The following is a 51,115-nucleotide window of genomic DNA, read 5'->3' as shown; positions in this document are numbered from 1 at the left end:
ACTTCTACTGGTTCGTCTTCGGCTACAACTTGAGCATCGGGAATTGTACCAAAAATATCATCAATATTATGATCGTCAATTAAAGCAGCAACTTCTACTGGTTCGTCTTCGGCTACAACTTGAGCATCGGGAATTGTACCAAAAACATCTTCTGCTAAAGGATCTGTTGTTGTTGGAGAACCCCACAAATTATCGTCTTGACTATCAAAAGAAAACTCTTCTGTATTTAGATCGCCAGAAAAAGCTGCTGAAACGTCAGATTGAGCTAATTCTATTAAAGCAGAAGATACTTCTCCACCGCGATCGCGATCGCCTTCGAGGACTCTATCTTTAGCAATAGTACAATCAGCCAAGGTAACTTTGATAATTTCTAAAACACTGCCAGGATTTTGAGATAGAGCAGTTTGAGAAGTTTGAACAATGTCGCTAAAGCCAGATAAATTAAATAATTCGGCAAAGCCAGCAAACATATCTAAAGTTCCTTGCAATTCCTCTGCTAAATCAAAATTAGCAGGATTATCGACTATTTCCTGTAAATGTTCCAAAGACTGAACTACATCAACCTCAAAGATCGAAGAAACAATATCTACCCCCAAATCGTTAGAACTAGGAATATAGTTATCTGCATTTTTGAGGGCTTCTTCCAAACGAACTTCTAAAGCAGCAAACACTGGTTCGGCAGTTAATAACGCTGCTTCCTCATCATAAGAACCCGATTCAATTTGCTCTGTCAAGGGGCTGGAAAGACAATCATAGCCTTGTAACAATAAACTTTCTAAGTCCGCATCGAATTCCACACTATCGCTATAAAGAGCCTTCAAAAAATCTTCCAAACGATGAGCCAATAATTCAATAGCACTCAATTCCACACTGGCTGCACCTCCTTTGATCGAATGAGCAGCCCGCATCAACTCGTGTACCTTTGGCGTACTGTGGTCTTCGCGGAGTTCGAGCAAGCCTGATTCTAGAACCTGTAACAGTTCTTGGGCTTCTTCAATAAAAAATTGATACGCTTGGTCGCGGATATCGGGGTTGAGTGACATGATTTAGATATAGTTGGCAATTTATAAGAAAAAAAGAAATTAAGTTTTAAATTTGCCGATGCCTGACTGGAGTTTCTCTGCTACTGAGGATAGCTCCTTAATCGAGATAGAAACTTGAGTTGCAGCTTGAGAATTGTTTTCGGCAATTTCGGCGACGCTAACCATTGTTTGACTCACCCGTGTAGAAGTTTCAGACTGTTGTTTGGTTGCTTGAGTAATCGAGCCTACTAGCTTGCTAATTTCGTCACTAGCCTCGCTAATTTGAGTCAAACTTTGTCGAGTTTGCTGTACCAACTCGCTACCCGCAGCAATTTGTTCTGTGCCTTTGTTCATCGCCTCTGCTAGTTCGTTGGTTTCTAGCTGAATCTTGGTGACGAGGGTTTCAATTTCTGCTGTGGCTTCTGCTGATTGAGTAGCGAGCGATCGCACTTCGTTGGCAATTACGGCAAAACCTTTGCCTTGTTCTCCCGCCCTTGCTGCTTCAATAGAGGCTTTGAGGGCGAGAAGGTGAGTTTGGGCTGCAAAACGACCGACCAAATTAACTGCCTGAGAAATTTCTTGAGATGATTCCCCTAGTTGTTGCACTTTGATCGCAGTTTCGGTAACAGTATTCTGTACTGCGTTGATTTCGGCTACACTATGATTCATTGCGCGATCGCCAGTACGAATCGTCAAGTTGGCTTGTTTGACAAACTCATCTGCTTCAGACGCACTTTGAGCGACTTGTGCGATCGATTCTTCCATGGCATTAACTTGCTCTAAGGTTTTGCTAATTGCTTCGGCTTGAGTTAGAGTTTTTTCTACCAAAGCTTGTATAGCGACATCATTAGCTGAGGTATTATTTTTTACTTCCAGAGCAGCAGCCTTAGTTTGGTTAACTAGTTTCTGCAAACTTTCGATCGTAGCATTATAAGAATCGGCGATCGTGCCAATTTCATCTTCGGTTACTTTAGCTCGAACGGTTAAATCTCCTTCGGATACTTCATACACTTCTTTTAAAAGATCCAAAGCCCTACTTTGAATTACCTCTTTGGCAGCTTTTTCTCTGATTTCCCCCTGTTTTTGTTGTTCGGTTAATTTTAATCGAGTAATACCAAAAGCGATTTGGTTGGCAATTTGGCTAACAAACTCTACCTCTTCTTCTAACCAATTACGTTTGCTAGCTTGGTGTACCATCAATAAGCCATCTAGCTCATCTTCCATAATCACAGGGGCAATAAGACTTGCCTTTATCCCAAGAGACTGTATTTGTTTTCGATAGGATGGGGCTATATTAGCTTGTTGAATATCTTTAACTACTTCTACTTGAGTCTTACCCTGTTGGTGTCTGGTCAAATATGCAGCGACTAGATCGGGATTTAAAATTTCGGTATTTTGGAGGGAAGATGAACCCTTGGAAGCAGATTCGGCAACAACCATTCCCGATCTATTGTTAGCAAATTGATAGTAAACAATTCGATTAGCAGGGAGGCTTTTATGAACTTCCTCAACAGCAATACTAAGAATTTCTGATTTATTGCTGACATTGGCAAATTGTATAGTGGCATTTTTGATCGCTTCTGATTGTTGCGCCAAGAGAGCTTGAGTTTCTACTAGATTTGATAGTTGGGTTGCCATTCCGTTAATATTGGCACTTAATTGAGAAATTTCATCTGCTCCCCGAATCTCTAGGCGAGTATTAAGATTACCTCCCCCAATTTCTTTAACCGCATTGGCAGCTAATAAAATGGGGCGAAGCAGTCTATTTGCCAAAGCATAAGCGATCGTCCCCACACCTAAAGCTATAACACCAATACCCAAGATAAATACCTGACGTAGTTTTGTTTGGGGTGCAAACACAAGAGAATTATCTGCTGCCACGATCGCTTGCCAATTTAGATCGGGCAATTCTGGGAAACTCTTGGGGGGAGCATAGGTTAAAAACTGCTCTTTTTTAGTCGTAGTATTAACTGCTTGCCCCGCGCTAACTTTGCCACTGCCCAATAAACTTTCTGTACCCGAAAAAACTTCTACCGCCTTAATCGCTTCATAATCGAAAGACTTGTTATCAACCGTAGAATTATCACTACGAGTTTTAATAACATACTCTCCCGCCGAGCCGAGAAAAATCTCTCCTCGATCGCTAAGTAAATAATATTGATTGCCTCCAGCAGTATATTCTTTGAGCAAGTCTTTTAAAACTGCCACGGGCATTCTAGCTCTGACAAAACCGATAGTTTTGCCTGAAATGCTGTCTTTAATGGGAGATGCAGTATAAATACTGTAAATTCCAGAGCTAGTAGAAATTACGGGTTGACTGATTACCGCACCATTAGCTTTAAGAGCATCTTGTATGTAACCGCGATTGAGGTGATTGCTGAGGGTTTTGCCTTCTGTTTGAGCAATTAGATCGCCTTGAGCATCAAATACCGCAATATTATTGTAGATACCACGAGCATTCTGAAATTTTTGTAAGGCTGCTGACTTTTGCTGGGTAGTAGCAATTTTGCTTAGTTGAGGATCGGTAAAAATATCAAGATTTGCCATTACCTTGATATCACCAAAGCGATCGCTCATAAAGATATTAACTTGGTTTTGTAAATCCGCAACCAGGGTTTTTCTCAGGTTAGTAGTCTCTTGCTTGATCGATTTAGCACCAACATAATATACCGTCGAACCCACTGCCAGAGTAGGAATAGTACCAATGGCGATCGCCAAAACTGTGGTCTTAAAACGAATACTTTTGCGCTCCCACCAAGAAGCCGTCATTAATTTTCCCGTATCGGATAAAGTTTGGTCTAAGGGTAATTCTAAATAGCCATCTGGGGATGAATTTATCATGGAAAAAGTCTCATCAAAATCGATCGGTAATTAGGGCGTGTCATCAACACGGGAGTGGAACATGCGCCGTGGGACGGCGCGTTTCCTCCCGTCAATTAGAAATAATTAGCTAACTTTGAACTTAGCCACACTGTTTTGTAATTCTTGTGCCACGATTAATAAATCTTTGAAAGATGCGGATACTTCCCCAGCTTCGGTGGCAGTTTTGTTAGAGATAGCAGCAACCTGCATCATTGTCTGAGTTACAACTTCCGAGTTTTGAGACTGTTCGACAGTAGCGATCGCAATACCTCCGACAAGTTGATTGATTTCTTGGCTCACATCGGCGATTTGAATCAGTGAATTACGAGTACGATCTACTAGTTTCGTACCTGCCACAACCTGCTCTGTACCCGATTCCATAGCAGCTACCACTTCGTTAGTTTCTGCTTGAATTTCTGCCACTAGAGCCTCAATTTCTGCCGTTGCTTCTGCCGACTGACGAGCAAGGGATCTTACTTCATCGGCAACTACTGCAAATCCTCTTCCTTCCTCTCCTGCGTGGGCAGCCTCAATAGAAGCATTAAGAGCTAGCAGGTTGGTTTGATCGGCAAAGTTACTAATTACGTTGACTACCTTAGAGATTTTTTGCGAAGATTCTCCTAGTCGTTTTACTTTTTTGGCTGTTTCGGCAACTGTATCGCGGATTTCTTGGAAACCTTCTACGGTTTGAGTCATGGCATCATCACCAGCTTTTACCGTTTCTGCTGCTCTCAACACTGCTGCCTCAGCAGATTTGGCATTACTAGCAACAGCTTGAATAGAATCGGTAATTCCTTTAATTCTGATCAAGGCGTTGTTAATTTCTTCGGTTTGGGCTAATGCCCCAGTAGATAATTCTTGAATGGAAATGTCTTTATCGCTGGTGGTGCTAGATACCTGAAAGGCTGAGATTTGTACTTGAGCTACTAGTTTTCGCAGACTTTCAATAGTTGCATTGTAAGAATCCCCAATAGTGCCAATTTCATCTTCTTTGACTTTCACCTGTACGGTTAGATCTCCTCGACTGACGGGATCTACTTCCATAAGCAACTCCAATGCTCGACGCTGGAGATTTTCTTTGGCTGCTCTTTCTTTGTTCTCTGATTGCTTTTGTATTTCTAAGAGTTCTACTCTTTCAATTGCCGTACTGGTTTGAGAAGCAATTTGGGAGAATAAATCGATTTCATCTTGTTGCCAAGATCTAGGTTCGCTACATTGATGAGCGATCAATAAGCCAGTTAATTTATCGTTAATCACAATAGGAGTAATCAAACTAGCAATCACCTCAAACGGCTCTAACATCTTGAGATGACACTCATTTAATCCCGCTTGATAAATATTAGAGATCGCCTTGACTGCTCCTTGTTGATATTTTTCGGCATATCCTTCGGCAAAGCAAGGATCGTCTATCTCTGCGTTTAATGCTGAGGGAAATTTGTCGTCTACTGCTTCTGCGATAATTTTTCCCTGAAAGTTGTCATCAAAGCGATGATAAATAACGCGATCGGCATTTAAGACGTTTTTGCTACTTTCGATCACAATTTGTATAATACCCGATACATCAGTCGCTTCAGATATCTCTAAGGCAATTTCTTTGAGGATGCGAGAACGTTCTGCATCTTGTTTGAGACGAGACTCATTAATTTCAATCGAGTCTGCCAAAATATTGAAAGTAGTACCCAGCAACCCGACTTCATCGCTAGTACGAACTACCGCCCTAGCTTTGAGATTGCCATCGGCAAAATCTTGAGCCACTTTTTGTAGAGTTTGAATGGGTTCGGCGATCGCAATTCCCAGAATTTTACTCAAATAAATGATCGAGATTAAAATAACTACCGAAAGTAAGGATTGAGCCAAAAAGCTACTTTTAATTAGACTATTAATCGGACTTAAAGAACTACCGTGTATCAAAACCCCCATGGGTTTGCCCGTATCGTTCAAGAGGGTTTTTGCTGCTAAAACATATTTGATACCGTTTACTTGTTCTATCTGTTCTACTGTCGAACCGTTACTAGCAACCGCCAAATCAATAATTTCGTTATTTGGTAAAGCAATATTGCTATTTACTTGTCCGTCAATGTTTTCCGTCGAAGAGGCTAATACCAACTCTCCATCATTTTGATAAAGATAAATTGCGCTATAACTCTGGTTGTCTGTAAAAGCTGTGATGGCTTGCTCTAAGACAGAAGCTTTTTCCAGATCGCTTTTGTCAGCTAGTAAAATATCGATAATTTGACTTTTTATGTTTAGTCTTGATTCCGCGCGATCGAATAACTGATTTTTTAGAGAGCCAGAAAGAATTATTCCCCCAGCACCTAAAACTACTAATAGCCCCGCAAAGCTAAACCAAGGAATTAGACTGGTTTTGTGACTAATAGGCAAGTCATATAGTTTGCTTAATAAAGGAGATTTAGCTCCCAATGAGTTGGTTGAAGAACGTTCTTGTATTTGATTTGGTAATTCAGGCAAGTTATTCATAGAAACTAGAGCTTGAGAAAGGTGAACCTATTTACAAAAGAAAAATAAAATTATTAAAATTATTATTGAGATAGACTAATTTGATGAACAAAAATTTAATTAACAAAATTATTGGGCATAGCAGCAACTATTCCTTGTCCGTTTAGCACCATAATCATGTCTCCTTGTGGCTGAAGCCAATATCCTTCTAGAAAAGGTGCAAGTTGCGAATTGATAGTAGAGCGGGGAGGAATTTGAATCTCACCAACATTACACATTTCAAGATCTTCAACCTTAGAAATAACTAACCCCAGGTTAATATTTCCTTCTGCATTAGTATTGTGTTTTTCCTTATTAGGAGATAAGACAATGGCAGTATGATTGGAGCGATTGGTATTTTGTTGATACCAAGGATTTAGACCGATTAAATGTCCCAGATCGACCATCCAAAGAATATCTCCTCGCCAGTTATAAACCCCCATTACCCAAGATGGCATTTGAGGGATAGGAACAATTTGACTAAACTGAATTTTTAAAACTTCTGTAATCTGTTTGATAGGCAACATTAATTTAGTGTGATCATACAAATTAAATCTTAAAAATTGCTTTTGTTCCGTTTTGTTTACAAGCTGTGTTTGAGAATTTGATTGGTGTGACTGGGAAAATATATCCGACACAATTATTAATTACCTTTAGCAAAAATTAGATGAATAAATTGTCCTTAATTAAATCAAAAGCATTACTATGCAGCAATCAATTCTTTGACTTTTTTAACTAGTTCTTCTTGATCAATTGGTTTAGGAATATAAGCATTTGCTCCCTGTTTCATTCCCCAGAATTTATCCATCTCAGTACCTTTAGTAGAACAAAGAATAATCGGAATTTTATTAGTGTTGTCTGAACCTTTTAGTTCGCGACAAATTTCAAATCCACTCCGTCCTGGTAAAACCACATCTAAAACAATTAGATCGGGATAACTCTGCTCTATTTTTTCTAGAGCTTCTTCACCACTCAAAGCAACAGATACCTTGATTCCAACTCCTTCTAAACAACCTGTAATAATAGATCGTTCGGTTGCCGAATCATCAACAATTAGAGTGTATCCCATAATAATTGTCTCCCCAATTTATAATTATTTTTGTTATTTTTGTCTTATTTTTTGATACTAGAAAATTGGATTTTAGCAAGATATACCCAAGCAATCTCTATACTTCCCTGATAAATAGATAAACTAACATCAAAATTCAAATTCATTTGTTTAACTTTTGAATCACATATTTATCGATGGTTTCTAAAACTTGTTCTTGTTGGGCTGGTTTACCCAGAAAATCGGTCGAACCGATCATTTTTGCCCTGACGCGGTCAACAATGCCATCATTTCCAGTCAAAATTACAATTGGTGTAGTTTTGAAGAAAGAGAGTTTGCGTAGCTGAGAACAAATTTCATAACCATTGGTATTGGGCATTACCAAATCTAAAAAAATTAAATCTGGTTTGCGACTCAGCAAAACAGCGATCGCTCTTAAGCCATCCATTTCCCCCACAAAGTTATACCCTGCTTCTTTGATAATGCTTTCCATTGTCTGACAAATAATGGGGCTATCATCAATACAGGCAATAGTAATGCGACGGGGAGTTTTGATTTTGAATAGCTTTTGCGCTACGGGAGTAGAGACTGGAGGAGCAATATCTCCTACTTCGGTTAACTGTACAAAACCCAACTGAATATAGGGCAGTAAAGAGCGAGTGACAGTCACGACATCTCGCTTCATGCGGACGCTCAAATCTCGCAAAGTTTGCTTTCCGTCTAACAATTGGCTGAGATTTTGAAATACTTGAGTCGAAGTTTTTTTGCGTAAAGCGTCTGGTTGACGAATTAAAGGAGCCATATCGGGAGAGCGATCGGCAACCTTGGCTTCTTGCCAAGCAGCATATAGTTTGTTGGCTTCTTTAATTACTTGTTCGGCATCAATTAAAATTAATCTTGTGGATAACAAGTTGTCTTTAATCGATTCAAATGTAACTTCTACTGCTTGAGTGATATCAAATAGTACCTCGATTACAGTAGCCCTGATAACTTTAGTGGCTTGATCTCTAGTTATTTCACCTCGATCGATCCAAACAGATAATAGTTGATATTCCCAGGAAATTCTCGAATCTTCTTGGGCGATATTAGCTAAAATCAACTGAATTTCTTCAACATGAGATAGTCGTTCTGGACAATATGCAACAACATGCCGTCGCCATCTTCTGACGGGATGTACTCCTCCGCTAGCATAAACTATACGACCCAAATATAGATATAGTATCCAGGTGCGATCTTGAGCATCGGAAACAACCAACTGTCCGCTAAATCGAGATTCTTTGAGGGATTCAAAAAGCTCTATTTGCTTAGTAGGTGTAAACTGTTGAACATGAGTCCGAGTATGACTAATTCCATTTTTGGCAGTCGTCATTACAAACTTCCTCTTATAAAATAATTGCAGCTTATCGATAGACTGGTATTCAACATATAAATATAAAATTGAATAAGGGATTAATTAATTTAAAAATTTTTCTGGGTATTTAATATTTAATCCAATTAAAATCAACCCTCTCTTTTATAATTCCCCAAAATTTTAAAATCTTAACAAGTCGTACTAATTCTCATGAAGAGAAGAAAAAGCTGAGGTTAAGGGCAATTAGATAAACAGAATTTACTACAGGTTTTACAATCAATGCAGCTTATCAATAAAATTAATTCTTGGGACAATCATCTTTTGGATCGGCTTGGTAGTTCTGTTTATTCTCGTGTAGATTCTTGGTTGATCGCTCATCCTTTACTTCATTGGCTGGCAAATCATCCTTTGATTGGCTCGATCTCCCTAACAGTCGGCATAATTTTGGTAATTCGCTTGTTTTTAACAATCTATCGCAGTATTGCATCCACTATAGATCGGATGTGGTTGTGGATATTGCGATCGCCTTTTTTACTCCTCAAATTCCTCTTTGGTTGGGAGGTCAAATCTAAACAAGATCAGGCAAAAACTAGTATTACTAACTACGAAATCACCAATAATCCTCAACAGTTACAAGAGATCGTCAATCGTTTGGAATCTATTCAGCAGCAACAGCAACAAATTTTGCAAGATATTGCCCTACTAAAAAAGCGATCGCATTGGGGCGAAGCCCAAGAAATTAATCTACAGCTTGCTCCAAGAGAATTACCTTCGGCATTAGAAAAAAAAGCCTAAACCGATCGTCGATCGAGGTTAAATATCTTCTGTGGATCGAACGCACACTTGCTCGATTATTTCGTTATGAGTGGAGATATTGAGATTGACGATCGTCCCCTCTTTAGTTTTAATTAAAGCTCGATCTTTAGAGCCTTCTTCATAAAGAAAATTGTGACCGTTATCAGTGGCATAGTTATGAGCTACATCGGTTGATTTGCCTAGCAGACTGCGCCAATTGTCAAAATTAGGATTGAAAGCGGTTCGATCGTCGGTACAAATTAAAGAATTATCACTATTTTTATAATTCTGGGTCGTATTAAATTGCGTACTAGCTAAATCGGTATTTTGGACATCAATTGATTTTATCTGATTAAAAGAAAATTCAACTCCGCGATCGACAATTTCTTGGGAAAAAGCTAAGGGTTCGGTGACTAATTCTGGTTCAAAAACAATTTCATTGTTATTGAGCATTACTGAGGAATAATAGCGATCGCCATTTCGACCGACAAAATAAGTTGTTTTGCCTTTAGTTGCTTTAAAAACCTTACCGTCGAACACCGCTTCTGCGGGAATTGATAAACTATTCTCAAGATCTAGCTTTGATTGTCGATGATAATAAAAATTATTTTCTAACTCGCAAATACTAATATAGTAATCTTCCGTTTCAAAGCGATAAACTTCTCGATATGTCACATTTTGTTGTTGACAGCCAATATTATTTTGAGCCAACCAATTTTGCTGGCTTTCGTAGTTTTGTTGTTGACTGTTATAATTTGAATCAATATTGGTTTGTCTCGTTTCCTCTGCCAAAGAAGACAGACTATTGTCTCCATCAAAATAAATAATAGCTATTAATAAAATTACTGGTTTACACCAACTAATCATGGTAAAACTCCGCATCTATTGTGAAATATATTTAGGGGAATAAATTAAATTTATAATTGACTGCATACTTATCTAAAATATAACCTTTAAAAAGTATTAAGCCTTTAATTTGTATCCTTTTAAGTCTAAACTTAAAGAGTAAAGAGTTAGACAATGTTTAGTTGTTATTGAGAAATATAAATTTATCGATCTCTAACGGATAAAATAAAACAGAGCGATAGTACCCAATCTAAATTAATGGCCTTTTTACCGCAGCATAAACCCAAAAAAATGTCTCTTGGTCCTCTAGAAAAAGAAGTTCTAGAAATAGTTTGGCAAGGAAAAGTCGTAACGGTTAAAAACGTTCACGATCGCATTTTGCAAGACCCCAATAGAGAACTAGCCTATACTTCTGTCACTACAGTTTTGAGACGCCTGACAGAAAAAGGCTGGCTCAAATGTAGCAAAAAAGGTCGCGCTTTTTCGTGGCAAGCAATAGTTTCTCAAGAACAAGCCCAAGCTTGGCAATCATATGAAAAACTCAATGGTTTTTTGGCAGTGAGCAACCCTGATGTAGTTGCTTCTTTTGCCGACAGCTTGGATGCTGCTAGTATAGAACAAATTGATGCGATCGCTGCTCGTCTCAATGCAATACGTCGTCAGAGAGAGGAGGAAAGATAATGCACCTCTGGGCTATTTTTAGCGTGATTTTAACTGCTTGGATGATTCGTACCCAATCAATGAAATCGAAGGGAACTTGGTCTGAGCGATGGTATACAAGTTTGTTTTTGTTATTATTTCCTGCTTTATTAATTCTCAGCACGGCGATCGCCATACTTTATATGGGTTGTCATGGAGCAATGTTAGGTATCAAAGCAGGTTCGTGGGGATGTAGTGTAGCAGCTATCTTAATTTTATTTGCCGTTACTTGCTTGGTCAAACTGGTTGATCAAAGTCGTCATTCTACAAGAAATTTGGCAATTTACCCCAGGCGATCGATTGAGGGAACTTTCGCCAGAATCATCGATTTAGACTTACCCTACAGCGCGCAAATCGGATTTTGGCAGCCCGAATTAGTTATTACTAGTGGTCTGTTCAACAGCCTTGATCAAGAACATCTAACGGCAGTTTTAGCTCACGAGCAAGCCCATCTATATTACCGCGATACCTTCTGGTTTTTCTGGCTGGGCTGGATGCGCTCTTTTACTTTTTGGTTGCCCAATACAGAAGCTTTGTGGCAAGAACTGTTATTATTACGAGAACTGAGAGCAGATAGCAAAGCAGCAGAAGAAGTAGACTTTTTACTCTTAGCCGAGTCTTTATTAACAGTAGCCCAAGCTCCCTTAAAATATTCTCCTGGATGGTGTGCCAATTTTAACGATTATGCCCTTGGCGATCGCCTAAACGAAAGAATTGATTCTTTGTTGGGCAAACAAAAACCCCCTGCAACCAATCAGTGGCGCAATTGGAGTTGGGTATGTTTGTTAGTTATTCCCCTGCTCACTATCCCTCTGCATTATTGAGGATAGAGGAACTTAACTTCCTTCTCCTGCATGATACGAGCTTCGTACCAAAGGAGCAGATCTAACGTGAGAAAAACCTACTTCGCGAGCGATGTTGCCGAGATGGGTAAACTCTTCAGGAGTCCAATATTTTTGGACGGGTAAATGAGCTAAAGAAGGACGCATATATTGACCGAGAGTAAGGCGATCGCAATTTATTGCTCTAAGATCTTCCATCGCTCGAACTATCTCCGCTTCAGTTTCTCCCAAACCCAACATCAAACCAGACTTGGTGGGGATAGCAGGATCGAATTCTTTAACCAAACGCAAGACATTTAACGAGCGGTCGTATTTTGCCCCTCTCCTCACGGGTGCTTGCAAACGTTCGACAGTTTCTAAATTGTGGTTATAACAAGCAGGATTAGCTGCTACTACAGTAGCCACTCTATCTTTTTGGCTATTTACAGCATCTTTGCCACTCCAAAAATCAGGAGTAAGTACTTCAATTTGAGTTTGAGGATTTACCAGTCGAATAGCATTCATTACTTTAACAAACCATTCTGCACCACCATCTTGAAGATCATCTCTGGCGACAGAGGTTAACACCACGTAGCGTAAACCTAGCAAACTAACCGCATCAGCAACTTTCTGAGGTTCATCGGGATCCAAATTCATTGGCTGATGACCCTTTTCTACTTGGCAAAAGGCACAGGCGCGGGTACAAGTCTGTCCCATTAATAAAAAAGTTGCAGTTTGATTGGCGTAACATTCACCTCGGTTGGGACATCTTCCTTCTTCGCAGATGGTATGAATATTGCGCTGTTTGATAATTTTCTGTACGGTAGATAGCTCGCTAGCTTTGCCAATCGGTCTTTTCAGCCAAGATGGTAAAGAGATTACTTCATCGCGCCAACTATTTTTTGTCGAGTGAGATTGGTTCAATTTCTCCATCATGCCTTGAATATCAGCAACATTACTTACTTAAGAATACAAAAATAATTATTATTTAGATAGTTTTTCCTGTTATTTTGGTAATTTAAAAGGGAACTCTAAGCTTGTAAACAAAACTAACTGCCAACATCGCGATTAGAGATGACGAGAAAACCTCGCCCTCTATCGCGCTCAACATCAGTCTAGTAAGTTTTGGGCATGGGGAGTTAGTCGCTTAGGAGTAAATCGTGTCAACCCACAAAATTTTGGTTATTGACGACAGTAAAGTCATCAGAATGCGAGTCAAAGATATGTTACCCGAAGGTAACTTTGATGTCATCGAAGCCAAAGATGGCTTGGAGGGATTCAATTTAATTAGAACAGAGTTACCTAATTTGATTATGCTCGATTTTCTTCTGCCGAAAATGAGTGGCTGGGAAGTCTATCAGGAGATCCAAAAGCAACCAAGATTTCGCTCAATTCCTTTGGTGTTGATGTCTGGTAGAAAAGAAGAGGTGACAGATAAACTCACCGAACCTTTTGAATATTTTTCTTTTGTGGAAAAGCCTTTTGATCGCGAACAATTGGTAGATGCGATTCGAGATGCCATGATGAAGGCGAAAAAGCAGCCTCAAAGCTCTACTCAAGCTGGATCTGTCGGATCGTCAACTAATGCTCCTCCAGGGAATATATCTGCTTTAACTGCCGAAATCGAGGACTTAAAGTTGAAAGTTGCTAAATTAGAACAAGAATCAGAAAATATGAAAAAACAATTTAATCAACTGGTTGGCTTTATCAAGCAGAAAATTAGTTGAACGACAATTAGCGTAGTTAGGTGAATGAATAAAATCGATTTCCTATCTTTAATGGATTGAGATTTGAGCATTCATGGTAGAAGTTACATTTCGCTCCTGTTGCACGGGAACGACAACGCCAGAAATGGGAGCAGCATATTCGGGAATGGCACTCGCAACCAGAGGTATATGACGATCGCTAATTATTAAGCCCAAAGTCGGATCGTAACCCCGCCAACCCCCACCAGGCAAGTAAACTTCTACCCAAGCGTGTAGATCTCGCTCGGACATAGCTCGATCGCCTTCTTGATAACCACTAACAAATCGGGCAGCAATGCCTACCGCACGACAGACTTCCATAAATAACACCGTATAATCCCGACAAGAACCTTTTTTGTAGCGCCAGGTGACACCAGGAGGAAAAGGCGAACCTGTTTCTCTGGTGATATATTCGCAATCTTGATAGATACGTTGATTGAGAGCGAACAAGAAATCTAGAGTATTGTTGTCAACGGCGATCAAAATATCTTGAGCCAATTCTAAGGCTAGGCGATCGCTCACAAAGCCATAGGGTTGTAAATATGGCTCTAGTTGTCTCAATAAAGACTGGGGATAGTCAAATGGTAAAACTGTTGCCCAAGGCTCTAAAAGATATTCAAAAGGATTGCTACAGGTGGTTTCTACCTCCGACATAATTGAAATAGCTAACTGTTCTGTCGGCTGGCTAAACCACAGCTTAATTAAATTATTGCCATCAAGGTCAACAAAATCCGATCTTCCTTGGGCTTGGGGTTGGACGGAAAGAGAAAAATTATGAAGTTTAGTAAAGCGATCGCAACGGGGACGCAATCTAATTAAGTGAGGTTTGAGAAAAACCGCTTGACTGTAGTTGTACGTTGTTTGATGGCAAATCTGATATTGCACTATGGGAATCACCTAGATCGATAAAGGTTGTATAAATCTCATTTCCTACCTGATTGATCGAATCTTGCATCTGATTTAAAAATTCATGCAATCCCGACTGGATGATATCTTCAATAGTTAGATAGCCCAATTGAGAACACAATCTACCCAAGGCTCTTTCCGCACCATTACACCAAGTACCAGCAGGAGTTTGAGTGATTTCGTGGAGACACTGTTGTGCTTGCCACAAACAGAAATAGATCGAGCGAGGAAAACAACGATCTAAAATCAAAAATTCGGCTACGCTACTGGGGGTAATATGATGTTGGCACTTACGATACATTTCATAAGCACTAGCAGATTTGAGCAACGCAATCCATTGAATCCGATCTAAGGGCGTACCAACCCATTCAGCCGAAGGTAAGAGCAAGAAATACTTGACATCTAAGATACGAGTGGTTTTATCAGCCCTTTCTAATAATCTTCCTAGTTGTCCAAAATGCCAGCCTTCATTGTGAGACATGGTTGCATCCATCACTCCTGCAAAGCGATGACTTGCCATTTTGACTCGACTAAATAATTTGGGTAAAGTACTAAGGGATTTGATGCTCGAAGCTTCTTCAATGGTTAAATAAAAGGAGTTTACTTCTTCCCACATTTCTGAAGAAATTACTTCGCGGATCGAACGGGCATTTTCTCTGGCTATTCCCAAACAAGAAATAATTGAATTGGGATTATGGCGATCAAACATTAAGAATTGAATTACGTTCTCAATGTTGGCTTCACTATAGCGAGAATTAAATAATTCTAGATCTCCCGTTACAGACACCAATGGTTTCCACTGTTGGGGCATTCCTGCGGGTAAATCTAACATCAAATTGAGATTGACATCAACAAAACGGGCAACATTTTCTCCACGTTCGATGTAACGGTTTAACCAATAAATTGAATCTGCGACTCTACTTAGCATATTTAATTGTTAATTGTTCATTGTTCATTGATTTAAAACCCAAGTATCTTTACTTCCACCACCCTGGGAAGAATTAACTACTAAAGAACCTTTTTTCAACGCTACTCTAGTCAAGCCTCCTGGATGAACGTAGATTTCATCACCACGATGGAGAATATAAGGGCGGAGATCGACGTGCCTACCTTCGACTTTGCCATCAATTAAGGTTGGTACTCTCGATAAACTGAGGGTTGGTTGGGCAATATAATTGCGGGGTTGAGCAATGATTTTTTGAGCGAATTCTTCTCTTTCGGCTGCGGTGGAATCGATCCCAATCAGCATTCCATAACCACCAGCTTCATTGGCTGCTTTGACAACTAATTTATTTAGGTTCTCTAATACATATTTGCGATCGCTTTCGCGCCAACATAAATAGGTAGGAACACTAGCCAAGGTTGGTTCTTCTCCTAAATAGTAGCGAATCATCTCAGGAACGTAGGCATATACTACCTTGTCATCTGCAACCCCCGTTCCTGGTGCGTTAGCTAGGGCTACTTTACCCTGTTGGTAGACTTGCATTAATCCTGGTATACCCAATAAAGAGTCGGGGTTAAATGTCATGGGATCGAGGAAATTGTCATCGATGCGACGATACACTACATCAACCCGTCGCAAACCTTTAGTGGTACGCATTTGTAAATAGCCATCTGCGACGATCAGATCTTTACCTTCGACTAACTCTACTCCCATTTGCTGTGCTAAAAAAGAATGCTCGTAATAAGCAGAGTTATAAATACCAGGAGTCAGAACGACTACATTGGGATTGGGTAATTGGGATGGTGCTAGATTTAACAGGGTTTCTAATAGCTGACTGGGATAGTCATCTACGGGGGCGACGGGCATAGTCTGAAAGATTTCAGGAAAAGTGGTTTTCATTACCCGTCGATTTTCCAATACGTAAGAAACACCAGAAGGCGATCGCAAATTATCTTCTAGAACATACCATTCACCATCTTGATCTCTGACTAAATCTGTTCCTGTAATGTGACACCAGATTTTTTTGGGAGGTTTGCTAGATAAACAAGGTTTGAGAAATCCCGAAGCAGTATAAATTATTTCTTGAGGAATTATGCCATCTTTGATGATTTTTTGTTCGCCATAGACATCATCTAAAAATAGATTGAGGGCTTGAATTCTTTGTTTTAAACCTTGCTCTAAACCCGCCCATTCTGAGGCAGAAATAATGCGGGGAATGATATCAAAAGGAAATATTTTTTCTACACCGCGATCGTCATTATAGACATTAAATGTTACTCCTAACTTGAATAAAGCAATCTCCGCTGTCGAACGTTGTTGTTCTAATTGCTCGATCCCCAACGTTGTCATATGTTTGATGAGGGAAACAGAATGCGATCGCGGTTTGCCTATTTCTGTAAATAGTTCATCATAAAATTTTTCAGGGTTGTAGGAGTCAAAAGGCATTTTTAAGGAATAAGGGAAGAGAAATGAGCCACAAGGAGAAATCACTAATTTCCCGTACTTGTTACACTTTCAGATTTAACTTTATCTGTGACGACAAATTGTAATTTTAGCTACATTTTCCACATCTCTTAATATTAAAAAGTTATAGATTAATAGAGATAGATCGCTCATTTATTCTGCCTTTTTGATTAATTTTTATGGCAACTAGTAACATATCAGTCGGTAATATTTCTCTTCCTAACTTGGGTATTGGTACTTGGTCTTGGGGCGATAGTTTGTTCTGGGGTTATGGCTCAAACTATGGAGAAAAGGAAGTTCGAGAGGCTTTTGAAGCAGCCGTAGAAAATGGTGCAACTTTTTTTGATACTGCTGAAGTTTATGGTTTAGGAGAATCAGAGCGACTTCTGGGTAAGTTTATCAAGGAAACAACTCAACCAATACAAATCGCCACTAAATACTTTCCTCTACCCTGGAGATTTAATCAACAGTCGGTAAAGAATGCTCTGACTGACAGCCTCAAAAGATTGCAGGTAGAACGAGTTGATATATATCAAGTTCATATGCCTTTTGATTTTTTTATGGGTCAATCTACCTTAATGGAAGCATTGGCATCTGAGGTTAAGCAAGGAAGAATTCTTACTGTGGGAGTGAGTAATTATTCTGCACAGCAGATGCAACAAGCTTACGATCTTCTGGCGCAATATGATGTACCTTTAGCAGTCAATCAAGTACGTTATTCTTTGCTAACCCGCAAAATTGAGCAAAACGGCATCTTGGAAACAGCCCGTAAATTAGGAATTACGATTTTGGCTTATAGTCCCTTAGACCAAGGATTACTCACGGGAAAGTACGTCCCTGAAAGAGTCAAAGAAGTAACTGGTGCGAGGAAACTCGATCCTAAATTTTCAGCGCAAGGACTGAGCAAAATCGAGCCTTTAATTAGTCAGTTGCAGCAATTAGGAGAAAAGTACCAAAAAACTACGGTTCAGATAGCTTTGAACTGGCTCATTGCCCAAAAAAATGTAATTCCTATACCTGGGGCAAAAAATCCCCAACAAGCGGCAGAAAATGCAGGGGGAAGTGGCTGGCAGCTAAGTGCTGAAGACGTGCAACAACTGAGTCTCCTAAGTTTGAATTATTAAGAGGCAGTGTACACTATAGCTCTATAAAATGCTGGGAGACAGACTTGAAATGACACATTAAACTGAGATCTTGCACGCCTTTCAAGTAAACTTAATAATCTACGATTGGTAGTCAATTTCTTACCCTTTTACCTGATACCACGAGTGAGTTACGGAACAGCTGCAAAATCTCAGTTAAACAACGTCAGAATCTGCTCCCAGTGATTGAAACTCAAACACATAATAAGCAATTCCTTCCGCACTGTAATTAGGTAAATTCTGCTCAATAAATTCATTTTCTATTTCAGATGAAGTATACAGATGCGCCCCTATCGTGGGTTCAAAGAAACGATAAACGGGAACAGTACCTTCTATTTGAGTGTCATAAGCGTAAAAAGCTTCCCCTTCAAAACTAAAATTAGGCGCATTTTTCAGGATTGAGGTTTTTTCTACCTCAGATATTGTATATAGATGTACTCCTGTATCTTGATTAAAGAAGCGATATACAGGTTTAGGTTCAGGAGTACCTGTTAGGGGATCGACAGCAAGATAAGATTCTCCTTCAAAATTGTATTCGGGCAAATCTGTTTCGATCGCTTCTCTTTCTGCTTCGGAGGTAGTGTAGAGATGAGCATTAGTGTTTGAGTTTAAAAAGCGATATACTGTAGCCCCCTCACTATCAGCTGGTTCAACTCCGATAAATTCAACATCGTTAACATCGATGTTGAGGTCGGTATCAAGCTGAACGATCTCTTTTCCATCAACAGACAATTTGCCTGTAGCAGTATCGTAACTAGCACTGGGGTTCTCTGCCGCACTCTGAATAATGATTCGGTCTTCTCCGACCTGGAAATCCGTAATTTCGTTGATTTCAGGGGAAGGGTCTTCGGACAACTTGAAATGAAAAGTATCCCTTCCCGTACCGCCAGTTAGAATATTAGCTCCATCTGAGACAATAATTCGGTCATCACCTGCCCCACCATCTAGAGTATTATTCCCTAAGAGATCGTTAAGAGTATCGTTACCATCTCTCCCTAGTAGTTCATCATTGTCTGTACCACCTGCCAGGGAATCATCACCTTCACCGCCATCGAGAATGTTATTGCCCGTAGAATCTCGCAGTCTATCGTTTCCTCCATCTCCTAAAAGGCGATCGCTACCGTCTAAGCCATCAATAGTATCATTGCCTCCGCCGCCACTGATAATATCATCTAAATTACCACCAGAAATCGAGTCCCCCCTGCCAGTAGCAACCAATCTGTTGACCTGATCTAACAGACCAATAATCTCCAATCCTTCGTTGAGAAAATTGCTAGAGCTTGCTGGTGTGGTGGGATCAATAATGCTAGACATAATCAAGTTATATTATAGAAATTTTATTAAAATGATCTACTTACTAATCGTAATATATGGTATATATCATATCAAATATTTAATTTTTCCTGAATTTAATATTTAATAGTAATTAAGCCATAGGCAAACATATTATGCTAGCTAGTATCAAAAGCAGTAGTTTTCTTTGTTTAGTTGCCGTAATTTCCCTTCTGTCTAAATCCGCAGTAGCGCAGATTAATCCAGATGGCACTACTTCGACTACTGTAACTACTGAAGGAAACATCTTGACGATCGACGATGGCGATCGCGCTGGCAGCAATTTATTTCATAGTTTTCAAGAATTTTCTGTACCCAACGGTAATGAAGCTTTTTTTAACAACGCCGCTGATGTGACCAATATTTTCTCTCGCGTTACGGGAAGGGATATTTCTAATATTGATGGTTTAATTAGAGCCAATAACGCTAATTTATTTTTGATCAATCCAGCGGGAGTTATTTTTGGCGGCGGTGCCAGCCTGAATTTAGGTGGCGGTTCTTTTTATGGCAGTACTGCTGATAGTATTTTGTTTGAAGATGGGGAATTTAGCGCGACAGATTTAGACAATCCTCCTTTATTAACAGTTAATGCCCCTATCGGTTTGAATTTCCGTGATAATCCTGCTCCAATTCAGGTTAATAGCTCCGTTCTAAGAGTAGAATCGGGTCAGAATTTAATCTTATTAGGTGGAGAGCTTAATCTAAATGATAGTGTCAGAATGTTTACTCCTGGTGCAAATGTCGAATTAGGAGCAATATCTGGTGGTGGAACTATTGAATTGGATGAAAATCTCAGGCTGAACTTTCCCGACGATATTGCCTTGGCAAATATATTTCTCAATAATGATATTGCAGTTAATGTCACTTCCAATGATGGAGGAGCGATCTCTATTAATGCTAACAATCTACAATTATCAGGAAACAGCCGCTTAGCTGCAGGAATAGAAGACAATGCTGATGCCTCAGATATTCGCTCTGGCAATATTACGATTAATGCCACAGAAGACCTGACTCTTGAAGGGAATAGTCAGATCCTCAATCGAGTAAGTAGTAACGGACAAGGAGAGACGGGTGATATCGAAATCTCGACGGGGTCTAATATTATTTTAGATGGTAATAGTTTCATTATTAATGAAGTGGCAGATCTCGGACAGGGGAACGCGGGAAATATCCAAATAGCAACTCAATCTTTAACTCTGAACAATAGTTCTTTTATTGGCAGTCAAACCTTTGGGCAAGGAAATTCGGGAAATGTCAACATCAATGCCGAAAATACAATTGCTATTAATAGCGGTAGTTCTTTGCGGAGTCTTGTAAGGGTTGGTGGAGAAGGAAATGCAGGAGAGCTTAATATCAATACAGATGTCCTGGTTGCTGAAACTGTTGAGGGTACTTCGGAAAATAGAAGCCTGATCTTCTCCAATACTTTTGGTGCAGGAAACGCGGGTAATATCAATATTAATGCTACCGATTCTGTGACTTTTGATAACAGTTCTGTGTTGGCTCAAGTAGACGAAGGTGCTAGCGGGAGCGGTGGCAATGTGACAATTAATACTCCATCTCTTGAGGTCAAAAACTCTGCGAGCGAAGTACTAACTGCTTCAGGTATTTTCACCGATACTAAGGGAACGGGGAATGCTGGAGACATTAATATAACTATTGATGATGCACTAACTATTGACAGAAGATCTTCGATAGGTGCGGGGACAACTAGTGAGGGGAATGCGGGAGATATTAAGATCGCAACGGATTTACTATCTTTGAGTAATTTTGCTTTACTTGCTACTAATGTTAGAGAGAATGCAGGTGGTGATGCAGGAATTATTACCATTGATGCCAATGATGTTGACATCTCAGAAGGGGCATTGATTGACACGTCGATAATTGGTACTTCCAGACCGATCGATTTTACTGGCGGTGAAATAAATATTAGAGCTAACACTCTAGATTTAACGACTGGAGGAAAAATATCTACCAATACTTCTAATAGTAGTGCTAATGCAGGAAATCTAAATTTAATTATTGCCGATCGCCTTACTATTGATGGTAGCAATTCAGCGGTTTTACCTCCAGAATTCAGAGAATTTTTAGATCCATTATTAGAGTTAGAGAGTATTACGGGGCTTCTGGCTCTCACTAGGCTGGGCGCGACAGGAAATGGCGGGAATATCAATATCATTAGCCCTAATGCTTCGATAGATATTGCTAATGGAGAGGCACAAATATCCGTGTCTTCCTTTCAGGCTGAGGGTAGTGGTGGCTCAATACTAATCGAAGCTCAAAATCTCAAGTTAAACAATAATAGCTCAATTTTTGCTTCTACTCCTTCTGGTCAAGGCGGTTCGATCTCATTAAAGATCGAAGATAGCATCATCTTGGATAACGACAGCAGTATTACCGCCCAAGCCTTTAATGATGCAAATGGTGGCAATATTGACATTGACACGAATTTTATTGTCGCGTTTCCTTCCAAACCCAATGGTAGCGATATTACTGCTAGTGCAAAAGGTGGAGATGGTGGCAATATAAATATTACTGCTGAAGAAATTTTGGGATTGCAGGAGAGAACTTCAACTTCTAGCAATGGAACTAATGATATTGATGCTAGTTCCGAATTTGGTTTTGATGGTAGCGTATCTTTGGAAACTCCTGATATAAGTTCTTTTCAAGGAATCGTAGAATTGTCGACCAAAGTAGTTGAATCAGGTGATAGTGTAGCTAACGTTTGTAGGGTAGATTCTGGTGTGGGCAGTAGTTTGGCACTCAAAGGACGGGGAGGAACTACACCTCAACCGATCGAACCTATGTCAAGTGATTATCTATTAGTTGACGGCACTGCTGCTAGAGAAAGCAAACCTACTTCATCGAAGATTGAAGATCGACCTAATCAAGATGGGGCAATCGCTACTGGAGAGGGGAATATTTATCCTGCAAGAGATGTAATAGTAAAAGCAGATGGAACATTGATTTTAACCGCTGTTCCTGGGACAAATAAGTTGCCACAGCCACCAGCTGAATCGCCAAATTGTCTAACCAACCATTAAGCAAGAGAGGAAATAAGGCAAGCTTTAATACCTTTAAGTTTTATGTTAGAATCTGCCGAAACCAAAGCTCTTGAAGAGCTACACCAAGGAAACCATTGGGTTAATAAAGGGGAAAAAGAACGGGCGATCGCTTGTTATCGCCGAGCAATTAAGTTTGACCCCAAACTAATGAAGGCTTATCAACAGTTAGCATCGCTCATGACATATCAGGCTATACCCCACCAGAGAAATCTAGCAAAAGTTCCGTCTCCTTCCTCCGAAACACCTATGCCCAAACCAATTACTAGTCCTACTCAAACTCCTTCTGCTGAGGTAATGGAGGTTTATCTACAAGAGGCTAAAATGCTGTCGTTGGAGGGTAACTTGACCGCAGCCATTGAAATCTGTCAAGAATGTCTGCGGTTAGATCCGCAAACTGCAGCAGCCTACAAAGTATATGGTAATATTCTTCAGAGCAAGGGGCAATCTTCTACCGCCGTGGAATGTTATGTCAAAGCCCTCACAATTCAGCCCGATGATAGCGAAGTTTGGCTTAATTTGGGTGGAATATTTAATCAGCAGCAAAGGTGGCAACAGGCAATTACTTACTATCAAAAGGCGATCGCTTTGCAGCCAGACCTAACGGCAGCCTATCGTAATTTAGCCAGAGTACATAAGCGACTTGGCAACTCCGAGTTGATGATTCATTATTGGTCAAAATCCCTGGAATTAGACCCAACTTTGGGGACGGCAGCAGAACACTGTCAACTAGCTAGGATCTTTGAGCAGCAAGATAAAATAGATTTAGCGATCGCCTGTTACCGTAGGGGAATAGTCAGAGATCCCAAGTATGTACCAGCCTCTTTAGCTCTGGCTGCAATTTTAACCGAACGTCAACAGTGGCAACCAGCTACTCAATGCTATCGTTGGTTAATTGAGCAAGTTCCTGAGCATTGGCAGCCCTACTATGGTCTGGCGGAGGTTTATCTACAACAGCAAAAGTTGTCAGATGCAGTTGCCTTGTACCGTCGCAGTTTGCAGCTCAATCCTCAATGTACTGAGGTTTTTAGCAAACTAGCACAAATCTATTATCAGCTTGAAGAATGGAACCATACCGTAAAATATTGCCAACAGGCGATCTCCCTGAAGCCTGATGATTGGGAGATACTGAATTATTTAGGCACAGCTTTACTCAATCTCAAACAATATCCCGCAGCTATCTCGGCTTATCATCAATGTTTGACCATTAATCCTGAATGTTTAACTGCTTACCATAAAATAGCCAAAGCACTATCACACACTGAAAATTGGTCTGAGGTAGTGGCAGTATATCGGAAAATCATCTCTAGAGAACCGACGGTAGCAGCACACTACTCTGAGTTAGGTGAAGCTGCCTTAAAGCAACAACAATGGCAAACCGCCATGAGAGCTTTTAAAAAAGCGATTGCCTTAGAAAAGGATAATTCTTGGTCGTTTCATCATCTAGGAATTGCCTTAAATGAATTGGGAGAATATCGTGACGCAATTGTCGCCTTCAAACAGGCGATCTCCCTAAATTCTACTTTTGCCTGGTCATATTTTCACTTGGGAGATGCTTTAGCTCAATTATCTCAATCAGATTACGCCTTGGCAGCTTATCGTCATTTTCTTAGTCTCGAACCTAATGCCTATGGCTACGAAAGACTAGCAGATATTTTGGTTGCCAAAGCTACTCCCCCCAATCTTCATACAAAATCGCTGCTCTCGGAAGCTTTACAATGTTACCGTCAGGCATTCAAAATCGATCCTAAATATCTCAATCCTGTTTATAAAGCAATTGAATTACAGCCAAATAATCCCGAACTATATTTTTTATTAGCTCGCGCCTACAGTCAACAAGCAAAATGGGCGATCGCCGTAAGTTTTTATCAAATAGGATTTAAAATTAACCATCACTATCCCGAAGAATATTTTGAACTGAGCATGATTTTAGAACAGCAAAACCAAATCAGTTCAGCAATTGACTGTTTGCAACGGGCAATTGACTTAGAACCCCAAAAAGCCAAATATACTCAAAATCTGGAACGGGTCAGCAGTAATCGTCAAAAATCTTAGTTTTTCATGTTTCCCATACAGTATCAAAACACCTTAACCAATAATGATCGCTGGATCGTCGAACACGTTTTTCCCAACCAACGGGGTAAATACTTTATCGAAGCAGGTGCTTGTAACGGTATTCAGGCTAGTAGCTGTTATGTATTAGAAAAATATTTAGAGTGGACGGGAATTTGTATTGAACCGAACTCTAGCTATTTTCAGGAACTAGTAAAAAATCGTCCTCACAGTATTTGTGAAGCCAAATGTCTTGCCGAACATAGCGGAATCGTAACCTATATTCAAGGTAATCCCGCTCTAATCAATCCGATGCTCAACGGCGTTAAAGCCAATTTAATCGAATATAAAACTAATCATCAAGAGATTATTCAGGGGGGTAACGAAGTCGAAAAAGAGGCAATTACTCTAGCAGAGTTACTAGAAAAGCATCATGCTCCACGGGTTATTCACTATTTAGCTATGGATATTGAAGGCAGTGAATTGCCTGTATTACAAGTATTTCCCTTTGAGCAATATCAAATTTTAGCTATTAGTATTGAAGGTGATTTTTGTAACGATTTGTTAGTGGAGAAAGGCTATATCATTGTCAAGAATCCGTTTAATATCGATCAATCCTACGAACAATTTTTCTTACACGAAAGCATCTTTACCACGGCAAAAAATGAGATTCATGCCAACCATTATTTGAGTTTGGGCAACAACTTTCGTCGCCAAAAAAGGGTTGAAGAAGCGATCTCAGCCTATCAACAGGCTATTAACACCGAACCTAATGATTCATCTATTTATCTCCATCTAGGAAACTATCAAAAAGAGCAAGGCTATTTAGCAGCAGCGATTGTGAGCTATCAACAGGCGATCTCTGTCGCACCCCAGCAGCCTTCCTGGGTTTATTATACTTTGGGTAATTTTCTCAAGAAAGAAGCTAATTTAGATGAGGCGTTGATTGCCTATCAACAAGCCATCGAATTGGACTCACACCCTCCAGCTTGGCTATATGCTTCTCTAGGAGATCTATGGCAACAGCAGGGCAAATGGGATCGGGCATTAGCTGCTTATGAACAAGCAGTGGAACTAGAAACCCAGCCAGCCTGGGTGCATCGAGCCATAGCTCAGATCTGGCAGCAGAAACAAAATACAGTAGCAGCCTCAGCAGCCTATCAACGAGCAGAAGCGTTGGAACAAAAAGACTTTTCCTAGATGTATCCTTTATTGACCTAAATATCTACTGGTTTCTCTTTTTTATGACCATATTGCTGATTGCCAATCAAAATCGTGCTAAAGGTATAGTCTGGATCGCTTTACCAAGAACGGGAAGCAATTTTCTAAGTTCTTTGCTCCATCATCATCCTTTGATTACTTCTTATTACGAGATTTTTCATCCTGACCAGTTTTATTCGGGATACCAAACTAATGTTAAAAGTATAATTAGCTATATCAACCAAAAATATAATTTTAGCTTTACCTCTGCTGACGATTCCCAATTGATTCAGTGGATACATCAGTATCCCGAGGGATTAATCGAGACTCTTTGTTACTTCAATCCCGAGCAATATTTTAGTTTTAAACTATTTCCTAACCATCTTAAGCCAGAGCTGATAACTTCTACTATTCTCCAAAACAGCCAGCTCAAAAAAATTTTGGTCAAACGCAATTTATTAGCAACCTACATTTCTCATGAAATAGCATTGCAAACTAATCGCTGGCGTAATTTTGATACTTCGCAAATTAAAATTTCCTTATCGGCAGAAAAATTTGCTCAATGGGTAGATTGGGCAGAAGAATGGTATCGTATGTTTGCAGAATACAATTATGTTGATAAAGAAGAATGTTCCATTATTAATTACGAAGATATTCATACTCATCAAACCAACGTCGCTAAACTAAACTACATCGATCGCTTTCTTCAGAAAATTGGTTTGGAGTTTCAGCAACCATACCAATTTCCGCCAGAAGAGCAGATCAAAATCATGAGTAAACAAGATTGTCGAACCAATCTTGCCGAAAAAATAATTAACTATCAAGATTTTCGCCAACAAGTCCAAATCAAGGGTTTAGATCGACATCTCAAACATCTCTAAAACAGAGAGGAATTAACCAAAATGCCAAATCAAGGGAGCGATCGCGACCGCCAAGGGACTATTTCTAGTAAATCACCTAAAGTCAGCGTAATTATACCAAGCTACAACTGCGACCGCTACTTACCAGAAGCTATTGTCAGCGTACTCCACCAAAGCTATCAGAACTACGAAATTATTGTCATTGATGATGGTTCAACGGACAATACTTCCGCAGCGATCGAACCCTATTTAGCTAAAATTCGCTACATCTATCAAGATAATCAGGGAACGGCTATTGCCAGAAATCACGGCATAGACTTAGCCACAGGAGAACTAATTGCTTTTTTGGATGCAGATGATATTTTCCTCCCTCATAAGTTGAAAGAACAGGTAGCTATATTTAAGCAAAATCCCGACCTTGGCATCGTTAATAGTGGCTATCGCATCATTAAAGAGAATGGTGAGGTGGTGATGGATATAGAACGGTGGCAGGAGATTCCCGATTTAACTCCTGAGGTTTGGTTGATACACAAACCGATTTTGCCTTCTGCCATGATGTTTCGGCGAGAATGGTTTGAGCAGGTGGGGGGATTTCAGCAGCAGTTTTTTCCCTGCGAAGATATTGAACTCACCTTGCGGATGGCAATTAAAGGTTGTAAGTCTGCATGGTTAACTAAGGTAACAGTCTGCTACCGTCAACGAGATCGTAGTGCAACTTCGCTCAATAGTTCTCAGGTTCTGCTTCACAATCGGAGTGCCGAAGCGATGCAGGATTACTTTTTTACTCAGAAGGAGTTGCCAGAATCAATACGTCAACTAGAAGCGAAATCGCGTTTTTATTTTTATACTTGGCTGGCATGGCTATGCTATCAAACTGATTTGTTACCTCAAATGGCTCAATATTTAGCTAAATCGGCCAGCCATACTCCCTTATCGAGTGCAGAAATTATCGTCAACTGGATTAATACCTTTGATAGCTGTGCTAAAGTATACGCCTGCGAATTTGATGCCTATAAGCTGGGGAATTTAGATAAATGGCAACAAGCGATCGCTTCTCTTCAAGCATCATCAACCATTCCTACCTTCCCATTGCCCAAAGTTAGCGTAATTATCCCCAGCTATAACTGCGATCGCTACTTACCAGAAGCTATTGATAGCGTACTCCGTCAAACTTACAAAAACTATGAAATTATTGTCATTGATGACGGTTCGACAGACAACACTTCCGCAGCGATCAAACCCTATTTAGCTAAAATTCGCTATGTTTATCAAGATAATCAGGGAGTGTCAGCAGCGAGGAACTGCGGATTGGCTCTTGCCGAAGGAGAACTGATTGCCTTTTTAGATGCCGACGATCTATTTTTGCCTGACAAACTACAGCAGCAGGTAGCTGTATTTGAGCAACACCCCGACCTCGCCATTGTCAATAGCGGATACCACGTTATTCAGGAGGATGGGGAGGTGGTGATGGATGTCGAACGATGGCACGAGATTCCCGATCTAACTCCCGAAGTTTGGTTACTCCATAAACCTGTACTCCCTTCAGTGATGATGTTTCGTAAAGAATGGTTGGAGCGTGTTGGTGGATTCGATCCTCGTTTCTCTTCCAGTGAAGATGTGGAAGTTGTTTTGAGGATGGTAATTCAGGGCTGCAAGGCTGCATGGCTAACTCAAATTACCACCTGTTATCGGCGACACAATCATAGCGTCACCTGGAAAAAAACTTTGAGGCAGGTTGAAAATTCGGAATTGATGCAGGATTATTTTTTTTCTCGCCAAGATTTGCCTGCATCTTTGCGTCAACTAGAATATCGATCGCGCTTTTATTTCTATTCTTGGCTAGCATGGCTATGCTATCAAGGGGGTTTGCTGTCCCAGATGGTTGACTATCTAGCTAAATCGCGCAATTATGCTCCTTTTCCGAGTGCAGAAATTATCGTGAACTGGATTAACACCTTTGAAAGCTGTGCTCGAATGTATGCCTGCAAATTTGATGCCTATGAGCTAGGGAATTTAAAGCAGTGGCAACAGGCTATTGATAGTCTCAAAGCTTTGCCAATATTTAATAGTTATGCACAGGAAATTGCCAAACTTCAACAGCTATTGACTGCTAACCCAGATCCGAGTGAAATTGAGCTATACGCACAGGTATACTTGGAACTAGGAGAAAAAATGCGCGCCCAAAGAGATCTCGATCGGGCGATTATCTGTTTGCGTCAAGCCGTAGAATTAGTTCCTGATCGCGCTGATTATCATCATAGCTTGGGTATGGCACTAGAAGAGCGATATGATTTGAATTCTGCTCTTGCTGCCTATCAAAGAGCAATCCGCCTCAACCCTGATGAGCCAACATTCCGTCATAGTTGCGATCTGCTTTTGAAGCAGCAACAGGATTGGCAAGAAGTTCTCGATTATTGTCAAAAGATGCAGAAAGTCAAAGGTAATCAACCCAAAATTTTGATGATCTTTCCCTTTCCTCCCTATCCTCTACAACAAGGAGGAGCAGCCATACGGATGTTCGAGCAAATTAAATACTTTGGTCGTCGCTATCATTTAACAGTAGTTTGTTTTATTTTTCAGGAAGCAGATCGGGTTCTGCGATCGCAACTAGAACAATATTGCCACCGTGCTTTCTTGCTGAAGCCAGGGAAACCGATGTCACCATATACCAAAGAACGACATCAGCAACTCTACTTTTTGCAAACCTGGAATATGTGGAAAACTCTAGAGCAGCTAAGCTTGATTGATTTTGATCTGGTATCTTTTGAGTTTATTTTTTCTACCGTTTATTATCCTCTATTTAGCGGTCGCCTAACGGTATTAAACGAACACAACATTGAATCAAGGTTATTACAAAGCTGTACCCAACTAGGAGATCGGGAGCTAATTAGCAATTTATCTCGCGATGTTGATGCGGTTAAGCCTTTTGTGAATGCTGAACGAGAAGCCAAACTGTTAAGGGAGTATGAAAACCAAACCTGGAAAAAATTTGCTTTGAGAACAGTAGTCAGTCAGATAGACAAGCTGGAATTAGACAGACTTTGTGTTACTGGCAAGACTTTAATTGTCAAAAACGGTATTGATACTCAAGCTATTTTACCCGTGGATAATTGTAACGCCAAAAAAATTCTCTTCATGGGAACTATGAGCTATTTTCCTAATATTGATGCCGTGTTTTATTTTGTTAGTGAAATTTTACCTCTGGTAAGACAATACAGCGACAGTCGCTTTTGTATCGCTGGTAGAGAACCACCCGAAAAAATTCTCAACTTGAGTCAGTCCGATCCTTCAATTGAGATTATTGCCGATCCTCAAGATATGAGTCAAGTTGCTTGTCAGTGTCAAATGACCGTAGTTCCTCTTCGTGCTGGTAGCGGTACTAGAATTAAAATTCTACATTCTTTGGCAATGGGAATACCTGTAGTTTCTACTAGCCTGGGAGCTGAAGGTTTAGATGTAGTGAGTGGCGAACATCTTTTGATTGGCGATCGCCCCCAAGAATTCGCCCAAGCAATTTTGGCAATTCAAGCTAACGCCAATTTAAGGACTAAATTAAGCACCAATGGCAGAAAGTTGGTCGAAACTAAATATGATTGGGAGCATATTTTTGCTCAATATGAAAACTGGGTAGAGAAAAACTTATAGTCTTTAACTAGCTTTATTCTTGATCTTGGGCATTATTTGTTGCTGGTTGGGTTTTCTTAATTTGCGGTTGTTTTTGTTGGTGGAAATATTATCGTTATGTTTGAGTTTTGAGTTTAAATTTTGGCTATGGAGGAGTTATTAGGGCGTGCGATCGATTAGAAAAAGCACTTTAACCCTAATAGTTGCTTAATGGACGATCATAAAGAAAGTCACGATCGTCAGGGGAATTCTGATAATTTGATTTTTTTTAACTAAAGGAGAATAAAGCAGAGACATTAAAGACAAACCAAAAATACAAGCCATTAAAAATTGTCGCTCGCTAGCCCAAAATAGTAGTATTACTCCTAGCAGACTCATCAAACCAAATACAACGCACATAATCCAATCAAAAAACAAAAGAGGATTTTTAGATAGCTTATTCATTAAAAGGGACTCTTAAAAGTGTTTATTTTAAATAATATAGGTATTTACACCCGCTTTTATCCGCAATTATACTTAACTTAGATGTAATTAGCTTAGTTTGGGATCGATCTAGCTTGAATTTGTAATGAATCTGAAGCTGATTTTCTTCAATCTCTTCAATTTTTGTCCTGTACTCAGGTTCACTATTTAAAATTTCCCGACGTTCCAGTACCTTACAGACAAAAATATTGTTATTCAAAGCGATCGCTTTTTGCCTGAATTATACCTTAATCCACCAACGCTTGTTATCGTTACCTTTTTAAATTAAATTATATGGGCCGAGCTGGATTTGAACCAGCGTACGCATAGCGAGCGGATTTACAGTCCGCCTCCTTTAACCACTCGGACATCGACCCCTAGTGACCACGGTTATAAATCATAACATAGGATTGGTGAAAAACTACAAGAAAAGTTTAACAGAGATTGATTAGGGAAAAAATCTCTCTCAAACCTATACTACGTAAGCAGATTTTAAGGCCCAAGTAATTAGAGCAATAATTCCCCCCAAAATCAAAACTGCGGATACAGCAACCAAAACAGGTTTGTCTGCACCATCAAACTTCATGATCCCACGATTTAAGTCAGACATAATTATGTTGCTCTCTTATTTACAAATAAACGGAAAACTGATTTAGCTTTTACTATCTAAATGGTATCAAAACAATTTAAATTCGGGCATGAAAATACTATTTATTATTTTAGCTGGTACTTTTGGATTTGGTGCGATCGCAGAAATCGGATTGCGTATCACTCAAGGTTTGGGCAATCCTCCCCTCTATATTGCCGACCGCGACATAGGATACTTACTCGCTCCCAATCAAAAATTACGCCGTGGGGGTAATCTGATTGCTACGAATAGCTATTCGATGCGCGATCGCGAACTGAAGCCAGAAAAAGAAAGGGAGAAGAAAAGAATTTTTTTGCTAGGAGACTCGGTAGTTAATGGTTCTTGGTGGACAGACCAGAGCAAAATACTTCCTGCTTTAGTTGAGGAAAAACTGCAAAAAACCCAGAGCAATAAATTTGAGGTTTTTAATGCTTCGACCAACTCTTGGGGGCCTCGTAACGAACTAGCATATATACAACGTTACGGTTTGTTTGATACAGATCTACTCATTTTGGTAATTAATACTGACGACCTATTCGCCACTGAACCAACATCTTTGGTGGTGGGCAAATCTCCTAGTTATCCCGATAAAGCCCCTACGTTAGCTTTAATCGAACTGTACCAGTTTTATCTTGCTCCCCCCCGTCAGATTCCCGAATTAGAAAAAATGCGCTCGGCAAGAGCGGAAAATTTGACAGCCAACTTAGCAGCTATTCAAGAAATAAAAGCGATCGCCCAAAAATCTAATACTCAATTTATTTTAGCTCTTACTCCTCTTTTACGAGAATTTGAACCAGAAGGCTCAACCTCAGAAGAAACAGCAGCCAGAATGAGCCTCGAAAAGCTAGTGGAGAAGGAAAAAATAAACTATCTCGACTTTCTTAAGATCTGGTCCGACTTTCCTCAACCAGAATTTTTATATCGCGATTTTATTCATCCCAGTCCCCAAGGAAACACCAAAGTCGTCGAACAAGTCATATTGAGCATCGAGCAATTATTGATAACCAGCGATCAATAATCGGCGATCATTTACGAGTAATGAGTAACACCTCTGATTACTTATTACTTATTACTTATTACTTCAGCCCGAAGGGCTTGCTACTTGCTAATTGCCTACCGATTATGTATCCCTTGGACTAAATTGGAAGCAATTACCGCCATTATTTTTATTGGGAGAATTATTACATGACTACTATTCCTCTAGTTACTCAACCCCTAGACGATGTAAACGTCAACGAAAATGCCAATAACACCACAATCAACTTATTTCAACATTTTGACGATCCTTTTACCACTGGTAGAGTAGCTCGTTTTGAACTGGTGGATAGTTCTTTAGGGGGAGGAGTCACTAATGTTTTGTTATTCGACCAAGAAGGTGCTGGCGCACCAGCTACGGTCAATAATTTTGCTAATTATGTCGAGGATGGAGACTATGTTAATAGCATTATTCATCGTTCTGTTCCTGAATTTATTGTTCAGGGAGGAGGATTTACAGTTAACGATTTACAGGTAGGAGATGTTCCTGCTGATGAGCCTGTAGTCAATGAATTTAGCGCGGATAGATCGAACTTGAGAGGAACGATCGCCATGGCAAAATTGGGTAACGATCCCAATAGTGCTACTAATCAATGGTTTTTTAATCTAGCTGATAATTCAGAAAACCTAGACAATCAAAATGGTGGTTTTACTGTCTTTGGACAAGTGCTGGGGGAAGCAGATCTTGCTCCCGTAGATGCGATCGCCAATCTCCCTTTTATTAATGCTACTAATGTCGATCCTGCTTTTACCAACCTGCCTATAATTGCAACAGATCCTGATAATCCAGTTGTAGAGGGGGATAATAATTTAGTCCGCTATAGTGGAATTAGTATTGCCCAACAAGACGAACTTGAATTTGAAGTTGTCAATAACTCCAATCCTGATTTAGTGGGAGTTTCTCTTGAGGGAGGAGAACTTACTCTCGATTATGCAGCAGATCTAAGGGGTACGGCGGATATTACCATTCAGGCGACAGATTTGTTGGGGGACTCGGTAGAAGATACCTTTTCTATTACTGTAGGAAATGGCGGTGTAGTCGTCGATCCCGATCCTAGCGAAGATGATTTGACAGTCTATCGTTTTCTCAACAACGATACGGGGGCTCATTTATATACAACTTCCCAAATCGAACGAAATTCTATCTTAGATTTGCCTAATTACGACCCAGAAGGTGCTTCTTATGTCAGTATTGACTCTTTGACTGGAAATCCCGAACCAACTCCAGTTTATCGTTTTCTGAATGAAAATTCGGGGACTCATTTGTATACTATCTCCGACATAGAAAAAGAATCAGTTGAGAAAAATCTACCCCACTTCAGTCTAGAATCAGCATCGTTTTTTGCTTATCAAGAACAACAACCAGGGACAATTCCAATTTATCGTTTTTATAATACTGATACTGGAGCGCATTTTTATACCCCTTCACAAGTTGAAAGAGATTCAGTCAGAGACAATTTACCTAACTACGATTCAGAAGGAATTGCTTACTATGCTTTTCCAATTGAGAATGTCATCTAATTTTTTATCTAATTTGTTTTTTCCGATTGAGAGATAACTTTTTTTAAAGCAAAAAAAGCGTGAAGTTGGACTTTGCGATCGCTATCTCGGGTTAGTTGTTCTAGAGTTGTTTTACCCCACTCACCACCTAATTCTCCCAAGGATGTAGCTAGACTTTGTCTCAATTGTGGCGATTCAAGTAGTCGATTTTGACTTTGCCAAAAACCGATCAGCACTTTAGCAGCTTGAAATTTTAAGTGGGATTTATTGGTTCTACCCAGGACGATCACAATCTCCTGGGTAACTGCTACGGTGGAATTTGCTAAAGCCAGTTCTAAATAATTAATCGCCGAACTAAGTTCGCTCCAACCAAGAGCTTTGACTAGATCCAGTTTCAGGCTATCAGGAGTAGTATCTAATTGCAATACGGTAAATAATGCTTGAGTTGCTCGATCGCACTTCATTCTGCCTAGAGATATGGCAGTTTGACGACATACTTCTAGATTAAGATCGTATAGTAAAGGGCATAAATGACCCACTAAGTCTAATTCAAGACAGAGATCGGGACGAAACCCCAGGGCGATCGCTGCTTCTTGGCGGACAGCACTAGCTTTATCCTGTAGTGCAGTAATTAATAGCGGGGGAATGCGAAGATCGTGAAAACTACCCAAGGCTTTAATGGCGATCGCTCTTAATTTTGGTTCATTATCGACTGTAACTTCCATCAGAGGTTCGATAGTTTCGACCGTGCGAATATAAGATAAAGATTGTACTGCTAAATAACGGTATTCTGGCTGGGTTAAAAGATCTTTAAGGGCATCAATGGCATAGTTGCCAATTTTAGTCAGAGTTTTTCCTGCGATAGCCATTAATTCTCGGTCTGTCGTTGAGTGAAGCAATTCTACTAAAGTAAGTACTACTTGTTCTCGATGAAAATTACCCAAGATCTGACAGATAAACCAGCGTACATCTCCTGGAATGGTTTCATCTTTAACCAGAGTAATTAAAGTACCCAGACTATTCTCGCCAAATAAAGGTAATAACTTGCTGATTTCCCATTTATGCTGAAAATCAGCCCCCCTCAGCATAGCGAGTGCTATCTCAAAAGCTAGCTGCCAATCTCGATCTTCCAAAGCAAATCTCTTGGCTTGCTGATGATTTTTGGTTTGAGGTAATTGTTGAAGATAATTACTAACTAATAACCAATCTTGTTGTTGTGCTGCTAGCAACCCCAAGTGGAGTATTTTCTCAATTGAATCTGATGATTGATTCCTTACTGCTTCTGGTTTAATATGGGTCACGCGATCGCTGTTCTCACAATGATGATAATAATTTAAAAATTAAGCAAAAAACTTCTATCTAATTTTTATTATGATTTCATTTTTGATTCTTATTGGTAGCATAAACCATCAATCTCTTTCAATTTGTCTTAAGAGAATTTTATTAATGCAATTTAATCATTTTATTTATAGTTTTTGTCTAGAGTAATGAGCAACAAGCCTCAAACCATAGTAGTAAAGATTGGTACTTCCAGTTTGACCCAAGCAACTGGACAGATTGCGATCGCCACCATTGCTTCCTTAGTAGAAACACTATGCTGTCTGCGATCTGCGGGACATCGCATAGTACTGGTTTCCTCTGGTGCGGTAGGAGTCGGATGTGCCAGACTCAATTTGACCGAAAGACCCCGCAAAATGGCTCTCAAACAAGCCGTAGCTGCCGTGGGACAAGGACGTTTGATGCGCATTTATGATGATATGTTTAGCAATCTGCAACAAGCGATCGCCCAAATTCTCTTAACTCGTCGCGAATTAGTCGAACGCAATACTTATGTTAATGCTTCTAATACTTTTCAAGAATTGTTGGATTTGGGTGTAATTCCCATTGTCAACGAAAACGATACTATTGCCGTGGACGAACTTAAGTTTGGCGACAATGATACTCTCTCTGCACTAGTAGCTAGTTTAATAGAAGCAGACTGGTTATTTCTCCTGACGGATGTAGATCGAATGTATTCTGCCGATCCCAAAACCGTACCCAATGCTCGACCAATTAAATTAGTTAGTACTGACGAATTTGATCGCTTACAAGTGGATGCAGGTTCTAGTGGTTCGCAATGGGGTACGGGAGGTATGGCTACCAAACTATCCGCAGCCCGTATTGCCACCAGTACGGGAGTCAGAACGGTTATTACTCAAGGCAAACATCCCCAGAATATCCTGAAAATCCTTGAGGGAGAAGATTTCGGAACGCAATTTGAAGCCCAACCAAAAAGCGATAATGCGCGCAAACGTTGGATTTCTTATGGTTTAGTTCCTGCGGGAACATTATACCTGGATGGAGGGGCTGTCAAAGCAGTCACCCAAAAAGGAAAGTCTTTATTACCCGCAGGAATAATATCCGTTGAAGGGGAGTTTTCTACTTCTGATGCCGTGCGGTTGTGCGATGAAGCAGGTATAGAATTAGGTCGAGGTTTGGTTAATTACAACAGCAGCGAAATTAACCAAATCAAAGGACATCATTCTACTGAAATTGCCCGCATCTTGGGTTATGACAGTGTAGATACGGTAATGCACCGCAATAATCTAGTGGTAAATAGTTAGAGGATCGCAGTACTTAGACTGTTTAGGAGCAGTGGATTTAACTGCTCGTAAGTAATAGGTAATGTAGCGATCGCAAAAAACAATGTCAAGTAAAGTTAACACTTTGTTACATTGTTTGCTATGATAGTTAACATAAGTTAACAAGAATACAAATTAATTAAATATATGACTACTATCTCAGACGAAAACGGCATCATCAATAATTTCGCTAAAGAGCCTCAAATGTATTATGCAGAAGCTCCTACTACTAAAGAACAAAAGAGTTACATAGTTTGGGGTGCGATCGCATTTTTAGTCACTGCTGGCTCGGTATTTACTGCCATTTCTGTAAGCTAGAAATTTCTTAACCTTGGATTAAATGTTTTATTTGCATCCACATCAATTTAAGACCAAAATGATTGGTGCGACTCAACTTTTGACGAGCTATAAATCGGGAAAGCGAGATTTCAGCAAGGTCAATTTAACTAGAGCCGCATTAATTGATGTCAATTTAGCTGATATCAAATTCTGGCGAGCATATCTTGCTGAAGCCAATTTAGGTCGTTCGATTCTAACCAAAGCTCATTTAGACGAAAGTAACCTTTCTGGAGCAAATCTGTGGCGTGCGGACTTGCGCTACGCTAGCCTAGTGAAAGCTAGGCTCAGCAATGCTTTACTAATTCGCGCTAATTTCCAACAAGCTAACTTATATAGATCTTTTTTGGACAATGCCGATCTCCGTTTGATAAATCTTTCTGGAGCAGATCTAAGATACGCGGATCTCTCAGGAGCAAATCTTAGTTATGCTGATTTGCAATCTGCCAACTTAGAAGGAGCAAATCTCAATCGGACAATCTTTACTGGTGCAAACCTAAGCTCGGCTAATTTGATCGATACCAACCTAAATAAAGCTTTAATAGAACAAGCAAACTTAAGTAGAGCGATTTTACCTAAGATAGTGAATGAGATTGAGCTTGAAGATAGCAGAAGAAACAAACTGGAGACTTCTAGCAATAGTTAGAACGTCTACGATCGCATTCAAATGATTCAAAATAGAAGATTCTTAACTGTAAATTATATCGAAGCACACAATGGATCTGACTAATTCCCTACTAAGGGACTTAGTGACAGAATATGCCAATCTTCGTCCCCAAATATATTTCAAATCATCTTTGATTGCCCTATCTCTTGCGATACAAGATTTAGTATTGGCAGATAATAATCCATATATAGTTATAGCCAACTTTCAGCAGGAAAAATTATTTCGACAGCAGGAAAGTCGTTTTCAAACGATGGCGAGCAAAGGCAATCATGTTTATATTTTAGGAGTCCCCGAACTAAATTCTAGTTTTGCTGTGGCTGATGCTGATTACGCAACTATTCCAACTAAGCCTACTGACACCCTAGCGGGGGAAAGATATTTAGTCATTATCGGACAACACTATTCAGCTTGTCTGGCAGTGAGGGAAAAACTTGCTGTAACAGACTTACAAGATATTAGCTATGGACTGGAAGAAGGGTCAAGATTTGAGGGTATTTGGAGTTTTGATCGCAACGTGGCGTATACTGCTGCTGATTGGCTATTGGGTATAATTGCTAACTATCGTCCTGAATTAACCGCAAAAACCAGAGAAACTAGAGAGTTATTTAAGTTGAGACGGGGTGTTAATAGTAAACCCTTGGTAACAAATCAACCTGTCGATTTAGATATTTTTGCCCAACGTTTGGTTACATATTTGCAGTCTAGTCAATATAAACTACTCAAAGCTTATAAAGCGATCGCCACTGCCGAGCGTAAAGAGTCTTTGGTTAATAAGATAGCATCCGCCCAACGTAGCTCGTTAAATCCTCAAGAAATCTTGAAAACAACTGTCAAAGAATTAGGTCAACTATTTCCCAACTGTCGCTGTATTTTATATCCTGTAGATCCCGACGATACAGCAGTACAAATCGAATATGAATCTAAACCTCTATTCCTGAATTCTCTAGTCGGTCAAATGTGGTCGATCGCGGAGAATCCCTTATTCATTGCCGCTCAAGCACAAAAGTCCACTTTGGCAATTGAAGATGTTGCAAGTAATTCTTATTTAACTGAAAATCCCATCGTTAAAGACAAAATTGCTCGTGGGAGAATACACTCTTGGTTGATGGTTTCTATTCGCTATCAAGGAAAGTTATTAGGAATGCTAGAGCTTCACTATGGAGGAAACAAAAACTTTCCGTGGAAGTCCGACGATATTGCCTTGGTAGAAGCTGTTTCTACTAGTGCGGGAGCAGCTTTAACTCAAGCTAATGCCTATACCCATCTTGTACAATTAAATCTTAAATTGGAAGCAATAGAGCGAGTTCAGAGTAATTTGATTGCGATCGTGGGACATGAGTTGCGTACTCCCCTCTCAACAATTCGAGTGTGTCTAGAAAGTTTGTCAACCGAACCCGATATTCCTCTAGAGCTTAAAAATATTATGCTGGAGACAGCCTTAGGGGATACGGAAAGATTGGGACAATTGATTCAAAATTTTCTGACTCTTTCTAATTTAGAAGCAGGTAAAGTCTATTCCAATATACGCAATATTGAACCTCTGACTATCGACTATGCTCTGAATTTAGTTCTACGTCGTCTTAAGACTAATGCTCAAATAGGAGTTTTGCCAGAAATTAGAGTCGATTTCCCTACTAAGTTACCTTCTGTATTAGCTGATATAGATGGATTGGTAGAAGTTTTTTCCAAGCTCTTGGATAATGGCCGTAAGTTTACTCCTGCTGACGGCAAAATTATGATTACCGCTCAGATTCAGGATCTAAAAGATAATGATGGTAGCCCGATGCTAGAGATTATTGTGGCTGATAGCGGACGTGGTATCGATCGCGATCGACTAGAAACTATCTTCGATCGCTTTTCTCAGTCAGAAGGTTATTTGCGTCGCACAGTTAACGGCGCGGGTTTGGGGTTAATAATTTGTCGCCGAATTATTCAAAATATGGGGGGAGAAATTTGGGCAACAAGTCGAGGAGAAAATAAAGGAAGTGAGTTTCACTTTACTCTTCCGATAGAGTCTTAGTTTCTTTTATTCATCAAAATAACTATCAAATTAATTTTGCACGACTACTTAATAACTATCATAGTTATCTCAAAGGTCTAGTCAACCATTCTCTAGTCCCGAAGTATTGACAAGATTTACTAGCTGTTACTGCTGCATTCTTTAAAGCAGTAGCGAAATCTTTTTGCAAAATATAGTTGCAGAAAGCACCATGAAAGATATCCCCTGCGCCTAAAGTATCTATTGCTTTAATAGTAGGTACGGGCATGGTGTGTATTTTACCTTTCTCAAGATATTGAATGGGTTGTTTCCCTTGAGTAATGGCTATCTGCTTAATTCCTTGTGTTTGTAAAAAATCAAACACTTCTTTTGTATTATTGCATTCAGGAGGATGAAAGTTATCCGAACAAATAGCATAATCAACTTCCCGAAGCACCGTCTCCAGTCCAGGTTTCCAACTTCCTGCATCGATAACTACAGGAATTTGTCGATCTTTGGCTATTTTAGCTAATGCCAAACTTGCATCTATTTGATGTCCATCTATAAGGATGATATGTATTCCCTTGAGAATATTTTGAGGTATTTGCGATCGCTTTGCTTGGGATTTTAGAGCATTAATAGAGATTATGGATCTTTCCCCTGTTTCAGCATAAACGATTATAGAAGATACGGGAGGACTAACTGACTGCTGGGGAATCAAATCTAATATCTCGATCTCATAGCGATCTAAATCGCCCCTAATTAAATTATTTAAAGAATGTTGTCCGAGAACAGTTAATAATTTACTCGCATTTCCAAAATAGCTAAATGCAACTGCTGCATTGGTAGCTGGACCTCCTGCTGCGGTCAAGTAGTCTTGGGCTACTATTTTTTGGTTTGGTTGAAGATAGTAACTACTTAAGTAAATGCAATCCAAGGTAGTTAAACCAACAAATAATCCTTGATATTTCATTGTGCGAGATGATCGAAGCCAAGATTTAGAACGTCACTTTTTTGGGAAATAAATAAATAATTCAATAATTAATTTTCAATAATTAATTACTTCGCTATCAATCGAGAATTTTCTACTAAAGTAACAAAATTGGATAATATTTGTAATCCGTTATCGGAAGATTTTTCAGGGTGAAATTGTACCGCCATTAAGTTGTCGTTTGCGATCGCAGCAGTAACTGTTTGTGTACCATGAGTTACCGTAGCTGCAATCATATCTTTATCTATTGGATCGACATAAAAAGAATGAACGAAGTAAAGATAAGGATCGGCAGGGATATTTTGCCACAAGAAATGTTGAGTTTTGATTAACTCTAGTTGATTCCATCCCATTTGAGGAATGGTAATATTTGGTTCGCTTCTAAAACGCTTGACCATCCCTGGTATAATCCCTAAGCCTCTTTCTGTACCTTCTTCGGATCCGTCGAATAGAAGTTGTAGCCCGACACAAATACCTAAGAAAGGTTTACCCGATGCGATCGCTTTTTTAATTACTGGTTCTAAATTTCTTTCTCCAATATGTCTCATGGCGGGATCGAATGCGCCTACTCCTGGCAGTACGACTGCATCAGCCGACAGTATTTCTTCAGGAGAATAAGTAATTTTAGGTACTGCACCAGCTTTCTCTAAACCCTTACAGGCAGAGTGTAAATTGCCCATATCGTAATCAATCACAGCTACATTAACCATAAGTCAATTCTCCAGATAAACCTCTCCATGAATATCCTGACATACTCTTCAGGTTGAATCAAAGGTTATTTTGGATTGTTATAGAGCGATCGCAACTTTTCAGTAATATTTTGATTATCGATCCCTCAATCGTGCCAATTAATAATTAAGATAATAATTAAGAAATGTATAAATTATTATCTTAATTTTAATTATTTTAAAAGATTATAATAACAATAATTATTATTTTTTCTATGGACAGATTGACGTTACACTGTTTTTGAAGCATGGAATTTTATAATACTTTTGGTATATGCCAAAGGCTAGTATGAACCCCCACACAATTGGTGATAGTACCTTTCCTACGATCTTAATAGTCCAAGAAAAAATAGTTAAAATAGGGTCTGACTCTTTAATTTTAACTCTGTTTAATAAAGTCTACATTTCTCAAAAACAAAATAAAATTGTTCTATCTTGGATACAACAAAATCAGCCCAATTTAATTATTTTAGAGCTTAACAAATCCCTAGAAGAAAATTGTTCGAGCCTAATCACTCTTCTACGGTCAGATTGGCTAACTCGTGATATTCCGATAGTGGTTACTGGTAATTCTTTTGTCCTTCGAGCTATCAAAAACTTAGATTATAATACCTTTTTAAAGACACCTTATTCCAGCAGAGAACTAGAAAAGGTAGTATGTTCTTTAACTCATCTTTCTGCTTGTAAAGTCTTTGCTTGAGGATAGCTCGCAACAAATAAATCACTGGTATTTAAGCAGATAATTCCCAGTCCAAACTTCACATAATTATACAATCATCTGGGGCGATCTAACCCTTGTGCAATGGTAAGCTTACAGTTGCACTAAAAAAAATATTAAAAAGGAAATAATAAAATGAGCGAGGTTAATGAAACTCCGTTATTGTTAAGAGCAGCTCGCGGTGAAGTTTTGGAGCGTCCTCCTGTATGGATGATGCGTCAAGCTGGTAGATATATGAAAGCGTATCGCGATATTAGAGAAAAATATCCCAGTTTTCGCGAACGTTCGGAAATTCCTGAAGTTGCCATTGAAATCTCCTTGCAACCTTGGAAGGCTTTTCAACCAGATGGCGTAATTATGTTTTCTGACATCGTTACTCCCCTCCCTGGGTTGGGTATCGAAATGGATATTGCTGAAGGAAAAGGTCCAATCATAGCTTCTCCTATCCGCACCCAAAAGCAAGTGGACGAACTACATGGTTTAGAACCTGGGGAATCATTGCCTTTCATCAAGCCTATTTTACAAAGTTTGCGCTCGGAAGTGGGCAACAAATCCACCGTATTAGGTTTTGTCGGTGCGCCTTGGACATTAGCAGCCTATGCAGTAGAAGGGAAAGGTTCTAAGACCTATTCCAACATTAAAGGCATGGCTTTTTCCGATCCTACTATTTTGCATCAGTTGTTGAGTAAATTAGCAGATGCGATCGCAACTTATATTTGCTATCAAATCGACTGTGGCGCGCAAGCGTTACAAATGTTTGATTCTTGGGCTGGTCAACTATGTCCCCAAGACTATGAAACTTTTGCTCTACCCTACCAACAACAAGTATTCCGCAAAGTAAAAGAGACTCACCCAGATACTCCCTTGATTTTGTTAGTCAGCGGTAGTGCGGGTTTATTAGAACGTATGACTCCTTCTGGTGCAGATATTATTAATGTAGACTGGACGGTAGACATGGCAGAAGCCAGACAGAGACTGGGTAAGGATATGAAAGTACAGGGTAATCTCGACCCTGGTATCCTCTTTGGTTCTCATGAAATGATTCGCGATCGCATTTTAGACACAATCCGCAAAGCAGGCAACCAAGGACACATCCTCAACTTGGGACACGGTGTTTTGGTTGGTACTCCTGAAGACAATGTCCGCTATTTCTTTGAAACAGCCAAGCAAGCAGACCAATTATTGGCTCACGTTTAAAACTTTGCAGCACAAGGTCAATTAGAGTAATGGAGTAGTCGTTTCATACTCCCTACTCTCTTTTTAATTTGTTTTTAATTTTATTTTTAATTAAACCCCAAAAAGCAGTAAATTATATCTCAAATAATTAAATTTAGTTAATAAAAGCTAAAAAAATAATGACATTTCGTTAAAAATGTGCGATACACAGAAAACACACATAACGAAAATGCGAGCAAATAGTTTTTGTTGACTATGCAAGTACGTTTTATAAGTAAGGTATCGCTATTTATAGCAGTCTTAGCCTTGCCACAATTGATTCCCTCTGCATCTACTTCTCAACCCTGGTTATGTTCTTCTGTACTAGCAGCAGACAACAAACCCTTAGGGGAATCTGGAGATAGTGGAGAAGCGGGAGAAAAAGGAGTTAATGGACGCAACAGCGATAACCTGACAGTCTTTGCTGATGGATCTCCGATGACTTTAGATCTAAGTGGTGGTAATGGTGCGCCAGGACAACAGGGAGTAGAAGGATACGATGCCTTTTGCGATCGCCAATCTACTAAAAATGTTGGCAAAGATTTGCGGGGTGCTGACGGCGGTAGCGGAGGAGATGGAGGAGATGGAGGAATTGGTGGAAATGGCGGTTCTTTGACCGTTTATACTACTGAGAAGGAACATCTCAAGCAGATTCATGTGATTGCTGCGGGAGGTGCAGGAGGCGCACCAGGAAAAGCAGGAGAAGGGGGAGAAGGTTGTGAATGCGATCGCCCTTATTGGAATGAAGAAACTTGTTTTGGCGATCCTGGTAGTCCCGACTATAGCTGTACCACCCAAGAATTTCAGTGTACCGATGGTTATTCTGGCAGAAAAGGGAGAACTGGAAGAAAAGGTAGGGATGGTAAAGACGGCATTCTGACTTTAATTAATCTAGATAAAACCCTCGCGCCAGATTTACCAGAAGTCACCGCGCCAATTAGTGAATTAAAAGGTCGGGGTTTCACTCTATCGAGAAATATCTGGCAAATTAAAGATGATGCAACTTCTTTATTTGCTCCTGGTTCGATTATTGCTAGCAAATACAAAGAATTAGTCGCTCGTCACGAGCATTCTGTCTTAGTAGTTTGGGATGCTCCCCAGCCAGTAGAAAATTTTGACGATAAGCAAATCACTCTCAGTCTCAAGGGAGAAGATGAAGCTAGCATCTTTTTACCCGAAGATCTTTGGCTGGAAACCAAAACCGTAAAACGAGACAATGTCAGTGAGTTATTTGTCTTTAATGCGGTGCGGAAGAAGGAAGTAGACGACCTCACTATCGATGGTTTGTTCGGACAGGGATTGGGTTTAGAGCTAGATATCTTTGATGAAGCAGAGCAATCTAATCTAGTTGGTACTGATTTTTCCCTCAAATATCGGGTAGGAGAAAAATCAGAGGATAAAAACTTTTTTGGTGGTAGTAGCACGATCTACAAAACTAAATTTGAAGGTTCGATCCCCTCCGAAGCGATCGCTCAAAAGGGAAATTTATTTACTTTACAGTTAGGTAAATTGCCTATTCCTCCCGAACATCTCAAACCAGGATTGGAAGTAGAAATAGAAGTCATGGCAAAACGTTCTTTGGGCGAAAATTCCCAGGTACAGCAGCTATCTACCCGTACTACTATCGAACAACCCCAACCCAATTCTTCAGTACCTTAAGAGATGCTTTTAACCGCTACTTTAATGGCTTTATTGACAGTATCATCTTTATCGGCAATAACTATAGTTTCACTCACCGTGCGTTGTGCGACTACAGCACAGACACAAGCAGCAGCAAAACCATAAACTCCAGCCATCTTTAAAAGAGTACCTGCTTCCATTTCGTAATTCAAAATATTGAGTTGGCGATAGCTAGCAGTAATGCCTTTTAACCAAGGTTGGAGATGAGTATTAGCCGAAGATTCTGTTCTTTCTTGTCCTTCATAAAAGGTATCTACCGAGGCGGTAATACCCAAATGACAAGGGATCTTTAATTTACGAGCAGTTTCTACCAAAGCTACTGTTAAATAAGGATCGGCAACGGCGGGATATTCAGGAGGTGCGATGTCTAAAGCTGCACCTTGACGAGTCAGGGCTGCTTGAGATACAACAATGCTACCAACACCGACATTAGGCTGAATTGAACCACAAGTGCCAATTCTGATAAACCGTTTGATTCCAACTTGCACCAACTCATTTACTACAATACTTAAAGAACTAGCACCCATTCCACTAGTAGCGACTAAGATGGGCTTACCGCAAGGCAAATTACCTAAATAACTATCTAAACCTCGGTATTTTGAAAGAAGCTTGACGTTTTGTAAATAAGTACGGGCAATGTATTGCGATCGCTCTGGTTCTCCAGACAACAGTACTGTATCGGGGGGGTCAACACCAAAATCTGACTTACTAAAACCAATATGATAAAGCTTCATTGTTGGAATCTGGTTATAAACTTAAATGCTATTAGAAATTTGAAAATCAGGTCAGTGTCAGGCTATCACTCTTTTTATCGGTCGTTAACTTCTATTGACTAACACTATATATACGATGGTAACTCTCGAAAAATTCTCCGAAATTGTCTCTAGTTGTGAAAATAGTACGGTGGGCAAACATTTACCCAACGCTTTATACGTTCATACTGATGCTTTAACACATCTCGACCATATACTTAGAGACTACGAGCGTCAAGCCAGAAAACTAGTAGACAACACCGCTCGCGCGACAATTGTCAAATTTAGCATCGATCGCCCCAAGATTTCTTATTTATACTACCCCGACTTCGATCGCGATCCTCATCCTCAACTTCATCAAAGTATTGTGGTCGATCTAATTGAAGAACAAGTTTCCGTGCGACAATATCATAATTCCCACAATCCGCCCATTCTTCATCGCAAAGAAACCTTTGTTAGTCCCGATTATCCCCTCTACGAAACTTTCGCCCAATTGACTCAAGAAGAAGTAGCCTTGGGTTTATTGGATAATTCCCGTCATATTGGTACTCTACAAGAATGGACTCGTTTATTGTTACAACAGGGAATATCCTTTGAAGATCACCATACGGCTTGTCCTGTTGATTCTTCCCTCGCCAAAAAATCAACGGTTTTAATCGAACGACACAAAGCAGCTTTAAAACGTTCGGAATTATCTCGTCCTGTTAGAGTCGCCCTAGAGGCGGGTATCTTTAAAGATAGAGATAGTTTCTTTGACTATGGATGCGGTCATGGAGAAGATGTTAGATGTATTGGAGAAGCAGGTTATCGTAGTGCTGGTTGGGATCCTTTTTATCGTCCCGATGCCAAGCTCGAATCCGCTGATATTGTCAACCTGGGCTATATTATCAACGTCATTGAAGATTTAGTCGAACGCAGACAAACTTTGATCGACGCTTGGGAATTAACTCAAAAAGTTTTGATTGTTTCGGCTCAAGTATTAGTAGACGATCGCCGTCGCGGTTTGATAGCCTACGGAGATGGTATTGTCACCAATCGCAATACTTTTCAAAAATATTACGAGCAAGAAGAATTAAAATTATATATCGACCAAGTATTAGAAGTTGATTCGATTCCCGCAGGGTTGGGAATGTATGTCGTCTTTCGTCACGAGGCTGAAGCGGAATCTTTTCGCGCTTCTCGCTTGTATTCCAGCCTAATTACCCCCCGAATTCAAGCCCAAGTTAGAAATTTTGAGGATTATCAAGATTTGCTAACTCCCTTAATGGATTTTTATACTAAACGGGGGCGTTTGCCAGTGAAAGGAGAATTAGCAACTGAAGCAGAAATTAAAGCCGAGTTTCGCAGCTATCAGCGAGCATTTAAACTAGTCTTACAAGCAACAGATCGAGATGAATGGGATGCGATCGTCGATAAACGCCGTGAAGATCTCTTAGTATACTTAGCTTTAGGTAAATTTAGCGGTCGTCCCACGATTCGGAAACTCGCACCTGAAATTAAAGCAGACGTTAAAGCTTTGTTTGGCAGCTACAAGCAAGCCTGTACTGTTGCAGACTTATTGCTACTCCAGGTAGGGGATATGAACAAAATTGCCCAACTGTGTCGAGAAAGTAAGGTGGGCAAACATCTCAACGATGCGATCGCCGTTCATGTCAGTGCTTTAGAAAAACTACCGCCCTTATTACGACTATATGAAGGTTGTGCTAGTCGTAATTTCTATCGTTTGGAGAATGCCAATATTATTAAGCTTTACTATCACAAGCCCAAAATAACTTACTTGGTATATCCTGAATTCGACACTCAAGCTCATCCTACCCTTCGGGCAACCATGGAAGTAGATCTGCACAATTTATCTGTTACCTATCACGATATTTCTGATGAAACCAACCCTCTAATTCTCCATCAAAAAGATGCTCTAGTCGCTCCAGACTACCCGAGTTACAAACAGTTTGTTCGCTTGACCAAAAAAGAACAAAAATCGGGTTTGTTAAAAAACAAAGATGCTATTCGTCGTCTTCATGGCTGGTTGAGGTGTCTTAGGGAACACGAAGTTAAGATTGAAGGGCATAAATTAAGTACGAAGTAGGACTTACTTAACTGATGGGGGAAATGGAAATATCTCTTTAAGATGGGTGCAAAACGTCGAGCAAGATATTTCCTGCTTCTTCCAAAGTCTGACCAAAAGTTAGTATGCCCTCTTCATGTCCGCTCATGACAATAATTTTTTTGGTTTGAGGCTGCAATTCTTGGCATAGCCTGACAATATCCTCCGCCATCTCTGGCGTACCGTAAGCACAATTAGGATTGGTTGTCGGGACTCGATCTATTAATTTGCGCCACAGTTTACCATGATGAACATGAATCACCGCATTAACATCAGCTTGGGCTACATAAATCGCACCGTGGGTTAGAGTCTCAGAAGAAGCCTTAATCAATCCTTGGCAAGTTACATAGTTTTTGTACCAATCAAAGTCCGTAACTTTGGTATAGTGTTCGGCTGTGAGTTCGGGGATTCCTCCTGTTTGTGTGCCTGAAATAATGAGATGCTCAGATTGTGGAATACGAATACTAAGATTGCCAAAGCCAATACCGTTGTCATATTCTCCGATTAAACCGAGATTATAAAGCTTGCTACGCCATTGATTTAACTCGATAATATCGGCTTGGGCGATCGCTGAAATATTGTTCCAATGACATTGATATTTGATATACCCTTCGTCAATCATATAATGTAGTTTAAAATAGTTTTGAATATTACAAAGATTTTTAGACAAATGCTAGTAAAAATTACGGGTTTTACCACTGCATTAACTTAACTAAAAGCGATAAATTGGATATACAAGATAAAGAAATATTAACAATACAAGGAGTTTTTTAAACAATGTTTGAATACTTCAACGAAAAAGCTATTAAAAACGTTGTCCTAGCTCAAGAAGAAGCTAGAAACACGGGACATAATCTCGTTGGTACAGAACACATTTTATTGGGGGTAATAGGGGAGGGTTCGTCAACAGCAGCAGATATCTTAGATAACTTGGGTGTCGAGCTAGATAAAACTAGAAATCTGGCTTTAGAGGTTGTAGGCAAAGGCTCGGGATTTATTCCTGCCAACATACCTTTCACTCCCAAGGCGAAAAGAATTCTCGAACAAGCTTTTAATGAAGCTCGTCAACTCAAAAGCAATTTTATCAGCCCAGAACATATTCTGCTAGCCATTGTCAAACAAGCCGATAACATGGCAGCCAGACTATTAACCGAACAGGGTATAGATCTCAGACAATTGAGAACTGACTTAATCAAGAAGTTGGGAGAAGCTGAAGTAGTTGCAGCAGCAGCTAGTAAAGAAAATCCTTTTGGGTTTGGTGGTGGTAAAGAGAAAAAAACTAAGCTAGCCGAATTTAGTATTAATCTGACACAATTAGCTAGAGAAGGTAAACTAGACCCTGTTGTAGGTAGATTCCCAGAAATCGAACGAGCAGTTCAAATATTGGGTAGAAGAACTAAAAACAACCCAATTTTAGTTGGAGAACCAGGGGTTGGGAAAACTGCGATCGCCGAAGGATTAGCCCAACGCATCGTTAACAACGAAGTTTCTTCTTTATTAGCGGATAAAGAAGTAATTAGCCTCGATATGGGTTCACTGCTTGCAGGAACTAAGTTTAGAGGAGAATTTGAAGAACGTCTTAAGTCTATTGTGGAGGAAGTCCGCGCTTCGGGCGATATCATTCTAGTAATCGACGAAATTCATACTATTGTTGGTGCTGGTGCGATGGGTGGGGCAATGGATGCTGCCAATATGCTCAAACCAGCCTTGGCTAGAGGTGAAATTCAGTGTCTCGGTAGTACTACCCTAGATGAATATCGTCAATATATCGAGCGCGATGCTGCTTTAGAACGTCGTTTCCAAAAAGTCATGGTAGGCGAACCTTCTGTCGAAGATGCGATTAAAATTCTTCAAGGGCTACGCAAGACTTACGAAGATTTCCACAAGGTCAAATATACCGACGAAGCAATTGAAACTGCGGTAACATTTTCCGAAAGATATATTACCGATCGCTTTTTACCCGACAAAGCAATTGACTTAATTGATGAAGCTGGTTCTCGCACTCATTTAAACCACTGCTTGAACAGTAAAGAAGAAAACCAAACCGATGTCGCGACAATTAACCCCGAAGCTCTAACTCCCGTGGTTGATGAAGAAGCGATCGCTCGTATTGTAGCAGCTTGGACTGGTGTACCCGTAACTAAAATGACCGAAACCGAGTCTGAAGCCTTAATGTACCTCGAAGACAATCTTCACGAGCGGGTCATCGGTCAAGATGACGCTGTTAAGGCGGTTTCTAGAGCATTACGCCGTTCTCGTTCTGGATTAGGCGATCGAGATCGTCCTATCGCTAGTATGTTCTTTTCTGGCCCTACTGGAGTAGGTAAAACTGAACTGGCAAAAGCACTTGCAACTGAAATGTTTGGTTCGGAAGAAGCCATTGTTAGAGTCGATATGTCGGAATACATGGAGTCCCATACTATATCTAAATTAATCGGATCTCCTCCAGGCTTTGTTGGCTACGATGAAGGCGGACAACTAACCGAAGCAGTACGCCGTCAACCTTATTGTATTGTCTTGTTTGATGAGATAGAAAAAGCTCATCCCGATGTCTTCAACATCATGCTGCAAATGCTTGATGATGGTCGCCTGACAGATGCCCAAGGACGCACTGTTAGCTTTAAAAATACTATTATTATCATGACCTCCAATATCGGTTCAAAAGTAATCGAAAAAGGTGGTAGTGGCTTAGGTTTCGAGTTCTCAGGAGACAAAGACGAAGCGCAGTATAATCGCATCAAAGAGTTAGTTAATCAGGAATTGAAAAACTATTTCCGTCCTGAATTTATCAACCGTCTGGATGAAATTATTGTCTTCCGTCAACTGACTAAGCCTGAAGTCAGACAAATTGCGACTATTTTGCTTCAGGAAGTGTCTGATACTTTGAAAACACAGCGCGAAATTACCCTAGGGGTAACTACCGCATTTGAAGACAAGGTAATTGACGAAGGATTCGATCCTAGCTATGGTGCAAGACCTTTACGTCGGGCTATTATGCGTCTTCTAGAAGATAGTTTAGCCGAAGCTATTCTCTCTGGTCGTATTGATGATGGCGACAATGCTTTAGTTGACATTGATGAAGACGGTAAAACGCAAGTTTCTTCCGTACAGCAGCAAGTGTTGGTTGAGGCGACTCGTTAAGACAAAGCTATAAGCTGACGAATATTTAGATCAGAAGAGGTTAACAAAGTAACTGTTAACCTCTTCTTTTCGTTTAACGATTAAGTCGATCTATGAAGGATGGAACAAAGGGCAAAAGGTATTGAATAGATATCTTTTCCCCTTTGTTCTTGAGGTATGTAATTGTCAGGGTATATTTCATCACTAGGTAGTTAAATACACTGAAATAACTTAACGTAGCTGATTAACTTAACCTTAGACCTCTTGCATAACTACGAAGAAATCGTTGTTTTTCTTCGGTAATTCAGTC

40 protein-coding genes and 1 tRNA gene are annotated in these 51,115 nt (G+C 39.9%); 21 read left to right on the top strand and 20 right to left on the bottom strand.

Features of this window, described 5'->3' with window-relative positions; all coding sequences use genetic code 11:
• The 6 genes from I4641_RS06630 to I4641_RS06605 form a co-directional block, all read right to left on the bottom strand.
• Nucleotides 1-1,043: Hpt domain-containing protein (locus I4641_RS06630; RefSeq protein ID WP_229639690.1), on the bottom strand; the 1,043-nt coding region annotated here is incomplete at its 3' end.
• 39 nt (nt 1,044-1,082) lie between these two features.
• The gene (locus tag I4641_RS06625; RefSeq protein ID WP_229639689.1) at nt 1,083-3,863 is read right to left on the bottom strand and encodes a methyl-accepting chemotaxis protein; all 2,781 of its coding nucleotides are present in this window, start codon (nt 3,861-3,863) and stop codon (nt 1,083-1,085) included.
• Nucleotides 3,864-3,968: 105 nt separating this feature from the next.
• Nucleotides 3,969-6,362, bottom strand: coding sequence for a methyl-accepting chemotaxis protein (locus I4641_RS06620; RefSeq protein ID WP_229639688.1), 2,394 nt, complete (start codon nt 6,360-6,362; stop codon nt 3,969-3,971).
• Nucleotides 6,363-6,457: 95 nt separating this feature from the next.
• The gene (locus I4641_RS06615; RefSeq protein WP_369426732.1) at nt 6,458-7,018 is read right to left on the bottom strand and encodes a chemotaxis protein CheW; all 561 of its coding nucleotides are present in this window, start codon (nt 7,016-7,018) and stop codon (nt 6,458-6,460) included.
• Between the two features lie 65 nt (nt 7,019-7,083).
• Complete coding sequence (locus I4641_RS06610) at nt 7,084-7,449, bottom strand: response regulator transcription factor (RefSeq protein ID WP_229639686.1); 366 nt, start codon at nt 7,447-7,449, stop codon at nt 7,084-7,086.
• Between the two features lie 142 nt (nt 7,450-7,591).
• A complete protein-coding gene (locus I4641_RS06605) occupies nt 7,592-8,797 on the bottom strand; it encodes a response regulator (protein ID WP_229639685.1) in 1,206 nt (401 codons plus the stop codon).
• A 261-nt stretch (nt 8,798-9,058) separates the two neighbouring features.
• Between I4641_RS06605 and I4641_RS06600 the strand changes: the two genes are divergently transcribed.
• Nucleotides 9,059-9,574: a hypothetical protein gene (locus I4641_RS06600; protein ID WP_229639684.1), complete on the top strand. Its 516-nt coding sequence runs from the start codon at nt 9,059-9,061 to the stop codon at nt 9,572-9,574.
• 18 nt (nt 9,575-9,592) lie between these two features.
• Here the strand turns inward: I4641_RS06600 and I4641_RS06595 are convergent, their stop codons facing one another.
• The gene (locus tag I4641_RS06595) at nt 9,593-10,441 is read right to left on the bottom strand and encodes a hypothetical protein (RefSeq protein WP_229639683.1); all 849 of its coding nucleotides are present in this window, start codon (nt 10,439-10,441) and stop codon (nt 9,593-9,595) included.
• 237 nt (nt 10,442-10,678) lie between these two features.
• On the opposite strand from I4641_RS06595, the gene I4641_RS06590 reads away from it, so the two are divergent.
• Nucleotides 10,679-11,101: a BlaI/MecI/CopY family transcriptional regulator gene (locus tag I4641_RS06590; protein WP_229639682.1), complete on the top strand. Its 423-nt coding sequence runs from the start codon at nt 10,679-10,681 to the stop codon at nt 11,099-11,101.
• Nucleotides 11,101-11,943 (top strand): M56 family metallopeptidase, encoded by an 843-nt coding sequence (locus I4641_RS06585; RefSeq protein ID WP_229639681.1) that lies wholly within the window; start codon nt 11,101-11,103, stop codon nt 11,941-11,943. The genes I4641_RS06590 and I4641_RS06585 overlap by 1 nt, the downstream gene beginning before the upstream one ends.
• A 12-nt stretch (nt 11,944-11,955) precedes the next feature.
• Here I4641_RS06585 and lipA read toward each other — a convergent pair whose 3' ends face one another.
• Nucleotides 11,956-12,864, bottom strand: coding sequence for a lipoyl synthase (lipA, locus tag I4641_RS06580; RefSeq protein WP_439655332.1), 909 nt, complete (start codon nt 12,862-12,864; stop codon nt 11,956-11,958).
• Between the two features lie 236 nt (nt 12,865-13,100).
• Here lipA and I4641_RS06575 point away from each other — a divergent pair, with 236 nt between their 5' ends.
• Complete coding sequence (locus tag I4641_RS06575) at nt 13,101-13,667, top strand: response regulator (RefSeq protein WP_229639680.1); 567 nt, start codon at nt 13,101-13,103, stop codon at nt 13,665-13,667.
• A gap of 48 nt (nt 13,668-13,715) precedes the next feature.
• Here the strand turns inward: I4641_RS06575 and I4641_RS06570 are convergent, their stop codons facing one another.
• Genes I4641_RS06570 through I4641_RS06560 form a run of 3 tightly spaced genes read right to left on the bottom strand, consistent with a single transcriptional unit; the run spans nt 13,716 to nt 16,980 of the window.
• Nucleotides 13,716-14,570: a transglutaminase family protein gene (locus I4641_RS06570; RefSeq protein WP_229639679.1), complete on the bottom strand. Its 855-nt coding sequence runs from the start codon at nt 14,568-14,570 to the stop codon at nt 13,716-13,718.
• On the bottom strand, nt 14,497-15,519 hold the full coding sequence (locus I4641_RS06565; protein WP_229639678.1) for an alpha-E domain-containing protein: 1,023 nt from the start codon (nt 15,517-15,519) through the stop codon (nt 14,497-14,499). The genes I4641_RS06570 and I4641_RS06565 overlap by 74 nt, the downstream gene beginning before the upstream one ends.
• Nucleotides 15,520-15,543: 24 nt before the next feature.
• Complete coding sequence (locus I4641_RS06560) at nt 15,544-16,980, bottom strand: circularly permuted type 2 ATP-grasp protein (RefSeq protein WP_229639677.1); 1,437 nt, start codon at nt 16,978-16,980, stop codon at nt 15,544-15,546.
• A gap of 197 nt (nt 16,981-17,177) precedes the next feature.
• On the opposite strand from I4641_RS06560, the gene I4641_RS06555 reads away from it, so the two are divergent.
• Complete coding sequence (locus tag I4641_RS06555) at nt 17,178-18,122, top strand: aldo/keto reductase (RefSeq protein WP_229639676.1); 945 nt, start codon at nt 17,178-17,180, stop codon at nt 18,120-18,122.
• 174 nt (nt 18,123-18,296) lie between these two features.
• On the opposite strand, the gene I4641_RS06550 is transcribed toward I4641_RS06555, so the two are convergent.
• Complete coding sequence (locus I4641_RS06550; RefSeq protein WP_229639675.1) at nt 18,297-19,454, bottom strand: hypothetical protein; 1,158 nt, start codon at nt 19,452-19,454, stop codon at nt 18,297-18,299.
• A gap of 134 nt (nt 19,455-19,588) precedes the next feature.
• Here I4641_RS06550 and I4641_RS06545 point away from each other — a divergent pair, with 134 nt between their 5' ends.
• Genes I4641_RS06545 through I4641_RS06525 form a run of 5 tightly spaced genes read left to right on the top strand, consistent with a single transcriptional unit; the run spans nt 19,589 to nt 30,291 of the window.
• The gene (locus tag I4641_RS06545) at nt 19,589-22,516 is read left to right on the top strand and encodes a two-partner secretion domain-containing protein (RefSeq protein WP_229639674.1); all 2,928 of its coding nucleotides are present in this window, start codon (nt 19,589-19,591) and stop codon (nt 22,514-22,516) included.
• 42 nt (nt 22,517-22,558) lie between these two features.
• Nucleotides 22,559-24,589, top strand: a complete 2,031-nt coding sequence (locus tag I4641_RS06540; protein ID WP_229639673.1) for a tetratricopeptide repeat protein — start codon at nt 22,559-22,561, stop codon at nt 24,587-24,589.
• Nucleotides 24,590-24,595: 6 nt separating this feature from the next.
• Nucleotides 24,596-25,786, top strand: a complete 1,191-nt coding sequence (locus I4641_RS06535) for a tetratricopeptide repeat protein (protein WP_229639672.1) — start codon at nt 24,596-24,598, stop codon at nt 25,784-25,786.
• A 44-nt stretch (nt 25,787-25,830) separates the two neighbouring features.
• A complete protein-coding gene (locus I4641_RS06530) occupies nt 25,831-26,667 on the top strand; it encodes a sulfotransferase (RefSeq protein ID WP_229639671.1) in 837 nt (278 codons plus the stop codon).
• A 21-nt stretch (nt 26,668-26,688) separates the two neighbouring features.
• Entirely contained in the window at nt 26,689-30,291 is a 3,603-nt protein-coding gene (locus I4641_RS06525) for a glycosyltransferase (RefSeq protein WP_229639670.1), read from the top strand.
• 186 nt (nt 30,292-30,477) lie between these two features.
• Here the strand turns inward: I4641_RS06525 and I4641_RS06520 are convergent, their stop codons facing one another.
• From I4641_RS06520 to I4641_RS06510, 3 genes are all read right to left on the bottom strand, one after another.
• Nucleotides 30,478-30,714, bottom strand: a complete 237-nt coding sequence (locus I4641_RS06520) for a hypothetical protein (RefSeq protein WP_229639669.1) — start codon at nt 30,712-30,714, stop codon at nt 30,478-30,480.
• A gap of 313 nt (nt 30,715-31,027) precedes the next feature.
• Nucleotides 31,028-31,109: transfer RNA gene (locus tag I4641_RS06515), tRNA-Tyr, on the bottom strand.
• Between the two features lie 95 nt (nt 31,110-31,204).
• Entirely contained in the window at nt 31,205-31,342 is a 138-nt protein-coding gene (locus I4641_RS06510; protein WP_229639668.1) for a hypothetical protein, read from the bottom strand.
• 88 nt (nt 31,343-31,430) lie between these two features.
• On the opposite strand from I4641_RS06510, the gene I4641_RS06505 reads away from it, so the two are divergent.
• Nucleotides 31,431-32,378, top strand: coding sequence for an SGNH/GDSL hydrolase family protein (locus tag I4641_RS06505; RefSeq protein ID WP_229639667.1), 948 nt, complete (start codon nt 31,431-31,433; stop codon nt 32,376-32,378).
• Nucleotides 32,379-32,545: 167 nt separating this feature from the next.
• A complete protein-coding gene (locus I4641_RS06500; RefSeq protein ID WP_229639666.1) occupies nt 32,546-33,916 on the top strand; it encodes a peptidylprolyl isomerase in 1,371 nt (456 codons plus the stop codon).
• An 8-nt stretch (nt 33,917-33,924) separates the two neighbouring features.
• Here the strand turns inward: I4641_RS06500 and I4641_RS06495 are convergent, their stop codons facing one another.
• Nucleotides 33,925-35,196 (bottom strand): HEAT repeat domain-containing protein, encoded by a 1,272-nt coding sequence (locus I4641_RS06495; RefSeq protein ID WP_229639665.1) that lies wholly within the window; start codon nt 35,194-35,196, stop codon nt 33,925-33,927.
• A gap of 186 nt (nt 35,197-35,382) precedes the next feature.
• Here I4641_RS06495 and proB point away from each other — a divergent pair, with 186 nt between their 5' ends.
• From proB to I4641_RS06475, 4 genes are all read left to right on the top strand, one after another.
• Entirely contained in the window at nt 35,383-36,498 is a 1,116-nt protein-coding gene (proB, locus tag I4641_RS06490; protein WP_229639664.1) for a glutamate 5-kinase, read from the top strand.
• A gap of 165 nt (nt 36,499-36,663) precedes the next feature.
• Nucleotides 36,664-36,834 (top strand): photosystem II assembly protein Psb34, encoded by a 171-nt coding sequence (psb34, locus tag I4641_RS06485; protein WP_229639663.1) that lies wholly within the window; start codon nt 36,664-36,666, stop codon nt 36,832-36,834.
• Between the two features lie 58 nt (nt 36,835-36,892).
• Complete coding sequence (locus I4641_RS06480; protein WP_229639662.1) at nt 36,893-37,498, top strand: pentapeptide repeat-containing protein; 606 nt, start codon at nt 36,893-36,895, stop codon at nt 37,496-37,498.
• A gap of 70 nt (nt 37,499-37,568) precedes the next feature.
• A complete protein-coding gene (locus tag I4641_RS06475; protein WP_229639661.1) occupies nt 37,569-39,539 on the top strand; it encodes an ATP-binding protein in 1,971 nt (656 codons plus the stop codon).
• A 64-nt stretch (nt 39,540-39,603) separates the two neighbouring features.
• Here I4641_RS06475 and I4641_RS06470 read toward each other — a convergent pair whose 3' ends face one another.
• Together I4641_RS06470 and hisH are read right to left on the bottom strand one after the other, a co-directional pair.
• Nucleotides 39,604-40,470, bottom strand: coding sequence for a sugar kinase (locus I4641_RS06470; protein ID WP_229639660.1), 867 nt, complete (start codon nt 40,468-40,470; stop codon nt 39,604-39,606).
• A gap of 86 nt (nt 40,471-40,556) precedes the next feature.
• On the bottom strand, nt 40,557-41,198 hold the full coding sequence (hisH, locus tag I4641_RS06465; protein ID WP_229639659.1) for an imidazole glycerol phosphate synthase subunit HisH: 642 nt from the start codon (nt 41,196-41,198) through the stop codon (nt 40,557-40,559).
• 307 nt (nt 41,199-41,505) lie between these two features.
• Here hisH and I4641_RS06460 point away from each other — a divergent pair, with 307 nt between their 5' ends.
• From I4641_RS06460 to I4641_RS06450, 3 genes are all read left to right on the top strand, one after another.
• Nucleotides 41,506-41,916, top strand: a complete 411-nt coding sequence (locus I4641_RS06460) for a response regulator (protein WP_229639658.1) — start codon at nt 41,506-41,508, stop codon at nt 41,914-41,916.
• A 153-nt stretch (nt 41,917-42,069) separates the two neighbouring features.
• Entirely contained in the window at nt 42,070-43,131 is a 1,062-nt protein-coding gene (gene hemE, locus I4641_RS06455) for a uroporphyrinogen decarboxylase (RefSeq protein WP_229639657.1), read from the top strand.
• 234 nt (nt 43,132-43,365) lie between these two features.
• On the top strand, nt 43,366-44,808 hold the full coding sequence (locus I4641_RS06450) for a collagen-like protein (RefSeq protein ID WP_229639656.1): 1,443 nt from the start codon (nt 43,366-43,368) through the stop codon (nt 44,806-44,808).
• On the opposite strand, the gene I4641_RS06445 is transcribed toward I4641_RS06450, so the two are convergent.
• Nucleotides 44,805-45,563: a nucleoside phosphorylase gene (locus I4641_RS06445; protein WP_229639655.1), complete on the bottom strand. Its 759-nt coding sequence runs from the start codon at nt 45,561-45,563 to the stop codon at nt 44,805-44,807. The genes I4641_RS06450 and I4641_RS06445 overlap by 4 nt on opposite strands.
• Nucleotides 45,564-45,678: 115 nt before the next feature.
• Here I4641_RS06445 and I4641_RS06440 point away from each other — a divergent pair, with 115 nt between their 5' ends.
• Entirely contained in the window at nt 45,679-47,667 is a 1,989-nt protein-coding gene (locus tag I4641_RS06440) for a DNA phosphorothioation-associated putative methyltransferase (protein WP_229639654.1), read from the top strand.
• 37 nt (nt 47,668-47,704) lie between these two features.
• Here I4641_RS06440 and I4641_RS06435 read toward each other — a convergent pair whose 3' ends face one another.
• Nucleotides 47,705-48,307, bottom strand: coding sequence for a class II aldolase/adducin family protein (locus I4641_RS06435; RefSeq protein WP_229639653.1), 603 nt, complete (start codon nt 48,305-48,307; stop codon nt 47,705-47,707).
• Between the two features lie 155 nt (nt 48,308-48,462).
• On the opposite strand from I4641_RS06435, the gene I4641_RS06430 reads away from it, so the two are divergent.
• Entirely contained in the window at nt 48,463-50,826 is a 2,364-nt protein-coding gene (locus I4641_RS06430; protein ID WP_229639652.1) for an ATP-dependent Clp protease ATP-binding subunit, read from the top strand.
• The last annotated feature ends 289 nt before the right edge of the window (nt 50,827-51,115 follow it).

It is taken from the genome of Waterburya agarophytonicola KI4 (genome assembly GCF_020640915.1).
Taxonomy (GTDB): Bacteria; Cyanobacteriota; Cyanobacteriia; order Cyanobacteriales; family Xenococcaceae; genus Waterburya; species Waterburya agarophytonicola.
The sequence above is the reverse complement of the archived record's forward strand: the minus strand, read 5'-3'. Positions and strand labels throughout refer to the sequence as shown.

Excerpts from the sequence above, each read along its gene's own strand:
- I4641_RS06625 (WP_229639689.1), bottom strand. The coding sequence starts at position 3,863 with ATGATAAATTCATCCCCAGATGGCTATTTAGAATTACCCTTAGACCAA.
- I4641_RS06620 (WP_229639688.1), bottom strand. The coding sequence starts at position 6,362 with ATGAATAACTTGCCTGAATTACCAAATCAAATACAAGAACGTTCTTCA.
- I4641_RS06610 (WP_229639686.1), bottom strand. The coding sequence starts at position 7,449 with ATGGGATACACTCTAATTGTTGATGATTCGGCAACCGAACGATCTATT.
- I4641_RS06605 (WP_229639685.1), bottom strand. The coding sequence starts at position 8,797 with ATGACGACTGCCAAAAATGGAATTAGTCATACTCGGACTCATGTTCAA.
- I4641_RS06600 (WP_229639684.1), top strand. The coding sequence starts at position 9,059 with ATGCAGCTTATCAATAAAATTAATTCTTGGGACAATCATCTTTTGGAT.
- I4641_RS06595 (WP_229639683.1), bottom strand. The coding sequence starts at position 10,441 with ATGATTAGTTGGTGTAAACCAGTAATTTTATTAATAGCTATTATTTAT.
- I4641_RS06590 (WP_229639682.1), top strand. The coding sequence starts at position 10,679 with ATGGCCTTTTTACCGCAGCATAAACCCAAAAAAATGTCTCTTGGTCCT.
- I4641_RS06585 (WP_229639681.1), top strand. The coding sequence starts at position 11,101 with ATGCACCTCTGGGCTATTTTTAGCGTGATTTTAACTGCTTGGATGATT.
- I4641_RS06565 (WP_229639678.1), bottom strand. The coding sequence starts at position 15,519 with ATGCTAAGTAGAGTCGCAGATTCAATTTATTGGTTAAACCGTTACATC.
- I4641_RS06560 (WP_229639677.1), bottom strand. The coding sequence starts at position 16,980 with ATGCCTTTTGACTCCTACAACCCTGAAAAATTTTATGATGAACTATTT.
- I4641_RS06555 (WP_229639676.1), top strand. The coding sequence starts at position 17,178 with ATGGCAACTAGTAACATATCAGTCGGTAATATTTCTCTTCCTAACTTG.
- I4641_RS06550 (WP_229639675.1), bottom strand. The coding sequence starts at position 19,454 with ATGTCTAGCATTATTGATCCCACCACACCAGCAAGCTCTAGCAATTTT.
- I4641_RS06545 (WP_229639674.1), top strand. The coding sequence starts at position 19,589 with ATGCTAGCTAGTATCAAAAGCAGTAGTTTTCTTTGTTTAGTTGCCGTA.
- I4641_RS06540 (WP_229639673.1), top strand. The coding sequence starts at position 22,559 with ATGTTAGAATCTGCCGAAACCAAAGCTCTTGAAGAGCTACACCAAGGA.
- I4641_RS06535 (WP_229639672.1), top strand. The coding sequence starts at position 24,596 with ATGTTTCCCATACAGTATCAAAACACCTTAACCAATAATGATCGCTGG.
- I4641_RS06530 (WP_229639671.1), top strand. The coding sequence starts at position 25,831 with ATGACCATATTGCTGATTGCCAATCAAAATCGTGCTAAAGGTATAGTC.
- I4641_RS06525 (WP_229639670.1), top strand. The coding sequence starts at position 26,689 with ATGCCAAATCAAGGGAGCGATCGCGACCGCCAAGGGACTATTTCTAGT.
- I4641_RS06520 (WP_229639669.1), bottom strand. The coding sequence starts at position 30,714 with ATGAATAAGCTATCTAAAAATCCTCTTTTGTTTTTTGATTGGATTATG.
- I4641_RS06510 (WP_229639668.1), bottom strand. The coding sequence starts at position 31,342 with ATGTCTGACTTAAATCGTGGGATCATGAAGTTTGATGGTGCAGACAAA.
- I4641_RS06505 (WP_229639667.1), top strand. The coding sequence starts at position 31,431 with ATGAAAATACTATTTATTATTTTAGCTGGTACTTTTGGATTTGGTGCG.
- I4641_RS06500 (WP_229639666.1), top strand. The coding sequence starts at position 32,546 with ATGACTACTATTCCTCTAGTTACTCAACCCCTAGACGATGTAAACGTC.
- proB (WP_229639664.1), top strand. The coding sequence starts at position 35,383 with ATGAGCAACAAGCCTCAAACCATAGTAGTAAAGATTGGTACTTCCAGT.
- psb34 (WP_229639663.1), top strand. The coding sequence starts at position 36,664 with ATGACTACTATCTCAGACGAAAACGGCATCATCAATAATTTCGCTAAA.
- I4641_RS06480 (WP_229639662.1), top strand. The coding sequence starts at position 36,893 with ATGATTGGTGCGACTCAACTTTTGACGAGCTATAAATCGGGAAAGCGA.
- I4641_RS06475 (WP_229639661.1), top strand. The coding sequence starts at position 37,569 with ATGGATCTGACTAATTCCCTACTAAGGGACTTAGTGACAGAATATGCC.
- I4641_RS06470 (WP_229639660.1), bottom strand. The coding sequence starts at position 40,470 with ATGAAATATCAAGGATTATTTGTTGGTTTAACTACCTTGGATTGCATT.
- hisH (WP_229639659.1), bottom strand. The coding sequence starts at position 41,198 with ATGGTTAATGTAGCTGTGATTGATTACGATATGGGCAATTTACACTCT.
- I4641_RS06460 (WP_229639658.1), top strand. The coding sequence starts at position 41,506 with ATGAACCCCCACACAATTGGTGATAGTACCTTTCCTACGATCTTAATA.
- hemE (WP_229639657.1), top strand. The coding sequence starts at position 42,070 with ATGAGCGAGGTTAATGAAACTCCGTTATTGTTAAGAGCAGCTCGCGGT.
- I4641_RS06450 (WP_229639656.1), top strand. The coding sequence starts at position 43,366 with ATGCAAGTACGTTTTATAAGTAAGGTATCGCTATTTATAGCAGTCTTA.
- I4641_RS06445 (WP_229639655.1), bottom strand. The coding sequence starts at position 45,563 with ATGAAGCTTTATCATATTGGTTTTAGTAAGTCAGATTTTGGTGTTGAC.
- I4641_RS06440 (WP_229639654.1), top strand. The coding sequence starts at position 45,679 with ATGGTAACTCTCGAAAAATTCTCCGAAATTGTCTCTAGTTGTGAAAAT.
- I4641_RS06435 (WP_229639653.1), bottom strand. The coding sequence starts at position 48,307 with ATGATTGACGAAGGGTATATCAAATATCAATGTCATTGGAACAATATT.
- I4641_RS06430 (WP_229639652.1), top strand. The coding sequence starts at position 48,463 with ATGTTTGAATACTTCAACGAAAAAGCTATTAAAAACGTTGTCCTAGCT.